52 protein-coding genes, 1 tRNA gene and 1 pseudogene are annotated in these 56921 nt (G+C 60.7%); 27 read left to right on the top strand and 27 right to left on the bottom strand.

Annotation, left to right across the window (positions count from 1 at the left end; genetic code table 11):
* Window positions 1-50 precede the first annotated feature (50 nt).
* Window positions 51-281: a hypothetical protein gene (locus tag QO005_RS03765; RefSeq protein ID WP_307156652.1), complete on the top strand. Its 231-nt coding sequence runs from the start codon at window positions 51-53 to the stop codon at window positions 279-281.
* 125 nt (window positions 282-406) lie between these two features.
* On the opposite strand, the gene map is transcribed toward QO005_RS03765, so the two are convergent.
* The 3 genes from map to glpK all read right to left on the bottom strand — a co-directional run bounded on the left by map (window position 407) and on the right by glpK (window position 4195).
* A complete protein-coding gene (gene map, locus QO005_RS03760) occupies window positions 407-1156 on the bottom strand; it encodes a type I methionyl aminopeptidase (RefSeq protein WP_307156651.1) in 750 nt (249 codons plus the stop codon).
* 133 nt (window positions 1157-1289) lie between these two features.
* The gene (locus QO005_RS03755) at window positions 1290-2336 is read right to left on the bottom strand and encodes an LLM class flavin-dependent oxidoreductase (protein ID WP_307156650.1); all 1047 of its coding nucleotides are present in this window, start codon (window positions 2334-2336) and stop codon (window positions 1290-1292) included.
* A gap of 350 nt (window positions 2337-2686) precedes the next feature.
* Complete coding sequence (glpK, locus tag QO005_RS03750; RefSeq protein ID WP_307156649.1) at window positions 2687-4195, bottom strand: glycerol kinase GlpK; 1509 nt, start codon at window positions 4193-4195, stop codon at window positions 2687-2689.
* Between the two features lie 180 nt (window positions 4196-4375).
* Here glpK and QO005_RS03745 point away from each other — a divergent pair, with 180 nt between their 5' ends.
* The 10 genes from QO005_RS03745 (at window position 4376) to QO005_RS03700 (ending at window position 17465) form a co-directional block, all read left to right on the top strand.
* Window positions 4376-5149: a 3-hydroxybutyrate dehydrogenase gene (locus tag QO005_RS03745; protein WP_307156648.1), complete on the top strand. Its 774-nt coding sequence runs from the start codon at window positions 4376-4378 to the stop codon at window positions 5147-5149.
* 35 nt (window positions 5150-5184) lie between these two features.
* Complete coding sequence (xdhA, locus tag QO005_RS03740) at window positions 5185-6648, top strand: xanthine dehydrogenase small subunit (RefSeq protein WP_307156647.1); 1464 nt, start codon at window positions 5185-5187, stop codon at window positions 6646-6648.
* A gap of 10 nt (window positions 6649-6658) precedes the next feature.
* A complete protein-coding gene (xdhB, locus tag QO005_RS03735; protein WP_307156646.1) occupies window positions 6659-8998 on the top strand; it encodes a xanthine dehydrogenase molybdopterin binding subunit in 2340 nt (779 codons plus the stop codon).
* The gene (xdhC, locus tag QO005_RS03730) at window positions 8998-9756 is read left to right on the top strand and encodes a xanthine dehydrogenase accessory protein XdhC (RefSeq protein WP_307156645.1); all 759 of its coding nucleotides are present in this window, start codon (window positions 8998-9000) and stop codon (window positions 9754-9756) included. Before xdhB ends, xdhC begins: the two co-directional genes overlap by 1 nt.
* A gap of 61 nt (window positions 9757-9817) precedes the next feature.
* The gene (locus QO005_RS03725; RefSeq protein ID WP_307156644.1) at window positions 9818-11542 is read left to right on the top strand and encodes a tetratricopeptide repeat-containing sulfotransferase family protein; all 1725 of its coding nucleotides are present in this window, start codon (window positions 9818-9820) and stop codon (window positions 11540-11542) included.
* Window positions 11543-11763: 221 nt separating this feature from the next.
* Window positions 11764-13002 (top strand): urate hydroxylase PuuD, encoded by a 1239-nt coding sequence (gene puuD, locus QO005_RS03720; protein WP_307156643.1) that lies wholly within the window; start codon window positions 11764-11766, stop codon window positions 13000-13002.
* 13 nt (window positions 13003-13015) lie between these two features.
* Entirely contained in the window at window positions 13016-14317 is a 1302-nt protein-coding gene (gene guaD, locus QO005_RS03715; protein ID WP_307156642.1) for a guanine deaminase, read from the top strand.
* 338 nt (window positions 14318-14655) lie between these two features.
* Window positions 14656-15615 (top strand): ABC transporter substrate-binding protein, encoded by a 960-nt coding sequence (locus tag QO005_RS03710; RefSeq protein WP_370878004.1) that lies wholly within the window; start codon window positions 14656-14658, stop codon window positions 15613-15615.
* Window positions 15616-15756: 141 nt separating this feature from the next.
* Window positions 15757-16575, top strand: a complete 819-nt coding sequence (locus tag QO005_RS03705) for an ABC transporter ATP-binding protein (RefSeq protein ID WP_307156640.1) — start codon at window positions 15757-15759, stop codon at window positions 16573-16575.
* Between the two features lie 11 nt (window positions 16576-16586).
* Entirely contained in the window at window positions 16587-17465 is an 879-nt protein-coding gene (locus tag QO005_RS03700; protein ID WP_307156639.1) for an ABC transporter permease, read from the top strand.
* 13 nt (window positions 17466-17478) lie between these two features.
* On the opposite strand, the gene QO005_RS03695 is transcribed toward QO005_RS03700, so the two are convergent.
* From QO005_RS03695 to QO005_RS03655, 9 genes are all read right to left on the bottom strand, one after another.
* Window positions 17479-17631 carry a hypothetical protein gene (locus QO005_RS03695; protein WP_307156638.1) on the bottom strand — a complete coding sequence of 51 codons (153 nt, stop codon included), beginning with the start codon at window positions 17629-17631 and terminating at the stop codon, window positions 17479-17481.
* Window positions 17632-17646: 15 nt separating this feature from the next.
* Window positions 17647-19062, bottom strand: a complete 1416-nt coding sequence (locus QO005_RS03690; protein ID WP_307156637.1) for a sensor histidine kinase — start codon at window positions 19060-19062, stop codon at window positions 17647-17649.
* 1 nt (window position 19063) lies between these two features.
* The gene (locus tag QO005_RS03685; RefSeq protein ID WP_307156636.1) at window positions 19064-19729 is read right to left on the bottom strand and encodes a response regulator; all 666 of its coding nucleotides are present in this window, start codon (window positions 19727-19729) and stop codon (window positions 19064-19066) included.
* A gap of 30 nt (window positions 19730-19759) precedes the next feature.
* Window positions 19760-20503 (bottom strand): metallophosphoesterase family protein, encoded by a 744-nt coding sequence (locus QO005_RS03680; protein ID WP_307156635.1) that lies wholly within the window; start codon window positions 20501-20503, stop codon window positions 19760-19762.
* A 2-nt stretch (window positions 20504-20505) separates the two neighbouring features.
* A complete protein-coding gene (uraH, locus tag QO005_RS03675) occupies window positions 20506-20862 on the bottom strand; it encodes a hydroxyisourate hydrolase (RefSeq protein WP_307156634.1) in 357 nt (118 codons plus the stop codon).
* Entirely contained in the window at window positions 20859-21359 is a 501-nt protein-coding gene (locus QO005_RS03670) for an ureidoglycolate lyase (RefSeq protein WP_307156633.1), read from the bottom strand. Before QO005_RS03670 ends, uraH begins: the two co-directional genes overlap by 4 nt.
* Window positions 21356-21727, bottom strand: a complete 372-nt coding sequence (locus QO005_RS03665) for a HepT-like ribonuclease domain-containing protein (RefSeq protein ID WP_307156632.1) — start codon at window positions 21725-21727, stop codon at window positions 21356-21358. The genes QO005_RS03670 and QO005_RS03665 overlap by 4 nt, the downstream gene beginning before the upstream one ends.
* Window positions 21724-22014, bottom strand: coding sequence for a nucleotidyltransferase family protein (locus QO005_RS03660; RefSeq protein WP_307156631.1), 291 nt, complete (start codon window positions 22012-22014; stop codon window positions 21724-21726). Before QO005_RS03660 ends, QO005_RS03665 begins: the two co-directional genes overlap by 4 nt.
* Window positions 22015-22188: 174 nt before the next feature.
* Window positions 22189-23223, bottom strand: coding sequence for a glutamine synthetase beta-grasp domain-containing protein (locus tag QO005_RS03655; protein WP_307156630.1), 1035 nt, complete (start codon window positions 23221-23223; stop codon window positions 22189-22191).
* 445 nt (window positions 23224-23668) lie between these two features.
* Here QO005_RS03655 and QO005_RS03650 point away from each other — a divergent pair, with 445 nt between their 5' ends.
* Window positions 23669-23848 carry a DUF2735 domain-containing protein gene (locus QO005_RS03650; protein ID WP_307156629.1) on the top strand — a complete coding sequence of 60 codons (180 nt, stop codon included), beginning with the start codon at window positions 23669-23671 and terminating at the stop codon, window positions 23846-23848.
* 58 nt (window positions 23849-23906) lie between these two features.
* Here QO005_RS03650 and uraD read toward each other — a convergent pair whose 3' ends face one another.
* Window positions 23907-24425 carry a 2-oxo-4-hydroxy-4-carboxy-5-ureidoimidazoline decarboxylase gene (uraD, locus tag QO005_RS03645; protein ID WP_307156628.1) on the bottom strand — a complete coding sequence of 173 codons (519 nt, stop codon included), beginning with the start codon at window positions 24423-24425 and terminating at the stop codon, window positions 23907-23909.
* Window positions 24426-24838: 413 nt separating this feature from the next.
* Between uraD and QO005_RS03640 the strand changes: the two genes are divergently transcribed.
* Window positions 24839-25885 carry an NAD(P)-dependent alcohol dehydrogenase gene (locus tag QO005_RS03640; RefSeq protein ID WP_307156627.1) on the top strand — a complete coding sequence of 349 codons (1047 nt, stop codon included), beginning with the start codon at window positions 24839-24841 and terminating at the stop codon, window positions 25883-25885.
* Window positions 25886-25924: 39 nt separating this feature from the next.
* Here QO005_RS03640 and QO005_RS03635 read toward each other — a convergent pair whose 3' ends face one another.
* The 4 genes from QO005_RS03635 to QO005_RS03620 all read right to left on the bottom strand — a co-directional run bounded on the left by QO005_RS03635 (window position 25925) and on the right by QO005_RS03620 (window position 30941).
* The gene (locus tag QO005_RS03635; RefSeq protein WP_307156626.1) at window positions 25925-27673 is read right to left on the bottom strand and encodes a tetratricopeptide repeat protein; all 1749 of its coding nucleotides are present in this window, start codon (window positions 27671-27673) and stop codon (window positions 25925-25927) included.
* 224 nt (window positions 27674-27897) lie between these two features.
* Window positions 27898-28818, bottom strand: a complete 921-nt coding sequence (puuE, locus tag QO005_RS03630) for an allantoinase PuuE (protein WP_307156625.1) — start codon at window positions 28816-28818, stop codon at window positions 27898-27900.
* 92 nt (window positions 28819-28910) lie between these two features.
* Complete coding sequence (locus QO005_RS03625) at window positions 28911-29618, bottom strand: DUF1045 domain-containing protein (protein WP_307156624.1); 708 nt, start codon at window positions 29616-29618, stop codon at window positions 28911-28913.
* A 120-nt stretch (window positions 29619-29738) separates the two neighbouring features.
* The gene (locus tag QO005_RS03620) at window positions 29739-30941 is read right to left on the bottom strand and encodes an NAD(P)/FAD-dependent oxidoreductase (RefSeq protein WP_307156623.1); all 1203 of its coding nucleotides are present in this window, start codon (window positions 30939-30941) and stop codon (window positions 29739-29741) included.
* Here QO005_RS03620 and mnmC2 point away from each other — a divergent pair.
* On the top strand, window positions 30940-31677 hold the full coding sequence (gene mnmC2, locus QO005_RS03615) for a tRNA (5-methylaminomethyl-2-thiouridine)(34)-methyltransferase MnmC2 (RefSeq protein WP_307156622.1): 738 nt from the start codon (window positions 30940-30942) through the stop codon (window positions 31675-31677). The genes QO005_RS03620 and mnmC2 overlap by 2 nt on opposite strands.
* Window positions 31678-31925: 248 nt before the next feature.
* On the opposite strand, the gene QO005_RS03610 is transcribed toward mnmC2, so the two are convergent.
* Window positions 31926-34628, bottom strand: a complete 2703-nt coding sequence (locus QO005_RS03610) for a PAS domain-containing protein (RefSeq protein ID WP_307156621.1) — start codon at window positions 34626-34628, stop codon at window positions 31926-31928.
* A gap of 198 nt (window positions 34629-34826) precedes the next feature.
* On the opposite strand from QO005_RS03610, the gene QO005_RS03605 reads away from it, so the two are divergent.
* Together QO005_RS03605 and QO005_RS03600 are read left to right on the top strand one after the other, a co-directional pair.
* Window positions 34827-35132 carry a hypothetical protein gene (locus tag QO005_RS03605; RefSeq protein WP_307156620.1) on the top strand — a complete coding sequence of 102 codons (306 nt, stop codon included), beginning with the start codon at window positions 34827-34829 and terminating at the stop codon, window positions 35130-35132.
* A 423-nt stretch (window positions 35133-35555) separates the two neighbouring features.
* A pseudogene (locus QO005_RS03600) lies at window positions 35556-36960 on the top strand (DEAD/DEAH box helicase); the annotation flags it as partial.
* 116 nt (window positions 36961-37076) lie between these two features.
* On the opposite strand, the gene QO005_RS03595 reads toward QO005_RS03600, so the two are convergent.
* Complete coding sequence (locus tag QO005_RS03595) at window positions 37077-38774, bottom strand: methyl-accepting chemotaxis protein (RefSeq protein WP_307156618.1); 1698 nt, start codon at window positions 38772-38774, stop codon at window positions 37077-37079.
* Between the two features lie 387 nt (window positions 38775-39161).
* On the opposite strand from QO005_RS03595, the gene QO005_RS03590 reads away from it, so the two are divergent.
* The 4 genes from QO005_RS03590 to QO005_RS03575 all read left to right on the top strand — a co-directional run bounded on the left by QO005_RS03590 (window position 39162) and on the right by QO005_RS03575 (window position 43232).
* Window positions 39162-40571, top strand: a complete 1410-nt coding sequence (locus QO005_RS03590) for a circularly permuted type 2 ATP-grasp protein (RefSeq protein ID WP_307156617.1) — start codon at window positions 39162-39164, stop codon at window positions 40569-40571.
* Window positions 40572-40577: 6 nt separating this feature from the next.
* On the top strand, window positions 40578-41519 hold the full coding sequence (locus QO005_RS03585) for an alpha-E domain-containing protein (protein ID WP_307157065.1): 942 nt from the start codon (window positions 40578-40580) through the stop codon (window positions 41517-41519).
* Window positions 41520-41669: 150 nt separating this feature from the next.
* Window positions 41670-42494 carry a transglutaminase family protein gene (locus QO005_RS03580; protein WP_307156616.1) on the top strand — a complete coding sequence of 275 codons (825 nt, stop codon included), beginning with the start codon at window positions 41670-41672 and terminating at the stop codon, window positions 42492-42494.
* 267 nt (window positions 42495-42761) lie between these two features.
* Window positions 42762-43232 carry a hypothetical protein gene (locus tag QO005_RS03575; RefSeq protein ID WP_307156615.1) on the top strand — a complete coding sequence of 157 codons (471 nt, stop codon included), beginning with the start codon at window positions 42762-42764 and terminating at the stop codon, window positions 43230-43232.
* A gap of 27 nt (window positions 43233-43259) precedes the next feature.
* Here QO005_RS03575 and QO005_RS03570 read toward each other — a convergent pair whose 3' ends face one another.
* Entirely contained in the window at window positions 43260-43682 is a 423-nt protein-coding gene (locus tag QO005_RS03570; RefSeq protein ID WP_307156614.1) for a MarR family winged helix-turn-helix transcriptional regulator, read from the bottom strand.
* Window positions 43683-43990: 308 nt separating this feature from the next.
* On the opposite strand from QO005_RS03570, the gene QO005_RS03565 reads away from it, so the two are divergent.
* Window positions 43991-44067, top strand: a tRNA-Arg gene (locus QO005_RS03565).
* 43 nt (window positions 44068-44110) lie between these two features.
* Here the strand turns inward: QO005_RS03565 and arsH are convergent.
* The 4 genes from arsH to QO005_RS03545 form a co-directional block, all read right to left on the bottom strand.
* Window positions 44111-44839, bottom strand: coding sequence for an arsenical resistance protein ArsH (gene arsH / locus QO005_RS03560; RefSeq protein WP_307156613.1), 729 nt, complete (start codon window positions 44837-44839; stop codon window positions 44111-44113).
* Window positions 44814-45239 (bottom strand): arsenate reductase (glutaredoxin), encoded by a 426-nt coding sequence (arsC, locus tag QO005_RS03555; protein WP_307156612.1) that lies wholly within the window; start codon window positions 45237-45239, stop codon window positions 44814-44816. Before arsC ends, arsH begins: the two co-directional genes overlap by 26 nt.
* 120 nt (window positions 45240-45359) lie before the next feature.
* Window positions 45360-46424: an ACR3 family arsenite efflux transporter gene (gene arsB / locus QO005_RS03550; RefSeq protein ID WP_307156611.1), complete on the bottom strand. Its 1065-nt coding sequence runs from the start codon at window positions 46422-46424 to the stop codon at window positions 45360-45362.
* Between the two features lie 136 nt (window positions 46425-46560).
* A complete protein-coding gene (locus QO005_RS03545; protein ID WP_307156610.1) occupies window positions 46561-46914 on the bottom strand; it encodes an ArsR/SmtB family transcription factor in 354 nt (117 codons plus the stop codon).
* Window positions 46915-47239: 325 nt separating this feature from the next.
* On the opposite strand from QO005_RS03545, the gene QO005_RS03540 reads away from it, so the two are divergent.
* The 3 genes from QO005_RS03540 (at window position 47240) to QO005_RS03530 (ending at window position 49077) form a co-directional block, all read left to right on the top strand.
* Window positions 47240-48163, top strand: a complete 924-nt coding sequence (locus QO005_RS03540) for an alpha/beta hydrolase family protein (protein ID WP_307156609.1) — start codon at window positions 47240-47242, stop codon at window positions 48161-48163.
* Window positions 48164-48330: 167 nt separating this feature from the next.
* On the top strand, window positions 48331-48717 hold the full coding sequence (locus tag QO005_RS03535; protein WP_370877998.1) for a group II truncated hemoglobin: 387 nt from the start codon (window positions 48331-48333) through the stop codon (window positions 48715-48717).
* A 3-nt stretch (window positions 48718-48720) separates the two neighbouring features.
* The gene (locus QO005_RS03530) at window positions 48721-49077 is read left to right on the top strand and encodes a DUF423 domain-containing protein (RefSeq protein WP_307156608.1); all 357 of its coding nucleotides are present in this window, start codon (window positions 48721-48723) and stop codon (window positions 49075-49077) included.
* A 50-nt stretch (window positions 49078-49127) separates the two neighbouring features.
* Here the strand turns inward: QO005_RS03530 and QO005_RS03525 are convergent, their stop codons facing one another.
* Window positions 49128-49313, bottom strand: coding sequence for a hypothetical protein (locus QO005_RS03525; RefSeq protein ID WP_307156607.1), 186 nt, complete (start codon window positions 49311-49313; stop codon window positions 49128-49130).
* Entirely contained in the window at window positions 49310-49705 is a 396-nt protein-coding gene (locus QO005_RS03520) for a DUF2325 domain-containing protein (protein WP_307156606.1), read from the bottom strand. The genes QO005_RS03525 and QO005_RS03520 overlap by 4 nt, the downstream gene beginning before the upstream one ends.
* 742 nt (window positions 49706-50447) lie before the next feature.
* On the opposite strand from QO005_RS03520, the gene QO005_RS03515 reads away from it, so the two are divergent.
* Window positions 50448-53132 carry a putative bifunctional diguanylate cyclase/phosphodiesterase gene (locus QO005_RS03515; RefSeq protein ID WP_307156605.1) on the top strand — a complete coding sequence of 895 codons (2685 nt, stop codon included), beginning with the start codon at window positions 50448-50450 and terminating at the stop codon, window positions 53130-53132.
* Window position 53133: 1 nt separating this feature from the next.
* Here the strand turns inward: QO005_RS03515 and QO005_RS03510 are convergent, their stop codons facing one another.
* The gene (locus QO005_RS03510) at window positions 53134-53799 is read right to left on the bottom strand and encodes a TetR family transcriptional regulator C-terminal domain-containing protein (RefSeq protein WP_307156604.1); all 666 of its coding nucleotides are present in this window, start codon (window positions 53797-53799) and stop codon (window positions 53134-53136) included.
* A gap of 274 nt (window positions 53800-54073) precedes the next feature.
* Between QO005_RS03510 and QO005_RS03505 the strand changes: the two genes are divergently transcribed.
* Entirely contained in the window at window positions 54074-55327 is a 1254-nt protein-coding gene (locus QO005_RS03505) for a Zn-dependent hydrolase (RefSeq protein WP_307156603.1), read from the top strand.
* A 49-nt stretch (window positions 55328-55376) separates the two neighbouring features.
* Entirely contained in the window at window positions 55377-56831 is a 1455-nt protein-coding gene (hydA, locus tag QO005_RS03500) for a dihydropyrimidinase (protein ID WP_307156602.1), read from the top strand.
* Window positions 56832-56921: the final 90 nt, after the last annotated feature.

Raw genomic sequence — 56921 nt, 5'->3', positions numbered from 1 at the left:
AGGGAAGGTCGCAACGGGCCATTCCCGGAACATTACTCAAGGAGTGCACCATGACCGACGTCAGCGTCGCCCAGGCCATCGACAACATCTACGCCTCGATCAACAACAACAATGAAGAGATCGACCTGCACATCGCCGCCCTGAAGGCGGCCATGGCGCGGGAAGGCGTGAAGGAAGCCGTATTTGAAACGGCAAAGCTTGCCCAGCCAAACCGTCAGGGCCGCAAGATGATGCAGGCCTATTTCAAGAAAAAGGGCGTGGCCGTCGGCTTTACTGGCTAGAGCAAGTCCGGTAAACACGGGTTCACCGGACTTGCTCTCAGCTTTTGTTTTTACGCATTTCCGGACGGAAAACCGCAACTACACTTTTCCTGGAAATGCTCTAAAGCCGCCGCCCGGCAAAACCTTCAATCCGCCAGCGTCAGAATGATTGGGCCGTTTTTGGTGGCCACCACCGTGTGTTCGAATTGCACGGTGGGCGCCTGCGGATCGCTGTAGAGCGTCCAGGGGTCGTCGCCATCCTCGGCCCACTCCCCGCCCAGGGACAGGAAGGGCTCGATGGTAAAGACCTGCCCCTCTTCCATGATGCGGGTTTCCTCCGGATCGGGCCAGGTGGAAAGCTCCTTCGGCTCCTCATGCAGCGAACGGCCAATGCCGTGGCTGGCGAGATTGCCGATCAGCGTATAGCGGTTCTTCAGGGCAAACGCGCCAATCACCGTACCGATGCGGGAAAAAGGCGTGCCGGTCTTCACCTGGTTGATGCCGAGAAACAGCGCCCGCTTGCCATCGCGCAGCAGTTTTTCCACCTTCGGCTTGCCCGGCGGCACGATGAAGGATGCGCCGGTATCGCCAAAGAAACCCGCCTTTTCAGCCGAGACATCGATATTGACGAGATCGCCTGCCGCAATCACCCGGTCACCCGGAATGCCGTGGGCCACTTCCTCATTGACGCTGATGCAGGTGGCGCCGGGAAACTGATAGCAGAGCTCCGGCGCCGATTGCGCGCCGTGCTCTTCCAGCACCTTGCGGCCAATGGCATCCAGTTCCCGCGTGGTGATGCCGGGCTCCAGAGCCCCTCCCATGGTTTTCACCGCCAGCGCGCAAATTCTCCCGACATCCCTGAGGGCCTGAAGGTCTTCGTCGCTGGAAATGATCATGGCAATGTCTTTCGTCAGTGGGAGAGCGCCTGTTGATCAGGCAATTCCGATCGGCGCTCTACCTTATTATTTTTAAAGCATAATCTTATCGATCCCCGTTTTACCCCGGTCGGACTATGCTGTTATGGCGGACTTACGCCGCCACCCCCTCCGGCGTCAACGCCTTGCGCACCAGCGGCGCGACTTTCGTGCCGTAAATCTCGATACCCCGCATAATATCTTTGTGAGGCATGGGGCCGATTGCCATTTGCAGCAGAAAACGGTCGTTCCGGAAGATCTTGTGATGGGCAATGATCTTCTCCGCCACCATCTCGGCATCGCCCACGAACAGCGCCCCGTGCGGGCCGCGCATCGCGTCATAATGGGCGCGGTTGGTCGGGGGCCAGCCGCGCTCGCGGCCCAGCCGGTCCATCACTTCCGCCTGCGGGGCGTAAAAGATGTCGGCAGCACTTTCCACCGTGTCGTGAATGAAGCCGTGGACATTGATCGAGGTCTTCAGGCTGGCCGGATCATTGCCCGCCTTGGCCGCGCTCTGGCGATAGAGATCAAAGAAGGGTGCGAACCGGCGCGGCTCGCCGCCGATGATGGCAACCGCCAGCGGCAGGCCGAGATAGCCGGCCCGCGCCACCGATTGCGGCGTGCCACCCACCGCGATCCACAGCGGCAGCGGGTCCTGCAGCGGGCGCGGATAGACGCCGCGACCCTTGATGGGCTTGCGGGTCTCCCCCTCCCAGTTCACCACCTCGTTCTCGCGGATATCCATGAGCAATTGCAGCTTCTCGGCAAAGAGAAGATCATAATCATCAAGCTCATAGCCGAAGAGCGGAAAGCTTTCGATGAAGGAGCCGCGCCCCGCCATGATCTCCACCCGGCCATTGGAAAGCAGATCGACCGTTGCATATTGCTGGAAGACCCGGACCGGATCGTCGGAGCTGAGCACCGAGACGGCGCTGGTCAGGCGAATGTTTTTCGTCTGCACAGCCGCTGCCGCCAGAATGGTGGCCGGCGATGAGGCCATGTAATCGGGCCTGTGATGCTCGCCAAGGCCGAACACGTCGAGCCCCACCTCATCCGCCAGCCTGATTTCGGCGAGCAGTTCATCGACGCGGCGCTTTGCCTCCTGCCCCTTGTTGGCGGCATTGGGATCGACATCGGCAAATGTATAAAGCCCGAGTTCCATGGCTTGTCCTTCCTGCCCCGGCAAAACGGCCATGGGGCATAATGGTTGCATGCCCCTCACATCAGACCAAGGCTCGAAGATACTTAAGCCTCCTCGCCTTGCCAGAATTTCGAATACCTCAAATGCTTCAAAGGCTTGAGATATTCGAAAAGGGAATGTCAGGGGTCATTTTCAATGTCCCCTGATATAAGCTAGGGTTGAAAAAGTACAAAGCACTGAGCGAAAACACAGTGTTCAGTGCTTGAATCACTTTATGAAGAAAAGTGAATTTTCCCAAACTTTATAGGGTATTGGCGGCAAAACCGGACTCAATTTCGCAATCCCTTCACTCAACTTTCTGCATCCATCCCTCAAGAATGCGTCAGCGTGCGCTTCACCGCCTCGCGCCAGCCGCGCAGCTTCTGCGTTCGGGTTGCCTCATCCATGGCGGGGGTGAAGCGCTCGTCCCGCGCCCAGGCCTTGGCGAAATCATCGCATCCGGGCCAGAGTCCTGCCCGGCTGGCGGCCAGAAAGGCTGCGCCCAGCGCCGTGGTCTCGATAATGGCCGGACGGTCCACCGGCGCGTCGAGAATGTCGGACAGGCGCTGCATCGTCCAGTCGGAGGCCGACATGCCGCCATCCACCCTCAGCACCATGGCCTGATCGCCCGCTTCGCGGCCATCCTTGGCCCAGTCCTTCTGCATGGCGTCCAGAAGGTCGCGGGTCTGGTAGCACACGGCCTCAAGCGCGGCGCGGGCAAATTCGGCGGGGCCGGTATTGCGCGTCATGCCGAAGATTGCGCCACGCGCTTCCGGGTCCCACCAGGGCGCACCCATGCCGGTAAAGGCAGGCACGAGATAGACCTGCTGGTTGGGATCGGCTTCCGCCGCCAGCCTGCCGGTCTCAGCGGCATCGCCGATGACCTTGATGCCGTCGCGCAGCCATTGAACGGCGGCCCCGGCCACGAAGATCGAGCCTTCCAGCGCATAGGTCACCTTGCCGTCCAGCCGGTAGGCCACCGTCGTCAGCAGCCGGTTTTTCGAGCGCACCATGTCTTCGCCGGTATTGATCAGCGCGAAACAGCCGGTGCCATAGGTGGATTTGACCATGCCGGGCTCAAAACAGGCCTGACCGATGGTGGCCGCCTGCTGGTCGCCCGCCACGCCGAGAATCGGCACTTCCGCCCCGAAGCTTTCGGTGGTGGTGACGCCGAAATCGGCGGCGCAGTCCTTCACCTCCGGCAGGAGGCTTGCCGGAATGTTGAGGAGCTTCAAAAGATCGCCGTCCCAGTCCTGTGTGGCGATGTTGAAGATCAGCGTGCGCGAGGCATTGGTGGCATCGGTGACAAAGCTTTTGCCGCCGGTGAGGCGGAAGATCAGGAAGCTATCGATGGTGCCGAAGCAAAGCTCGCCCTTTTCCGCCCGTGCCCGCGCGCCCTCCACATGATACAGCAACCAGGCAAGCTTGGTGCCGGAAAAATAGGGATCGAGCAGCAGGCCGGTCTTTTCGGTAAAGGTCTTTTCCAGCCCGTCGGCCTTCAGCTTTTCGCACGTCGAGGCGGTGCGCCGGTCCTGCCAGACAATGGCGTTGTGAATGGGCTTGCCGGTGGCGCGATTCCACACCACCACGGTCTCTCGCTGGTTGGTGATGCCGATGGCGGCGATATCGGCTGCGGTGATGCGAGCACGGGCCAGCGCATCGTGAATGGAATGGGTCACACTTGCCCAGATAGCCTCGGGATCATGCTCCACCCAGCCGGATTTCGGGAAAATCTGCGGAAATTCCTGCTGTCCGACGCCGACAATGCGCATGGACCGGTCAAAGACGATGGCGCGGCTCGACGTCGTTCCCTGGTCGATGGCCAGCACAAATCCACCCATGATATTCCTCCCAGAATATTCGTTTTAATTTCGTTTTTCGATCATACGAAACCCAAGGATTTTGTCAAAAGCTCGCTGTGAAGATAAGCGAAGATATTGCATGCCTGTTTGTTAAAAAGCTGAATTGCACCGCAACAGAGTTGCGCATAGCATCTTTCTCATCATTTCAGGGAGTGGATTATGAAGAGAAGCGTCGTCGTGACCGGTTCCACCAGCGGCATCGGGCTTGGCATTGCCACGGCCTTTGCGGAGGCCGGTGACAACATCGTCATCAACGGCTTTGGCGAGGCATCCGCCATCGAGGCGGCGGTCAAGGGCCTGGAAGCCAAGGGCGTGCAAGTGCTCTACCACAAGGCCGACATGACGAAACCGCAGGACATCGCCGACCTGATCGCTACCGCCGTGAAAACCTTCGGCGGCGTGGATGTGCTGGTGAACAATGCCGGTGTGCAGCATGTGGCGCCGGTGGAGGAGTTTCCCATCGAAAAATGGGACCAGATCATCGCCATCAATCTCTCCAGCGCCTTTCACACCATGCGCGCCGCCATTCCGGCGATGAAGGAAAAGAAGGCGGGCCGCATTATCAACATCGCCTCGGCGCATGGGCTGGTGGCCTCGCCTTTTAAATCCGCCTATGTCGCGGCAAAGCATGGTATTCTGGGGCTGACGAAATCGGCAGCCCTTGAGCTTGCGGAATTCGGCGTGACCGTCAACGCCATCTGCCCCGGCTATGTGCTGACCCCGCTGGTGGAAAAGCAGATTCCCGACACGGCCAAGGCGCGCGGCATTTCCGAAGAGCAGGTGAAGACCGATGTGATGCTGCGCCTGCAGGCCACCAAGGAATTCGTGAGCATCGAGGATGTGGCCGCCACCGCGCTTTATCTGGCCAGCGATGCGGCAAAGCAGATCACCGGCACATCCATCAGCATTGATGGCGGCTGGACGGCGCAATAAGCTTACGAATCGGACTTTGCTTTTAAAGGGCCCCTATGACAGACCGCATCCGCTTTCTGCTGAATGATGAAGAGGTGGCGCTAACACGCGCCGACCCCACCGGCACGCTCCTGGATTATCTGCGGCTTGCCCGCCGCCTGACCGGCTCCAAGGAAGGCTGCGCGGAAGGCGATTGCGGGGCCTGTACCGTGCTGGTCGGGCGGCTCGTCAAGGGCCGCCTTGTCTATGAAAGCGTCAATGCCTGCATCCGCTTCATCGGCTCGCTCAACGCCACCCATGTGGTGACGGTGGAGCATCTGGCGGCCAGGGATGGCACGCTGCACCCGGTGCAGCAGGCCATGGTAGACTGTCATGGCTCGCAATGCGGTTTCTGCACCCCCGGCTTCGTGATGTCGCTCTACGGACTGTGGCTGACCCACGACGATCCCAGCCGCGCCGAGATCGAGCGCGCCCTGCAAGGCAATCTCTGTCGCTGCACGGGTTATGAGCCGATCGTCAAGGCGGCGGAACAGGCGGCAAAAACGCGACCTTCCGCCCTGTTCGACCCGATCTTGCGGGAACGCGCCGCGGTGACGGCAAAGCTTGAAGCGATGCAGACCAAGGACACCATTGTTGTTGAGGGTAATGGCCGCAGCCTGATCGTACCGAACAGCGTTGAGGCGCTCGCCAATGTGCTGGCCGCGCATGAAAAGGCGGTGATCGTGGCTGGCGCCACCGATGTCGGCCTCTGGGTCACCAAACAAATGCGGGTGCTGGACCCGGTGGTGTTCATCAACCATCTGGAAGCGTTGCAGGAGATGACGGTCAGCGAAACCGGCATCACCATCGGCGCAGGCGTCAGCTACGCCACGGCGTTGACGGCGTTGCGCAAGGAGATCCCCGCTTTTGCGCGGTTGATCGAGCGCATTGGCGGCCAGCAGGTGCGCCATATGGGCACGATTGGCGGCAATATCGCCAATGGCTCGCCGATTGGCGACACGCCTCCGGCGCTGATTGCGCTGAACGCAACGCTCACCCTGCGCTCTGCCGCTGGCCGCCGCGAGATGCCGCTGGAAGCCTATTTCCTCGAATACGGCAAGCAGGATCGCCAGCCGGGAGAATTCGTGGAAGCAATCCACGTACCGCACCCGAAGGCCGAGAGCCATTTCGCCATCTACAAGATTTCCAAGCGCCGGGATGAGGATATTTCCGCCCTTTGCGGCGCCTTTCATCTGGAACTGGATGCGGCAAACACCGTCACCCATATCCGCATCGCCTTTGGCGGTATGGCGGGCACGCCAAAACGGGCACAGGCAGTGGAAGCAGCCCTTGCCGGAAAGCCATGGACAAGCGACAGCATCGAAACGGCCCGCGCCGCTTTCGACCGCGACTACCAGCCGCTGACCGACTGGCGCGCCACGGCGGAGTACCGGCAACTGACGGCGAAAAACCTGCTGACCCGCTTCTTCCTCGAAACATCCGGCACCCGCCAGGAATTGCAGCGATTTGAGGAGGCTTGAGACCAGACCCATGGATAAGCCGACTTACGAAACCAATGCCTATATCAAAGGCCCGATGCACCAGTCGCTCCGGCACGACTCCGCCCACAAGCATGTGTCAGGCACGGCGGAATATATTGACGATATTCCAGAACCCGCCGGCCTTCTGCATGGCGGGCTCGGTCTTGCCGACCGGGCGCATGCGGAAATCGTCTCCATCGATCTTTCCGCCGTCGAAGCCTATCCCGGCGTGGTGGCGGTACTGACGGCCAAGGATATTCCCGGCGTCAACGATGTCTCCTCCGGTGGCCGTCATGACGAGCCGCTGATTGCCCATGACAGGGTGGAATTTCACGGCCAGACGCTCTTTGCCGTGATTGCCGAAACCCGCGATGCCGCCCGCAAGGCGGCGCGCCTGGCCAAGGTGGACTATCGCGACCTGCCCTTCTGGACCGATATTGACGGCGCGCTTGAAAACGGCGCACCGCTCGTGACCCCCGGCATGGTGCTGAAGCGCGGCGAGCCGGAAACGGAACTCGACAAGGCTCCGCACCGGCTGAAAAGCAGCATGCGCATCGGCGGGCAGGAGCATTTCTATCTGGAAAGCCATATTGCGCTGGCCATTCCCGGTGAGGATGACGATGTCACCGTCTGGTCCTCTACTCAGCACCCCTCGGAAATCCAGCATATTGTCGGCCATGTGCTGAATATCCCCTCCCACGCCATTACCGTGAATGTGCGGCGCATGGGCGGCGGCTTCGGCGGCAAGGAAACCCAGGGCAACCAGTTTGCCGCCCTTGCAGCGCTTGCCGCCAAGAAGCTGAACCGCGCCGTGAAATTCCGCCCGGACCGCGACGAGGACATGTCGATCACCGGCAAGCGGCATGATTTCAAGATGGATTTCGATGTGGCCTTTGACGATGACGGCCGCATCCACGCCATCGAGGCCAATTATGCCGCCCGCTGCGGCTATTCCTCCGACCTCTCCGGCCCGGTGACGGACCGGGCACTGTTTCACGCCGATTCCAGCTATTTCTACCCGCATGTGAAGCTGACTTCGCAGCCGCTGAAAACCCATACCGTCTCCAACACCGCCTATCGCGGCTTTGGCGGGCCGCAGGGCATGCTGGGCGCGGAACGGGTGATCGAGGAAATCGCCTATGCGCTGGGCAAGGACCCGCTGGAGGTGCGCAAGGCCAATTTCTATGGCGAGAAGGGCTCGGGCCGCGATCTCACCCCCTATCACCAGCAGGTGGAGGACAATGTCATTGCCCGCGTGGTGGCGGAGCTTGAGGCCTCGTCGGATTATCAGGCGCGGCGGAGCGCGATCATCGATTTCAACCGCACGAGCCCCGTCATCAAAAAGGGCATTGCGCTGACGCCGGTGAAGTTCGGGATTTCCTTCACCATGACCGCCTATAATCAGGCGGGCGCGCTGGTGCATGTCTATCAGGATGGCTCCATTCACCTCAACCACGGCGGCACGGAAATGGGCCAGGGCCTTTACACCAAGGTCGCCCAGGTGATTGCCGATGGCTTCCAGGTGGATATCGACAAGGTGAAGATCACCGCCACCACCACCGGCAAAGTGCCCAACACCTCCGCCACCGCCGCCTCTTCCGGTTCCGACCTGAACGGGATGGCCGCCTACGATGCCGTGCGGCAGATCAAGGAGCGGCTCATCGCTTTCGCTGCCGAAAAATGGGGCGTATCCCCGGCCGACGTCGTGTTTTTGCCCAACCGGGTGCGGGTGGGCGCAGAAGAAATCCCCTTCCCGGATTTCATCAGGGAAGCCTATCTTGCCCGCGTGCAGCTTTCCGCCGCGGGTTTCTACAAGACGCCGAAGATCCACTGGGACCGGGCTTCCGGTCGTGGCACGCCCTTCTATTATTTCGCCTATGGCGCATCCTGCTCGGAAGTCTCCATCGATACGCTGACCGGCGAATATCTGATGGAGCGCACCGATATTCTGCACGATGTGGGCCACTCGCTGAACCCGGCCATCGATATCGGCCAGATCGAAGGCGGCTTCGTGCAGGGCATGGGCTGGCTGACCACGGAGGAATTGTGGTGGGATGGCAAGGGGCGGCTGCGCACCCACGCGCCCTCAACCTACAAGATCCCCCTCGCCTCCGACCGCCCGAAGATCTTCAACGTGCAACTGGCGGAATGGTCGCAAAACTCAGAACCCACCATTGGCCGCTCCAAGGCGGTGGGCGAGCCGCCCTTCATGCTGGCCATCTCCGTGCTGGAGGCTCTCTCCATGGCGGTGGCCAGCGTTGCCGATTACCGCCTCTGCCCCCGCCTCGACGCCCCCGCCACCCCGGAACGGGTGCTGATGGCCGTGGAAAGGCTGAAGGCGGGAGTGTGATGGGGCGCATCCTCATCACCATCACCGAAGCCAAAGGGTCTACGCCGCGGGAGGCCGGGGCCTTTATGGTGGTGGATAACGTGAGCGTAGAAGGCACCATCGGTGGCGGGCAATTGGAGTGGATGGCCATTGAGAAGGCCCGCTACCTGCTGGTGAGCGGCGAAGACCATGCCGAAATGGATGTGCCGCTGGGACCGGAAATCGGCCAGTGCTGCGGCGGACGGGTGCGGCTTGCGCTGGAGCGGCTGACACCGGAGCGCCAGGCTTCACTTGAGGCACGGCTGGCGGCGGAAGCGGCGGCCAATCCTGCCGTCTTCATTTTCGGAGCAGGCCATGTCGGGCTGGCGCTGGCGCTGGCGCTTTCGCCCCTGCCGCTTCGCATCCGGCTGATCGACAGCCGCAACGAGCCGGACCCGATTTTGCCGCCGGGCATTGCTTTTTGCCGCACAGCCCTGCCGGAAGCGGAGATTGCCGCTCTTCCCGCCGGCGGTGCGGCGGTGATCGTGACACATGATCATGCGCAGGATTTTCTGATTGGCCGCGCCGCCCTTGCCCGAGAGGATCTCGCCTATATTGGCATGATTGGCTCGGCCACCAAGCGGGCGCGCTTTGCAAGCTGGCTGCGGGAGGAAGACCGCGACACCGTGGATCTTGACCGGCTGATCCTGCCGATTGGCGCCAGCGCCGTCCGCGACAAACGCCCGGCGGTGATTGCAGCACTGGTGGCGGCGGAGCTTTTACAACGCCTCCTCAGGTGAGCCTGGGGCAGGCTCGCTATCCTATTGGCGATGGGAGACATTCAGACAGGCAGGGTTCAGCATGGCAGATCATTCCGTTCTTGCAGCGCAACGGCAGAAGCTCGCCCCGATTTATGCAGCGGCGCGGCAGGCCTTGACGCTGGGACTGGACCGGCTTCAGCCCGAACAGCGAGCGCAGGCGCAGCAGATGATCACCGTGGCTCACAAGGCCTCCGCCAGCCTTGCGGATGTGGCGATTGCCCTTCACGACCATCAGACCGCCTGCGAGCTGCTGGATCAGGCGCTGAGCCTTGAGGCAACGCCTGCGCTCTTGGCCCGCAAGGGGCAGGTTCTGGCGGCCTCAGGCCAATGGAGCGAAGCGGCCCGCCATTTTCGGGCAGCGATTGAAAGCGGGCATGACGATCTTGCCACACGTCTCGCCTTTGCCCGCGCGCTCAAACGCTTGGGACAGGCTGCGGAGGCTGACAGGGCCTATCACGCCGTGCTGGCGCTTGCGCCAGACCATCTCGAAGCCCTCAACGAAACCACCTTCCGGGCGCTGATGGAGGGAGAATTCGAGGCCGCTCTTGAATTTGCCCGCCGCGCCACAGAGGCCGCAGCGTCGGATTTTACCGCCTGGTTCTATCTCGGCCAGACCTTGCAGGGTCTGGGCCGGACGGAAGAGGCGAAGGCTGCCTATGACCGTGCCCTGGAGATCGATCCCGACAACAGCGATGTCTTCCTGCTCTCCGGCATGCTGCAGAAATACCAGCCAGGCGAGCCGCGCATTGCCACCATGCAGGCGCTTTACGAAAGGCTTGCGGATGCACCCGCGCGGCAATTGAAGCTCGGCTTTGCACTCTTCAAGGCGCTGGATGAAACGAAGCAGCATGAGGCGGCCTTCCCTTATCTGGCGCAGGCAAACACCCTGCGCCGCCTCGAATTTCCGGCCTACCGGCTGGAGGATGATCTTGCGCTGATCAAGGCGATGCGCGCGCTGTTTACGCCGGAGCTTGTGGCCAGCCATTGCGGGCTTTCGCCGAGACAGGAAGCGCCGGTTTTCATCACCGGCCTGCCGCGCTCCGGCACCAGCCTGACCGAGCAGATCCTGGCGAGCCATCCGGACATCTACGGCGCAGGCGAGCTGGAAAGCCTGAGCCATGTGATCGCCCGGTTTTTCCCGGAGTGCTTCCAGGATAAGGGCGAACCGGACCGCAGCGCACCGCGCGGCCCCGCCAATCTCCGGGCAGACATGCTGAGCGCTGCGGGCGAAGCCTATCTTGCACCGCTGCGGGCCAAGGCCGATGGCAGGCGCATTGCCGACAAGATGCCGATCAACCTGCTCTGGGTGGGTTTCATCCGGCTGATCTTTCCGAAGGCGAAGATCGTCATCACCCGGCGCGATGCGCTGGCCAATGGCTTTGCGATCTATTCCACCTACTTCCCCAGCCAGGGCACGGTCTATGGTTACGATCTGGCGGATACCGCGCGCTATATCGTGGCCGAGCGGCAGCTTGGCGATCAGTGGCAGCGCCTGTTTCCCGATGACGTGCTGATCTTTTCCTATGAAGACCTGACGGAAAACCAGGAGGCCGAAACGCGGCGCCTGCTGGATTTCTGCGGCCTGCCCTTCGACCGGCGCTGCCTTGACTTCCACCTTTCAGACCGGCCGGTGAAGACCCTGAGCAGCGCTCAGGTGCGCCAGGGCATGTATAGCGGTCGTGACCGCAAGACGCAGCATTACCGCCAGCACCTCGGCCCGATGATCGAAATCCTCGCCGAAGCAGGGCTGACGGAAACAGGCTGAAACGCCCATTTTTCAGCCACGCACAAAATAATACCGCCGGATGGGCGATCCCACTTTTCTTGACGTCAAGAATTCTGCAATGTGAGCCTAAAGCATTTCGGGGAAAAGCGCCGTCGCGGTTTTCCGTCCGGAAATGCGGAGAAACAAAAAGTAAGAGCGCCACTCTGATTCCATCAGATCGAAAAGCGCTCCGAGAAAGATGCGGGAACAAGGAACCTGTCATGTATGAATTCGCCATAGCCTGGGAATGGGTTGCCTTTGCGGTGCGCTGGCTGCACGTCATCACGGCGGTCGCGTGGATCGGCTCTTCCTTCTATTTCATCGCGCTGGATCTGGGGCTGGTGAAGCGTCCCGGCCTGCCGGTGGGGGCCTATGGCGAGGAATGGCAGGTGCATGGCGGCGGCTTCTACCATATCCAGAAATATCTGGTGGCGCCCGCCTCCATGCCGGAGCATCTGACCTGGTTCAAATGGGAGAGCTATTTCACCTGGCTTTCCGGCTTTGCCATGATGTGCGTGGTCTATTACGGCGGCGCCGATCTCTTCCTGATCGACCGGCATGTGCTGCCGCTGGAGCCGTGGCAGGCCATTCTCATCTCCATCGTTTCGCTCTCCATCGGCTGGATCTGTTACGATCTCCTGTGCAAATCCCCCATCGGCAACAATACCTGGGGGCTGATGATCCTGCTTTACTGCGTGCTGGTCGCTATGGCCTGGGGCTATACGCAGGTGTTCACCGGCCGCGCCGCCTTCCTGCATCTCGGGGCCTTCACCGCCACCATCATGTCGGCCAATGTGTTCTTCATCATCATGCCCAACCAGCGCATCGTGGTGGCGGATCTGATCGCCGGACGCACACCGGACCCGAAATATGGCCGCATCGCCAAGCAGCGCTCGCTGCACAACAATTACCTGACGCTGCCCGTCATTTTCTTCATGCTCTCCAACCACTACCCGCTGGCCTTTGCGACAGCCTATAACTGGGTCATCGCCGCGCTGGTGTTCCTGATGGGCGTCACCATCCGCCATTGGTTCAACACGGTTCACGCCCGCAAGGGCAAGCCGATCTGGACCTGGATGGCGACCACGGTGATCTTCATCGTCATCATGTGGCTTTCCACCGTGCCGCGTCCGGAAGAAAAAACGGAAAAGGCGAGCCTCTCCCCCATTCAGGAACGTTTCATGGCGGATGCACATTTCGGTGCCGCCCGCGATGTCATCCAGGCCCGCTGCTCCATGTGCCATGCGGCAGAGCCCGTGTGGGAGGGCTTGGCCCGCCCGCCGAAGAATGTGAAGTTTGAGACGGATGCCGAGATCGCCGCCCATGCCCGCGAGATTTACTTGCAGGCAGGCCGCAGCCATGCCATGCCCCCCGGCAATGTGTCCGAGGTCACCCCGGACGAACGCCGCCTGCTGGTGGCCTGGTATGAAAGCGCCGTGAACGGGCGAAGCCAGCCCTGAAAGATAAAGATACATGACCAAAACCCTGATCCGTGGCCGCCTCCTCTCCTTCCACCGCCAACCGCAGCACATCACGGACCGGGAGAGCTATCTCTATGAAACCGATGGCGCGCTTCTCCTGGAAAACGGCGTCATCCTCGCCAGCGGCGCTTACGATAGCGTCAAGCCCGCCGGTGAGGACGTGATCGAGATCGATCACCGCCCGCATCTCATCCTGCCCGGTTTCATCGATTGTCATGTGCATTTCCCGCAAATGCAGGTGATCGGCTCCTATGCCGCCAATCTGCTGGAATGGCTGAACACCTACACCTTCCCGGAGGAGTGCCGCTTCGTGGAAACCGCGCATGCGGAACGGATCGCCACGCATTTCTTCGATGAATTCCTGCGCCAGGGCACCACGACGGCGGTGGCCTATTGCTCCGTGCACAAGACGTCTGCGGATGCTTTCTTTGCCGAAAGCGCAAGGCGCGGCACCCGCATGATCGCCGGCAAGGTGATGATGGACCGCAATGCCCCGCAGGGCCTGATCGATACCCCGCAATCGGGCTATGACGAGACGCGCGAGCTTATCGAAAGCTGGCATGGCCGCGCCCGCAATCTGGTGGCCATCACCCCGCGTTTTGCCATTACCTCCACGCCGGAGCAGATGGAAAAGGTGCAGGCGCTGGCGGCGGAATTTCCCGGCCTGCATATCCAGACCCATCTTTCGGAAAATCGCGAGGAGATCGATTTCACCGCCTCGCTCTACCCGGAAGCCGAAGACTATACCGATGTCTACGCCCGCTACGGCCTGCTCGGCAAAAAGACCCTGTTCGGCCATGCCATTCACCTCTCAGAACGCGAGGCCGATGTGCTGTCGGAAACGGGATGCGTGGCCGTGCACTGCCCCACCTCAAATCTCTTTCTCGGCTCCGGCCTCTTTCCGCTGAAGCTGATCCAGCGGCGGGAGAAGCCGGTGCGCGTGGCGCTTGCCACCGATATTGGCGGCGGCACCAGCTATTCGATGCTCCGCACGCTGGATGAGGCCTACAAGATCCAGCAATTGCTGGGGGAAAGGCTCAATCCGCTGGAAAGCTTCTGGCACATGACGCGCGGCAATGCCGAGGCTCTGTCTCTGGTGGAGAAAATCGGCACGCTGGACCCCGGCACGGAAGCCGATTTCGTGGTGCTGAACAGCAGCGCCACCCCCGCCATGGCGCTGAAGATGGAGGCGGTCAACGCCTTGCATGAGGAGCTTTTCCTGATGCAGACACTGGGCGACGACCGGGTTGTGGTGGAAACCTACGTGGCAGGCGTGGCGAGCAAGCCGCAATAGCGGCTTTTATCCTTTTCAAGGCAGCAAGCCCACAACCTTTCACACCACGCATTTCTCTGAAAGCTGACTGAAAGCTTGATGTGTTAACACTAGAGAATGTCCGATGAACAGGTGTTCATCGGACATTCTCTAAGCTCTTGTTTTTAAGCATTTCCGGACGGAAAACCGCGACTGCACTTTTCCTGGAAATGCTCTAGGTTTCAACATGCCGTGGAGGAGACGCGTGCCGAGGGGGCCCGCGCCAACGGCATGATAAAAGATGAGGAGGTTCATCCATGCCTACCACCCGCACCATTTTGCGCGCCCTGTCGCTGTCCACCATCGCCGCTGCCGGGCTGATGGCCACCACGGCCCTGTCGCAGGCTGCCGAAAAGATCACCATCATGGTCGGCGGCTATGAAAAGCAGATCTACCTGCCTGCCAAGCTGGCCGAGAGCCTGGGCTATTTCAAGGAAGAAGGCATCGAGGTCGAGCTTTTGAACGAAGCCGCCGGCGTTGATGCGGAAAACCAGCTTCTGGCTGGCGCCGTTCAGGGCGTTGTCGGTTTCTACGATCACTGCGTCGATTTGCAGGCCAAGGGCAAATTCGTTGAATCCGTCGTGCAGTTCAGCCAGGCGCCCGGCGAAGTGGAACTGGTGTCTGCCAAGAATCCCGAAATCAAGTCCTTCGCCGATTTCAAGGGCAAAACCCTCGGCGTGACCGGCCTTGGCTCTTCCACCAACTTCCTGACGCTTTACATGGCCTCCAAGGCCGGGCTGAAAGCCGGTGAGATCACCACCGTGCCGGTGGGCGCGGGCGGCACCTTCATCGCCGCCGTCCAGCAGGGCACCATCCAGGGCGGCATGACCACGGAGCCGACCATTTCCCGCATGGTGAAGACCGGCGAAGCTTCGGTTCTGGTCGATCTGCGCACGGTCGAAAAGACCCGGGAAGCGCTGGGCGGCACCTATCCGGCCGCCTCGCTCTACATGGAAACCGCCTGGGTCAATGCCCATAAGGAAGAGGTGCAGAAGCTCTCCAACGCCTTCGTCAAGACGCTGCGCTTCATCAACACCCATTCCGCTGCCGAAATTGCCGAAAAGATGCCGAAGGATTTCTACGTCGGCGACAAGGAAGGCTATATCAAGGCTCTGGACGCCGGCAAGGGCATGTTCACGCCCGATGGCGTGATGCCGGAAGACGGCCCGAAGACCGTTCTTGCCGTGCTCTCGGAATTCTCCAAAAACGTCAAGGGCAAGCAGATCGATCTGGCCAAGACCTACACGACCGAATTCGTGAAGAACGCGCCGACAAACTGAGCTAAACACCGCCGTCCCGTCAGGGCGGCGGTGCCTGCACGAGACTATCTCTGCTTTAACCCACTGAATCCACGCATTTCCGAAGGAAATGCCTGAGACCACCATTGCCTCTGCGGGCCCTTCCCGCCGAAAGGATGACCCATGGCCAAGGATCAGAGCCGCTCGCCGGCGATTGAACTCATCAATGTCACCCGCCGCTTCGTGTCGCCCACGGGCAAGACGCTGACGGCGCTTCGCGATTTCAACATGACGGTGGAGCGCGGCGAATTCGTTGCCGTGGTCGGGCCTACGGGCTGCGGCAAATCCACCACGCTCAATCTCGTCACCGGTCTTGCCAGGCCAAGCGCCGGCGAAGTGCGGGTGATGGGCGGACCGGTCAACGGCATCGACCCGCGTGTGGGCTTCGCCTTCCAGAAGGATGCGCTGTTCCCGTGGAAGAACGTCATCGACAACGTCATGGCCGGGCCGCTTTTCCGTGGCAAATCGCGGGCGGAGGCTGAAAAATCCGCAAAGGACTGGCTGGCCCGCGTCGGGCTCAGCAAATTCCTGCATCACTATCCCCACCAGCTTTCCGGCGGCATGCGCAAGCGCGTGGCGCTTGCCCAGACCTTCATCAACGAGCCGGAAATCCTGCTGATGGACGAGCCTTTTTCGGCGCTCGACGTGCAGACCCGCACGGTGATGCACGAGGAACTGCTGCAATTATGGGCCGAACGTCAGGCCTCGGTGGTCTTCGTCACCCACGATCTGGAAGAGGCCGTGGCGCTGGCCGACAAGGTCTATGTGCTGACGGCAGGCCCCGCCACCGTCAAATCCGTCTACCGGATCGAGTTGGAACGGCCGCGCGTCGTCTCGGAAATCCGCTACGAGCAGCGCTTCATCGATTACTGCAAGACCATCTGGGACGACCTGCGCGAAGAGGTGGAAACCAGCTATCGCCGCGCTTCGGAAGCTGCTTAAGGAAGAGCACTATGGCCAATATCACCATGAACACCCCCGCCGCCACCTTCCGCCCCGGCACGTCCGACAAGGAAATCGAAGCCGCCGCCCTTCGCGCCATCAAGCGCCGCAAGCAGGTGGTGCTTTTCTGGCAGGTCGCCATTCTCATCGCCTCGCTCGGCCTGTGGGAGCTTGCCTCCAGCCGCAACTGGATCGACCCCTTCTTCTATGCCAGCCCCAGCGCCGTGGCTGAACGCCTTTATGACTGGGCCGTCAACGGCACCACCGAAGGTTCGCTCTGGTACAATCTCGGCGTCACCATGGAAGAGGCGCTGATCGGCTTCTTCTCCGGCTCCATCGCAGGCGTGGTGGTGGGCATCGGCCTTGGCCGCAACAAGCTGCTGTCGGACATTTTCTCGGTCTATATCAAGGCCATCAACTCTATTCCGCGTGTGGTGCTGGCGCCGATCTTCATCATGATCATGGGCCTGGGCCTTGCCTCCAAGGTGGCGCTCGCCTTCATCATGGTGTTCTTCGTCGTCTTCGCCAATGCCTTCCAGGGCGTCAGAGAAGCCGACCGCGACATGATCGCCAATGCCCGCATTCTCGGTGCCTCCGACTGGCAGGTGACGCGCGCCGTCATCATTCCCTCGGCCATGAGCTGGATCTTCGCCAGCCTGCACGTCTCCTTCGGCTTTGCCATCATCGGCGCGATCGTCGGGGAGTTCGTCGGCGCCCGTTTCGGCATCGGCCAGTTGATCTCGATTGCCAAGGGCACCTTCGACGCCGCCGGCATGTTCGCCGCCATCGTGCTGGTGATGATCGTCACGCTTGCCGCGGAATATGTGATGACGCTGGTGGAAAACCGCCTTGCCAAGTGGCGTCCGCAGCAGAGCCTCGATACGCATTGATCTCTAGAGCGTTTCATTGTTTCATGGAAACACTGAAGCGCTCTAAATCTTTGTTTTTAGGTATTTCCGGACGGAAAACCGGATTCCACTTTTCCTGGAAATACTCTGAAACTCCCAAGAAAGAAGGCCCGCGAAAAACTTCGCGGGCCTTTTGTTTATCTCCCATCTGACCGCGCTCTCCTCACACAGCCCCCGGCAGCCTGACCTCCACCTTCAGCCCGCCCTCCGCCGAAGTGCCAAGGGTCACCTTGCCTCCGGCCCCTTCCACCACTTCGCGGACGATGGCGAGCCCCAGCCCGCTGCCTTCGGCCTGCGTGCCGATGATGCGATAGAAGCGCTCGAAAACCTGCTGCCGCTCCGCCTCGGCAATGCCGGGACCGCTATCCTCCACCGTCAGCAGCACCGCCGTCTGCATGCGCCGGACATTGACGGTGACCGTTCCGGGGGCTGGCGTATAGCGCAGCGCGTTGTCCACCAGATTGACCAGCATTTCCTTGAGCATGGTACCGTCGCCGATGACCACGGCCTCCTCTTCCGCTTCCAGGCCGATATCGATGCCTCGGCTGAGGGCGATTTCGGCATGGGCCTCCAGCACCTGACGGGCTACCGCCGCCATGTCGATGCGCTCGGCGCGCGGCGCGCGGCTTCCGGGTTCAGCCCGGGTCAGGGTCAGCAATTGTTCGGCCAATCTTGTCATCTGCCGGGTGGAGCGCAGCAAAGCCTGCAGTGCCTCACCGCGCCGCTGCGGATCGGTTTCGCGCATGGCAAAACCGGCCTGGGTGGAGAGCAGCGTCAGCGGCGTGCGCAGTTGGTGGGCGGCATTGGATACGAAGCGGCGCTGTGCGGCCATCTGGCCCTGCACCCGCGTCATGTAATCATTCAGCGCCAGCACCAGCGGGCGAAGCTCGGTGTGCACCAGCGTTTCGTCAAAGGCCTGCAACTGGTCGCGGCGGCGCCGCCGCACGGCATCGCGCAGCCTGAGCACGGGGGCCAACCCCCATTGCAGGCCAACCAGTGTCACCCCACCCGCCACGATGACCAGCAGGACCTGATCGTTGAAATTCGACAGCCACAAATCATTACGCATGGCCTGATGGCCGAAGCGCGTCACGGCAACCGTCACAGACACACGATATTCCGCAGGCAGGCCGACCAGCGGATGGGTAATCATCAAGGCGCGCAGATTGCTGTTGCGAAAGACGATATCCTGCCCCCTGCCCTCGACATCCGGCTCTTGCAGATCGCCATAGCCGGCGACCAGATTGCCCCAGGGGGTCATGACGCGGTAATAGACGCGGTCTCCATAGCCGGTATCGAAGATTTCCAGCGCCGCCGGTGGAATGTCCACCTCGATCGTGCCGCTGGCATCGACACGCACGGCTTCGGCAATCGTCCGGGCGGAACCGAGCAGGATGCGATCCGTCACCAGGCTGGCGGTGGCGCGGGCCTGCAACAGGCCGGAATAGAGATTGAAACCCACAACGCCCATCAGCGTCACCATGATCCAGGCCAGAAGCTGCGCCCGCAGGCTATGACGCATCTGCCGCAGAGCATGAGCCGCAGATTGCGCGGAAAAGCGGAGCACGGAAAGCCGCATGTCAGGCCGCTCTTAGCATATAGCCCAGGCCGCGCAGTGTGGCGATCTGCACCGCGCCGCCCTCCAGCTTCTTGCGCACCCGATGCACATAGATCTCGATGGCGCTGGGATCGGTTTCGGCATCGAAGCCGAAAACGCTTTCGGAAAGCGCTGCCTTCGTCACCGTGCTGCCAGCCTTCAGCATCAGATATTCCAGCACCGAATGCTCACGCGGCGTCAGCGCCAGCACCTCGCCTTTCAGCAGGAATTGCCGCGAAGCGCTGTTCAGCACAAGATCTCCCACGGCAATTTCCGGGCTGGCAAGATCATGACCGCGCCGGATCAGCGCCCGCAATCGCGCCTCAAGCTCCGGCAGGTCGAAGGGCTTGGCCAGATAATCATCCGCGCCGGAATCGAGCCCCGCCACCCGGCCTTCCAGAGAAGCATTGGCGGTGAGGATCAACACCGGAACTTTCCGCCCCGCACGGCGCATGCGCTTCAGCAGCGTCATGCCGTCGATCTTCGGCAGCGACAGGTCCAGCACGATGGCCGCATAATCCGTCAGCGCCAGCAGATGCTCCGCCTCCTCGCCATCATGGGCGAGATCCACGGCATATTGCGCCTGCGTCAGCGCCCGCGCCAGCCAGTCGGCCAGTTCATGATTGTCCTCAACGATCAGCAGGCGCATGACGGTGTGTTCCCCCCTCTGCGGCACCTTTCACAGCCAGCCGCACTCCAGACCGCTTGCCCAGTCCGGCCTGTTGCGGCTGGCCGCCAGCCGGGCCATATCAAGATGCCGATAGGGCACCAGACGGAAGGTCACGGTCCAGTTCCCCTCCTGCTTTTCGAGAATGGCATAGGATGCCAGCGGGGTTCCCGCCTCCACCCGATGATAGACTGGCAGGTCGTCGTCATAGGCCGGACAGCCGACACTGCCCGGATTGACGATCAACCGCCCATCCGCAAGCCGCACCGCCCGTGGCAGATGCGAGTGCCCGCACAGGATCAGCTCCTGTTCGATACCCTCTGCCAAAGCCTCAATGCTGGCGCGGTCATTAAGGTGCACCTTACCTTCGGGGCTTACTTTTTCCAGCCAGTAGACATCGTCCACCTTCGGATTGGCATGGCAGAGAAACACCGTGTCACGCCAGATCCGGGTCACGGGCAGTGCTTTCAGCCATTGCAGATGCCGGGGCGAGAGCTGGTCATAGGCCGCGGCATCGGACGCATGCATAGCGGCCCGCTCCTGCTCGATCAGATAGCGATCGTGATTGCCCCGGACGGTCACGGCATCGAGCAGTAGCAAGAGATCGCCGGTGCGGCCAGCCTCCAGCGGGCCGGAAAAACAATCGCCCAAATTGACGATATGATCATGGCCAATGCCCTGAGCGGCGATATCCGCCAGCACCGCTTCCAGAGCAAGGCAATTGCCATGAATATCGGCGATGGCGGCAAAGCGCATGGTCAGCTTCCCCGATAGGTGGAATAGCCATAGGGCGAGAGCAGAAGCGGCACATGATAATGGGCGGTGACATCGCTGATGCCGAAGCGGATGGGGATGACATCGAGGAAAGGCGGTTCCGTCAGCGCAAAGCCGCGCGCTCTCAGATAATCCCCCGCATGAAACAGCAATTCATATTGGCCGACGGCAAAGCTTTCGCCCGCCAGGATCGGCCCGCCATCCACCCGGCCATCGGCATTGGTAAAGACGGTCTTGATCAGTTCGGCCTCTTCGCCCTGCATGCGCATGAGCTGGATGCGCAGACCTTCCGCCGGTTTGCCGAGCGCGGTATCGAGAACATGGGTGGTCAGGCCGGTCATAGGCTGGGCTCCGCAATCAGGAAGGGCTCATCGAAGAAGAATTCCTCGAGATTGTTTCCCGGTCCATCACGATCCGCAACCAGAAAATCGCTTGTTTCCCCAATCGCCATCAGCGGATGATGCCAGACATTGCGCCGGTAATTCACGCCCTGATGGGCGGCCGCCAGAAACACCTGCGGACAGCCGGGACGGCCATCCTCATCCGTTGAAACCGCCAGCAGAAAAGGGCGACCGGACAGCGGCGTAAAACTCTGGCTGCCGAGCGGATGCCGCTCCATCATGGTGACGGCATAGGGAAAACGGCGCGGCTGGCCGCGAAAGATATTGAGGATGACCCGCGCCCCCTCGCCCGCAATCTCAGGGCTTGCCAGCGCATGAAACCGCTCGGTGGTGCCGCCGTTGATCAGGCGCATACGGGCGGGATCGGCTTCGATCACCTCGCCAAAGGGTGCGAAGCTCTCCGCCGTCAGCGGGCGGATGGGAAGGGTATCGGTCATGGTGTCTTGCCAAATCCAGGCTCTGAAAGAACTGTTTTCAATTGGGCCGAAAGCTTCGGCATCTCATGCAGCAAGGTCTGCCAGACAACGGCAAAATCCAGCTGATAATATTCATGGGCGATGAAATTTCGCATGCCGCGAATTTTCATCCAGGGAATTGCGGGATGATCCTGCACAAAATCCGGAAAGCGCTGCTGAATGCGGCTCGCCTCCTCTCCAAGCAGCACGAAACCCATCGGCACGGCCATTTGCGTGCGGGAATCAGCACGAAACTCCTCTTCCGTCATATGGCTGATGAAGGAGAGGGTCTCATCGACAGCAGAGATCATGCGCTTGAGATGATCCGGCAACCGTGCCGATTTCTTCATAACGGCTTGGCCTCATTGAGAATTCTATCGCGAAGCTCACGCGGGAGTGCAGCTGGGGTGACCAGATCCACACGACATCCCAGAAGTTCCTGCAATTCCTCCTGCAGACCGCCCAGATCGAAGAGCGTGGTCGACGGCGCGGGATCGATCAACAGGTCGATATCGCTCTCATCGGCATCGTCGCCCCGCGCAACAGACCCGAAGACACGCGGATTGCTGATATTGTAACGTCTGACCGTGTTGACGACCGCGCCAATATTTTCGCTAAGCCGCACCGATGGTCTCATCGCCTTGAAGCCCTTCCTGTTTTACGTTGCAATCATATCAACCGGGCATCCAAAAACCTATCACCATCTGCCCACTTCACAAAGAAAAGCGCCAGCGACGGACGCTGGCGCTTTCTTATTCCTTTGGTTTGCCCTTCATAAAACCTGTTTCCAGGCAAACCCCGCCATTCAGGCTCAGGCGGCGGCGGAAGCAGCCGTGGGCACTTCGGCGATCGTGGCCAGAACGCGCGAAGCGATCTGGTACGGGCAGCCCTGGGAGTTCGGGCGGCGGTCTTCGAGGTAGCCGCGATAGCCATTGTTGACGAAGGAGTGCGGAACGCGGATGGACGCGCCACGGTCAGCAACGCCGTAGGAGAACTTGTTCCAGGGAGCAGTTTCGTGCTTGCCGGTCAGACGCAGGTGGTTGTCCGGGCCGTAAACGTCGATGTGCTCTTTCCAGTTCTTGGCGAAGGCAGCCATGAGGGCTTCGAAATATTCCTTGCCGCCCACTTCGCGCATGTACTTGGTGGAGAAGTTGCAGTGCATGCCCGAGCCGTTCCAGTCGGTGTCGCCGAGCGGCTTGCAGTGGAATTCGACGTCGATGCCATACTTTTCGCAAAGACGCAGCAGCAGGTAGCGTGCCATCCAGATCTGGTCGGCAGCCTTCTTGGAGCCCTTGCAGAACACCTGGAATTCCCACTGGCCCTTGGCCACTTCGGCATTGATGCCTTCGTGGTTGATGCCGGCGGCGAGGCAGAGATCGAGATGTTCTTCAACGATTTCGCGGGCAACGGAGCCGACATTCTTGTAGCCGACGCCGGTGTAGTACGGGCCCTGCGGAGCCGGGTAGCCCTGCTCGGGGAAGCCGAGCGGACGGCCGTTTTCGTAGAAGAAGTATTCCTGCTCAAAGCCGAACCATGCATCTTCGTCGTCGAGGATGGTCGCGCGGCTGTTGGAGGAGTGCGGGGTGACGCCATCGGGCATCATGACTTCGCACATCACGAGAACGCCGTTGGTGCGGGCCGGGTCCGGATAAACAGCAACGGGCTTCAGCACGCAGTCAGAGCTGTGGCCTTCGGCCTGCATGGTGGAGGAGCCATCGAAGCCCCACAGGGGCAGCTGTTCCAGCGTCGGGAATTCGGCGAATTCCTTGATCTGAGTCTTGCCGCGCAGGTTCGGAACCGGCTTGTAACCATCCAACCAGATGTACTCGAGCTTGTACTTCGTCATTGTCGATCTCTCATAAGTCCGCGCCCTTCCATCGGACGCACCCAGGAACGATCCTCCGGCTTGCCGGGGAGTCGGGATGATTAAAGCAGGAAGCGTGCCAAACTCGATTTAGGCCCTGCGAAGAACCAGAAAAACACCGCTTCGAACCGCCAGAAGCAGACGAAGCCCTGAATTTCATTAATATTTTTTCGCTAAATTAGACAGAAGACAATCGTCCCGCAGGCAGACAACGAAGCTTACCTTCAAAAATGCCTGCAAAACGCGCACCGCACAGAAAAGAATCTGATTTATTTTTGAGCAAAATGCACTTTTCATGTGCAGAACCTGTGAAGAAATGCTAAAAACACTTGGAAACCGCCTGAACCAGCAGCAACCGCCGCGCGTTAAGGCAGCACGGGCCAGCCCGAATGTGGATGGGGTCCGAAGAGGAATGGGAGGCAGGAGCATGACGACGAGCTTGAGCGGGGAAACCGCAAAGATCTACCAGTTTCCGCTGCACCGGATCGACAGGAACCGGCGTGGCCTTGTGGAAACCAAGCCGCAGCCGGTGATTTACGAAAGCGGCTCCGGCAGCTGGTATCACGAAGAGGCCATCCGTGAGGCGGATGAAAGCCGCAAGCAATAATACGAACTGCCATCTTCGAGCCTTGGTATAAAGGCGAATAGCCAGGTTGCGCTCAGGCCTACGGCAGCATGGCCTCAAGCCTGAGGCGCGCGATCTTCTCCACCTGTTGGCAAGCGGTTGAAAACTCCGCCTCAGCGGTATTTTGAAGCCGCGTTTCGAAAGCGGTCAAAATATCCTGCCGGTCCAAGCCCTTGACCGCGATAATGAAGGGAAAGCCGAACTTTTCCGTATAGGCGGTATTCAGTTCGGTGAAGCGGGCATGCTCTTCAGCAGACAGCCGATCCAGCCCCGCGCCCGCCTGTTCCTTGCGGCTGTCTTCCGTCAGTTCACCGGCAATGGCCAAGCGGCCCGCAAGATCGGGATGGGCGCGCAAAACACCGAGGCGTTCGCTGTCGCTGGCCGTGCGGAAAATAGCCGCCAGCCCGTCATGCACGGAAGCCGCCGTCAACGGTTCATCGATGAAGCCGGCATCATAGGCGCGCTCGGCAATGAAGGGGGAATGTTCGAACACGCCGCCGAACTGATCGATAAATGCCTGACGCTCCACTGCCGACCCCATTTCAACACACTGCGGCATGATCTCTACTGCATAATTCCTTAAATCGGAATCGATTTAAGGAATTATGCACCAGATCTAAAGCGCTACAGCGAACCTTTGTGCGCCATATATGGCGCACGGCGCTGTAGAATGCCTTTCCGGAACTGTCCAGCCTGTCCGCGAAGGAGACTGAATGCGCCCGGGATGTGATGTTATGTCATTACATTTGTTCAATATTTTTGATCCTCGCCCTTTTCCTCTTACCCTTGTGGCAGGCTCATCCAGCCCTATATGCGCTGCGTCTGCTTCGTGAGACAAACCGCTCGATTGACGGCAGACCCGTGTACTAGGCTCCTGCTTTTCGGGACGCCAGGCGCAGCCATCCATTTCTCTCGCGGACCCTGCGGGCATTACCGCCCGCCTCCACCCGCACAGCAGCCGAGGATCTACCCATGCCGATCGCAAGAGGTTATGCCGCTACCGATGCCAGCAAGCCGCTGGAACCTTTCAGCTTCGAGCGCCGCGAGCCGAAGGAGGACGATGTCGTCATCGACATCCATTATTGCGGCGTCTGCCACTCCGATATCCATCAGGCCCGCAATGAATGGGGCAATTCGAAATTCCCGATGGTGCCGGGTCATGAAATTGCCGGTGTGGTCACCGCCGTCGGCTCCAAGGTCACCAAGTTCAAGCCCGGCGACCGCGTCGGCGTCGGCTGCTTCGTCGATTCCTGCCTTCACTGCGCCACGCGCGATGTCGACCGCGAGCAATATCTGCCGGGTCTGGTGCAGACCTATAATGACTATGAAGCCGACGGAAAGACGCTCACCCAGGGCGGCTATTCCGACAGCATCGTGGTGAAGGAAGGCTATGTCCTGTCCATTCCGGACAATCTGCCGCTCGACAAGGCAGCCCCGCTTCTCTGCGCCGGGATCACGCTTTACTCGCCGCTGTCGCACTGGAAGGCCGGTCCCGGCAAGAAGGTCGCCATCGTCGGCATGGGCGGCCTTGGCCATATGGGCGTGAAGATCGGCGCGGCCATGGGCGCGGATATCACCGTGCTCAGCCAGTCGCTTTCCAAGAAGGAAGACGGCCTGAAATATGGCGCCAAGGATTACTACGCCACCTCCGATGCCGAAACCTTCAAGACGCTTGCCAACACCTTCGACCTGATCGTCTGCACCGTCAGCGCCGGGATCGACTGGAACGCCTATCTCAACCTGCTGAAGGTGGATGGCACCATGGTGCTGGTGGGCGCGCCGGAACATCCGGTTCCCGTGCATGCCTTTTCCCTCATCCCCGGCCGCCGCAGCCTGGCGGGCTCGATGATCGGCTCGATCAAGGAAACCCAGGACATGCTGGATTTCTGCGGCAAGCACAATATCACCGCCGACATCGAAAAGATCGACATCAAGGACATCAACGCCGCCTATGAGCGCGTGCTGAAGAGCGATGTGCGCTACCGCTTCGTCATCGACATGGCGACGCTGAAGGGCTGATACGCAAAGGCGCATCCCGATAATGGGATGCGCCTTCGGTTACGATTGTGCCTTTTCCCGCAGCATCTCTGCGAAAGCCTGCTTGATGCGGCGGACATAGGGGTTCTTGTATTCGAAACCGAAATTGCGCTCATGCACGAGCATGGAAGCGTTGACCTCGAACACCACCACCCGGCCTTCGCGGTCCAGCCCGCAATCGATGCCGAAGTAATCGAGACCGATACGGCTGCGGATCTCGTCCAGCGCGGCCATCGCCTGTGGCGTGAAAAACCGCTCCGGGCTTTCGAGAAAATCATGCTCTTCCTGGCGCATCCATTCCTCATCCTTCATGCGGGTGGAGGCGTGATGCACCTTCCAGCCGTCACCGATGGCCAGATGATAGGGCAGGATGCGATTGCCGACGAAGACCCAGCGATATTTGCGAAAATAGCCGTCTTGCGAAGCGTAATCGACATAATCCGTCAGGTAGAGGGCAGCATCCCCCGCCTGTTGGGCAAAGGCGGCCACGGCTGCAGCCGTCTCCACATACTCCATCAGTTCGCCGCCATGGGTTCCGGCATGACGCAGGATGACCGGCAGCGGCACCGCCTCAGCGCCCTCGCCCGTCAGAGCTTGAGCCTCGATACGGCGGGTCATCGGCACCACGGCATGGGCAATGCCCTGAAGACGGGTCGCAATCGAGGCGCGGTCGGTGCCGAGAATGCGGGCGGGATGGTTGACGATCGGCTTGCCGAAGCTTTCCGCCAGCACCTCGACCGAGGACAGGACATCGGCGGAAAGATCGATATCCGAGACGAGATTGACGACGATATCGGCATCCTCGGCCAGCGCCGCGCTGTCATAAACGGCTTCCGGCAAGGCGATGATCAGATCGGCATCGTAATCGGCCCCTTCGATCAGGTCTTCATAGGGCGTATTTCCGGCAAAGGGTGCAAAGAGCATCAGCGCCTTGAGCGGCTGCCTTTCACCAAGCGCGCGGTACTGGCGCGCCGCCCCCCGGCTGCCCGCCTTCAGGAAACAGCGGCGGGCGGCATCCGCATCGCCGTGGTCGCGCTCCAGATTGCCGGTGAGCAGCAGGGCATCGACATTGTCCGGCCGCTTGGCCAGCGCGTGGCGGGCAAGCACCAGGGCGTCTTCGGCAGCACCCTGTTTTTCCAGCGCCTGGGCCTTGTTGCACAGGCAATAGAAATCCTCGGGCGCCAGTGAAAGCCCCTGGTCATAGGCGTTGATGGCCTGATCGAGCTGGCCGAGCCTTTGCATGATATCGCCGAACAGCGTCCAGCAGCCGACATCCTCCGGCGCAAGCTGCAAGGCGCGAACGGCCAGTTGCACGGCCTCGTTCAGGCGGCCCGCCGCTTCCAGCAGATGGCCCTTTTTCAAAATGGCAAGGTGATAGTCCGGATTGAGGCGCAGCGCCTGATCGAGACTGAGATCGGCCAGCCCCGCCTGACCCTGATCGGCCAGCAGCGCGCCGCGATGATACCAGGAACTGGCGTCGTCGGGATTGAGCTTCACCGCCTTCTCAAAACAGGGCAGAGCGCGCAGGCCGTCACCCTTGCCGAGATGGGCCATGCCGAGACCGGCAAGGGCTGCGGCATAATCCGGCTTCAGTGCCAGGGCCGCCTCGAACCACGCCACCGCTTCGGCCGGGCGCTCCGCCTGCAGCAACAAATAGCCGAAACTGTTGGAGGCCAGCGGGTGCTGGCGCACCAGATGCGGCTCGGCAGACAACAGCGCGATGGCGCCTGCCGCATCGCCCGCCTCGATCCTGTCGGCAAGGTGGGCCATGAGCTCGGGAAGAGACAGGGGGGAAGGCTTAGGCGCTGGCTGCATGGCGGGGGCTTTTCGGCAAGAGAAAGTTTTAATTGACAACTATGGCCCGCCGCTGGTGCGAGGCTGACTACAGCGCCGCGCGCCATAGATGCCGCACGGCGCTGTAGCACTTATTATCTGCTGCATAACTTTATCCTTAAATCGGTCCCGATTTAGGGAATTATGCTGTAGAAGGCCTCTTACCAATCCGGCTTGTGATGCGCGTGCCAGTGCCGGGCGATATCGATGCGGCGCGGCAGCCAGACCTTGTCATGCGACAGCACATAGTCCAGAAACCGGCGCAGCGCCGCCGCGCGGCCCGGACGCCCGACGAGGCGGCAGTGAAGGCCCACGGACATCATTTTCGGCGCGCCCTCCAGCCCTTCCTGATAGAGCGTATCGAAGGCGTCCTTGAGATAGGTGAAGAACTGATCGCCGGAATTGAAGCCCTGCGGCGTGGCAAACCGCATGTCGTTGGTTTCCAGCGTATAGGGAATGATCAGGAAGGGCTTGCCCTGAAGATCGGGCACCCAGAAGGGCAGATCATCGGAATAATTGTCCGAGGAGTAGAGAAAGCCGCCCTCCTCCATCACCAGCCGCAGCGTATTGTCGGAAGGCTTGCCCTGATACATGCCATAGGGCCGCTCGCCCGCCACCTGCGTGTGCAGCCGCACCGCTTCCAGAATGTGCTGGCGTTCGATTTCCTCCGGAAAATCCTTGTATTCCAGCCAGCGATAGCCGTGGGAGGCAATTTCCCAGCCAGCCTCGTTCATGGCGGCCACGGCCTCGGGATTGCGCGCCATGGCCAGCGTCACGCCATAGACGGTCACCGGCACGTTCAATCCGGTGAACATGCGGTGCAGCCGCCAGAAACCGGCGCGCGAACCGTATTCGTAGATCGATTCCATATTGAGATTGCGCTGGCCCTGCCAGGGCTGCGCTCCGACGATTTCCGACAGCAGGCATTCGGAGGCCGGATCACCGTCGAGAATGCAGCTTTCGCCACCCTCTTCGTAATTGATGACGAACTGCACCGCCACCCGCGCCTCGCCCGGCCATTTCGGATCGGGCGCGGAGCGGCCATAGCCGACGAGGTCACGCGGATAGGTTTTCTCGGTCATTGCAAATCACCCTCTTGGTCTTTTCGGCAACGGTAGGCCGCATCAGGAACCTTGTCGAGAGGATGTTGCACCGCGAGAGGCGCAGCGTCATGTTAAGCAATCTTGCGGGCAGATACGCGCCCCATCGGATGCAGCGAATGCACCACGAATGGCGCGCCGGGCTCCCGCTCCACCAGAAGGGCAAGGTTGGAAAAATGCGGCGGCCTTTCCAGCGCCGGACGGAAGAAGGCCTCCGCCACCGCCTTCAGCCGCTCGGCCTCCCGCCCATCCAGCGGGCCGGTCAGCGGCAGGTAGAAGCGGAATTCGTCGAGCACATGCGGGTCGCCCCAGCGGTAGAGATTGGCAAATTGCGGCGCGCTCAGCCGCTCCGGCGCCATGCGCTCGATCTCGTCTTCACTGAGAGGCGCGCGAAATTCGTCGAAAACCTGCAGCACCAGAGCCGCAAGCCGATCCATTTCGGCAGAGGGCACAATGGGGCTGAGGCCCAGAAACTCGCCGAAACGGGCCACTTCAAGAGGCGGCAACGTGAACGGTTCAATCGTGCCGGCAAAATGCATCAGGGCGCGCAGAAGCTGGGCCTCCGTGGTTTCGTCTCGCAGGCGAAACGGTGCTTTCAGGCAGGCGCGAAACCCTTCCCGGCGCGGCAGGGCGGTGTGATAGGCAATCTCATGGGCGCCGAGCCCCGGCAGGAAAGGATGCTCGACCGGCTCTCCGGAAAAGAAATTGCGGCCAAGCCAGTTGGCCCCGGCCTCGGCCAGACCGTCACGCGCAGAAGGTGTATAGGCAATCGAATACCGCATGCGTCATGCCCTTTCCGACAGCCCTGTGCGCCAGTTCCTGACTGGCTCATCACATGGCTTTTATGGGCCGGAGCCTAGGCGATTCGCATGACACTATGACGAAAGGGGCGCGGCGGAATTTCACCTTTTGCGGGAACTCACATCAAGGTGATGGGCCAGGGTAAAGGTCTCCGGCAGCGGCTGCGGCACTCCCGTCACCGCCCCGAGCGCGGCTGCCGCCAGCCGGTGGGCAATGCCGAAACTCACCTTGAAGCCGCCTGTGAGCGCCAGGATCGCCGGATGGCCGGGCAGCGGCCCCACCATCGGGTCGCGGTCAATGGCCTTCGGACGCAGTCCCGCCCAGCGCTCCGCGACCGGCGCATTCGCCAGCGCCGGGACCAGCGCCCGGGCGCGTTCGATCAGGAGGTCGAGTTGCGCGTCGGTGGAAAAAGGGTCTGCAAACTGGTTTTCGCTGGTGCTGCCCACCGCCACCTGGCCGTTTTCGTGCGGCACGACATAGAGTCCGTCGAGATAAAGCAGCGGCAAAGCAGGATCGATGCTGGCCTCCAGCAAAGCCGCCTGCCCCTTCACCCCCATGCCAAGCGGCCTGCCGGGCTCTGCCCGAAGCGGCTCCAGTAAGGAAAAGGTCTCGACACCGCCCGCCAGGATGGCATGACCGAAGGCAAGGTCGCGGCCATCAGCCAGCAGTGCCCTTTGCCGGGACGTCTCGATGGCGCGAACGGCCACACCCTCGATCAGCCGCACCCTGGGCGATTGCCGGAGCCGTGCCAGAAGCAGCGCCGTCATGGTGCGGGGAAAGACCCGGGCCGCCAGCGTATCGAAAACCAGACCGCCTTGTGTGAAAGCACTGTCCGGCCAGCCGGAACCGAAGGGCGATGCCTCCAGCACCCGCCACTCGAAGACCCGCTCACCCTCCCGCCAGACATGGGCGGCATCGCGCTGATGCCCGAGCGCAATCTTCTTGAGATGGGGTTTTGGCAGAGGAATCAGGCGTCCAGAGCGGCGATAGCCGCTTTTCAGGCCGGTTTCCGCCTCCAGCCGGGCGATCTCTGCTTCCAGCGTGATCAGCGCGTCGAACTGGAACTGCTTCTTGTCGTTCCAGCGGTCGGGCATATGCGCCATCAGCGCGCCGAGCACGCCCCCGCTGGCGCCGCCACCGATAGGGCCCGCCTCGACCAGCGTGACGGTGAGCCCTGCCCGCTCGGCCAGCACGGCGGCCCAAAGGCCCATGATGCCGCCGCCCACGATCAAAAGCGGAGTGGACGCCAAAGTGGAGGAAGACGATTGACCCGCTGCGTCGAGGGTCCTATCGGATGACAACATGACGGCGACACATCCTGACCATGAACCGGAAAACGGCCAGACCCTGCTCTGGCACGAGGGCGATATGCCCTATTCCACCGCTTTTGGCGATCACTTTTACTGCCAGACCGACGGGCGGCTGGAATGCGGCCATGTGTTTCTGACCGGAAACGGCCTGCCGGAGCGCTGGCAGGCGGGCGGCGCCTTCCGCATCGGCGAGCTTGGCTTCGGCACCGGGCTGAATGCCTGCGAGACCTGGCGACAATGGAAAGCAACCCGGCCAGAAAGCGGGCATCTGCACTTCGTGTCCTTCGAGCTTTACCCCATGGCGGCAAACGACCTCGACCGGGCGCTCTCCCGCTGGCCGGAACTGGATGCGGAACGGCAGGCACTGGTTCCGGCCTGGGATGCGGCACTGTCTACGGCAGGGCCTGAGACCGGCAAAAGCGTCGAGATCGATCTGGATGCTGCAACCCGGCTGACCGTCATATGCGGCGAGGCTCTGCCGGGGGTCACAGCAAGCCCGTTAATCTTCGATGCCTGGTATCTCGACGGATTTGCCCCTTCCCGCAATGGCGCCATGTGGTCACCGGAGCTGATGCAGGCGGTGTTCGACCATACCCGCCCCGGCGGGCGCTTCGCCACCTATGCCGCCGCAGGCTTCGTGCGCCGCAATCTGGCCACGGCAGGCTTTAGCGTGGAGCGACGCAAGGGCTTTGCGGGCAAGCGGGAAATGCTCTGCGGCGTGCGCAACTGAAAAAGTTACAGCGTCCTTTGTGCGTTTTATCAAACGCACAAAGGACGCTGTAACACTTTAAACCTGCTGCATAATTTTACCTTCAATCGATTCCGATTTAAGGAATTATGCAATAATACCAAGGCTCGAAGATGCTCACGCATCCTCGCCTTGAAGAGATTTCGAATATCTCAAATGCATCAGGGGCTTGAGATATTCGAAAAGGGAATACTAAGAGTCATTTTCAATGACTCTTAGTATAAGCAGGCCTACCCGACAATCTTCCAGACCTCGTCCTGCCCGACACGCTGGCTGACGAGGTCGATCAGCTGTTCGGGGCTGAGCGGCTTGACCACCATGTCATCCATACCGGCAGCAAGGCAGTCGCGACGCTCATGCAGGAAGGCCGCACTGGTCATGCCGATCATGGCGGTGGGCAGCCGTGAGGCGTCACTGCGCTCCTCGTCCCGGATCATGCGGGACAGGTGAAAGCCCTCCTTGTCCGGCAGGGAAAGGTCCAGAAGAATGAGCGCGGGCTCCTGCGCGCGCCAGATGGCCAGCGCCGCCGCTGCATCCGTGCAGGATCTGAAGGTAAGCGGCGCCTGCCGCAGAACCTGTTCGAAAAAGTGGCGCTCGCTCTCGCCCTGCTCCACCACCAGAACGTCGATGCCCTGCTGCCGGGACAAGGAAGGCGTCGTGACGGTCTGCTGCGGACGCCATTTTTGCAGCCGCACCCTTTCGGCTCTCAGCACATCGGCCAGCGCATTGCGCAGCAGCCCTTCGCGCACGGGCCGGACCAGTTGCGCCTGAACGGCCACATCCCCGTTGAGGAGGTCCGGGCCCATCGGCTGCGGGAAGGTGATGGCCACCACCGGCAGATCGGCAAAACGGATATCGGCGCGCATCTGCCGCAACCAGTTCAAGGCGCCCGACGCCTCCGTGCCGATATCGACAAGGACGATATCGACCGGCGCATCGAGCGCCATGGCGTGTTCGAGAAGATGCGTGGCAAGCCCAATGTCCGAAACGGCTGCGGCATCGAAACCCCATTGGCCGAGAGAGGCCGTCAAGGCGTCGCCCTGGGCCGGGCGCTCGGCCAGCACCAGCACCCGCGCGCCCTTGAGCGCATGCGGCAGGCTTGCCTGACTGCGCAGGCCCGCCAGCGCGAAAGGCAGTGTCAGCGACACGATCCGGCGGCCAAGGGCGGTGTTTTCCACGGCCACCTTCCCGCCGAAGAGATCCACCAGCCGTGTCACCATGGCCTGGGTGAGATTGAAACCCGTCTCCGCAAGCACCGGGCTTTCCACCGCAACCTCAAGCTGGCCCCGGCCCTCGCCGGTTTCGCGGCATCCCAGCCGCAGCACGATGCAGTCCTGCTCGCTCATGGCAATGGCATCGCGGAGCAAAAGGGTCAGCAGTTGCCGGAACCGGCCCGCATCGCCGACCACATGATGGGTAAGTGCGCAACCGCGCAGCACCAGTTCCATATGCCGGTCGCTGGCCGCACCCGCCATCAGGGTCATCACGTCTTCGGCCGCCGTCAGGGGATCGAAGAGCGTTTCGGTCAGGGCGATCTGCCCGTCGGAAATCTCGGAAAACTCCAGAAGATCGTTGATCACCGTCATCAATGCCCGTCCGGATTTGACGATGACATCCACGAAGGTGCGCTGCCTTGCATCGAGTTGCGAGGCGCCGAGCAATTCGGCCATGCCCAGCACGCCGTTCATCGGGGTACGGATCTCATGGCTGATGCTTCTCAGGAAACGGGATTTGGCCTGATCGGCGGCTTCCGCCTGCTGGCGGGCTTCGATCAATTCCCTCTCGCGGATTTTCAGAAGCGAGACATCGGCAAAGGTGCCGACGATGAAAGGCCCGCCTTCCACGCCGTCCAGCCGCTTGCGGCTGACCAGCAGCGGCACCTCCTCACCGGTCGGCATGACGAGACGCTCCTCGCACTCCATCGCCTCACCGGTCTGCAGCACCTTGATATTTTCCAGCCGCAGCCTTTCACCGGAGCGCGGAAACATCTCTTCTTCGGTCTGGCCATAAAACCGCGTGCGCTCGCCGCCCAGGATCTGCTCGAAGGCAGCATTGGCAAAAATCAGGCGGCGGTCTCGATCGCGCAGAAAGACCGGCTCCGGCACGTTTTCAAGGGCGGCGCGATAGAGCGCACTTTCGCGCTCATGCTTCTGCGCCTCCGTCACATCGCTGTAGACGATCAGCAGCGCGCCGTCCTCGAACCGGTGCCGCTGCAGCAGAATTTGGCGACCATCGGAGAATTTGAGAAATTGCGGTTTGTGGAGATCGGCCAGCAGCGAGCTGATCCGCTCCTGACAGACCTCTTCCAGCGGGCGGTCGCCATAATGACCGCTGGCATGGATCATCGCCACCATGTCGCGATAGCTCATGCCGACCCGGAGCTCGGCCCCCAGCGCCGCAGACATCACGGCCTCGCGCCGGTTGAAATAGCGGATCACCAGATCGCGGTCGAGATAGAGCACGCTGATCGACAGGGCATCGAGCACCAGGCGGTGGATACGCGCCTCCGGTCCGAGGCGAGCATCGTCACCCCGCAACGCTTCAGGTTTTGCCCGCCGCTGAGGCGGCTTGCTCAACGGTTTAGGCCGGTCCCGGAACACACCGAAAACGTAAAGCGCCTCGTCTTCGGTCACGAAACGCTCGATATCCGCACGGCAGCGCTGCTGGTCGTCGGCGGCAAAGACCAGTTCCATCTGCTCGGTGCCGAACACCAGCACACGCCGCTCCATGTCTTCGCAGGCGGCGTCCTCCGGGCGTCCGGTGATCTCGCTGAGGCGGCGACCGTGAAGATCGGCGGCATCGAGCCCGCAATAGCAGGCGAAAGCGGCATTGACGGCAACGAAACGCAGTTCGCTGTCCTTGATAAAGGCGGGCACGCCAAGGCCTGCGATCTTGTCGCAGGCAATTCTCAGCAATCCGCCTTTTAGCGCCACACATACCCCCGGGGGCCATGGAATCAGGGACAACACCCTTATTACAGGAATCCCTTTTGAACTGTAACCAAAAGCACCTGTTGCGAAACTTTTGCCCTAATTATGCCCGCGAAAATCCATGGTCATATCATCAAGCCGCCGTTTTGCGGGATCAGCATGATCTTCATCTCCAAGAGAGATGTGGAAAGGATTTAAGCCATGTCCGTATTTCGCAAAAGCATGATTGCGGGCCTTATCGCCGTATCGCTTGCCGCTGCCGCTTCTCCCGCGGCCGCCCGGGATCACTTCTGGGGCGGCGTTGCAGCGGGTGCGCTGGGCGGTGTCGTCGGAGGCGCCCTGATCGCGGGTGCAAACCGTCCGGTCTATGCCTATGAGCCGCCGCCGCCCCCGCCGCCGGTGGTCTATCGCAGCTATTACCGCCCGGTTTACGTGCCCGCCTGCCATTTCGAATGGCGCCACAATGAGTGGGGCGATGCCTACCGTGTACAGGTCTGCCCGCGATAATACCGGACTTACAGTCCGTCCAATAATCGCCGCTGGCCGTCTGCAAATGGCAATTTCTGCGCTTCCGGTACTCACGTACGTTAAGTACGCTCCGTTCCGGTTCTCGAAATCACCATTTTCGCCAGGCCAGCAGCAATTCTTGAACAGACTGTTACACATTGCTAATTTCAGAAAAGGCCCGCCTGGACACAGCGCGGGCCTTGACTTTTTGATGTTTAAAGGCCAAATGACGCTCAGCTTTCAGCCCTTGGCCGCCGCGTGAGCGCGCCCTCGTGTCTTGTATGATGTGACGCGAAAGGGGATAAAGGCGCTTAAGACAAGCTCTTCGCAGGCATCTGCGCCAGAAAGCCCATTTCAACTGACAAGTTCCCAATTCACGCGGGGTTCTTGACGCCGGAACGACCATGTCCGCCAGAAGGCGGCGTGGAGATCGCGTCCGGCGCCCCGAAAGGTTTATGAATTGACTGATTTCCACGCCCTTGGTCTCTCCAAGTCCATCGTTGCCACGGTAAGCCAGCTTGGCTTCGCAACGGCAACGCCCATTCAGGAGAAGGCCATTCCGGTGGTGCTCGAAGGCCGCGACCTGATCGGCCTTGCCCAGACCGGCACAGGCAAGACGGCGGCCTTCGGCCTGCCGATCATCGAAATGCTGGTGGCCGCCAATCGCCGCCCGGAGGCGCGCACCACAAGGGCGCTCATTCTCGCTCCCACGCGCGAACTGGTGAACCAGATCGGCGACAACCTGCGCAATTTCGTGAAGAAGCAGCCGCTGAAGATCAATCAGGTCGTCGGCGGCGCATCCATCAACAAGCAGCAGTTCCAGTTGGAGCGCGGCACGGACATTCTGGTGGCCACGCCCGGCCGCCTGCTGGACCTCATCGCCCGCAACGCATTGTCGCTTTCAGCCGTCACCCATCTCGTGCTGGACGAAGCCGATCAGATGCTGGATCTCGGCTTTATCCACGACCTGCGCAAGATCGCCAAGATGGTGCCCGCCAAGCGGCAGACGCTGCTGTTTTCGGCCACCATGCCGAAGGCGATTGCCGATCTGGCCGGCAGCTTCCTCAGCAATCCGGTGAAGGTGGAAGTCAGCCCGCCCGGCAAGGCTGCCGACAAGGTCGAGCAGTATGTGCACTTCGTCAACGGCCAGAACCACAAGACCGAGCTTTTGAAGCAGGCCCTGGCCGACAATCCCGATGGCCGCGCCATCGTCTTCCTGCGCACCAAGCACGGCGCGGAAAAGCTGATGAAGCATCTGGACCTCACCGGCCACTCGGTTGCCTCCATTCACGGCAACAAGAGCCAGGGCCAGCGCGAGCGGGCGCTCAAGGGCTTCCGTGACGGCTCGATCAAGACGCTGATCGCCACCGACGTCGCGGCCCGCGGCATCGACATCCCCGCCGTCAGCCATGTCTTCAACTATGATCTGCCGGAAGTGCCGGATGCCTATGTGCACCGGATCGGCCGCACCGCCCGCGCCGGGCGCGATGGCATCGCCATTGCGTTTTGCGGGCCGGAGGAAGGCCGCCTGCTCCGCGACATCGAGCGGCTGATGGGCATCGAGATCTCGGTTGCAAGCGGCGAACCGCATGCGGACATGAACCGTAGCGCCACCCGCAACAACCGCCGTGGCGGCAATAACCGCAACCATGCGCAGCCGCAGGCGCGCAAGGATGGCCGCGCACCGCAGGCCAAGCGGGAAGACGGCCAGAAGCGCGACCACCGCCCCGCCAAGAGCGAACAGGGCGACCAGAACCGCCAGGGTCGCCGGCCCCGCCGCCAGCGCCCCAGCCAGGGCGGCGCTCGCGCCGGTGGCGGCCAGCGCCGCGACGGCTAAAGCATTGTCCTGAGAAAAGTGGAAACGCTCTAAATACGTATAAGGCCCGGCGCGGAAACCGTTTTCACGGTTCCGGCCGGGCCTTTGCGCGTTACCCGGGTGGGGGATCAGGCAACGCGGCTGAGCTGACGTCCTGTGGCGGCGCTTGTGCGGTTTGCATCGCCAAGGTTGAACTGGCCGATCATACTCTTCAGCTTGTCGCTTTCAGCGGCCAGCGTGGCGGCGGCGGCACTGCTTTCCTCGACCATGGCGGCATTCTGCTGGGTGGCCTGGTCCATGCTGTTGACGGCGCCGTTGACCTCGGAAAGCCCGGTGGACTGTTCCCGCGCCGCCGTGGAGATGGCCTGCACGTGATCGTTGATATCGACAATCAGCTCGCTGATGCTCTTCAGAGCCCGCCCCGTATCGCTGACCAGCTTGACACCGCCGGCCACTTCCTGGGTCGAATTCTGGATCAGTTCCTTGATCTCCTTGGCTGCCTTGGCGGAGCGCTGCGCCAGTTCGCGCACTTCCTGCGCCACCACCGCAAAGCCCCGGCCCGCCTCACCGGCCCGCGCCGCCTCGACACCGGCATTCAGCGCCAGAAGGTTGGTCTGGAAGGCGATCTCGTCGATCACACTGATAATGTTGGAGATTTTGCCTGACGATTCCTCGATCCGGCTCATCGCATCGACGGCCTGCGCCACGACATTTCCGGAGGTTTCGGCATTGTCCTTGGCATTGGAAGCCACCTTGCGGGCTTCCTGGGCGCGCTGGGCCGAAGAGGTGACGTTCGAGGTGATCTCCTCCAGTGCTGCTGCCGTTTCCTCCAGGCTGGAGGCCTGGGTTTCGGTGCGGCGGGAAAGATCGTTGACGCCCTGGCTGATCTCCTGTGTACCCTCGCTGATGACGCGGACGCTGTCGGCAATCTGGCGGAAGGTATCGCGAAGCTGGGTGACCGAGCGGTTGAGATCGTGGCGGAGGAATTCGAATTCCGGCGAGAAAGGCTCGTGCAGCTGGAAGCCGAAATCTCCTGAACACAGCCGCTTCAGACTTTCGCCCAAGGCGCTCACGGTTTCGACACGCTTGGTGACATCGGTCGCGAATTTCACCACCTTCACCACCTTGCCATTCATATCGAGGATCGGATTGTAAGATGCGGAAATGGTGATCGGACGGCCGTCCTTGTGAACCCGCTTGAATTCCGCCGCCTGATACTTTCCTTCCGACAGTTGCTTCCAGAATTCCTTATACTCCGGCGAGGCAACGAAATCGCGGTCCACGAACATGCTGTGATGCTTGCCCTGGATCTCATCCAGACGATAGCCCAGCGTCTTCAGGAAATTGTCGTTGGCGGTGATAATAGTGCCGTCAATGGAAAATTCGATGATCGCCTGCGAGCGGCTGATGGCGGCAATCTGCGCCGCATAGTCCAGGTTCAGCAGGCGTGCCTTGGCATCAGCCCATTCCACCACGAAACCGTGCAGCTTGGCGCCCCTCTTCAGCGGCGTCACCATGAGGTCGAAAATACGGTTGCCAACGCGGATGGTGGCGCTGTGCGATTGGGTCAGCGCCGCCAGCATGCCGCGCTGGTGGGCGGGGTTTTTGTGAAAGACGTCGATATTGCTGCCGATCAAAGTATCGACGCTGAAACGCGGAAGTTCTTTCTTGAGATCGGCCTCTGCCTCACGAAGCAACTCCATCACTGCCGGGTTCATATAGGTGATGTTCAACTTTGCGTCTGCCACCATGACATTGGCTTTCAGCGAATCCAGCGCCAAAAGCTTGGCTGTCCCGTTGGAATTGACGAATGCTTCGATGCCCATTGCTTCTCTCCTGTCCCTTTTGTTCCAAAATATATACAGCTAATTAAAAAAGCTCTAATTCACGACATGGCTGTATATCTTTTTGAACTAAACCCAAAAATGGAAGAGAAACCGCGGAGGATAGCCGTGGCAAAGGCGGACGATGTTCACAAACGCGGCAATTGCGTAATTTCTAGCCACAACCAATCACCCATAAGGAGTGGCATTCGGCACGTCAGACCGCTCGCCATGCCCAATTCCCAGCCAAACAGATGAAAAACAAGCAATTCTGGAGGCCCATCGCGCCACAGAGGAATGGAACAAATCATTTGAGGGCAATTGTGCATGGTTCTTGCATCGGACCCTGTGTTGTATTCATATGATCCAAAACGAACGGGGATCGCACCTTTGGCATTTGATGAAATGATGATGGCGGACGGCGGTCCGCGAGGGCCCTACGAGAAATATTGGGAGTGGTATTCCAGCCAGGATCCGGGACATCTGATCGCGAAATCGCGCGATGCGGAAAACATCTTCCGCAAGACCGGCATTACCTTCGCAGTTTACGGCCATGCCGATTCCGCCGAGAAGCTTATTCCCTTCGACATTATTCCCCGCATCATTTCCGGCCGGGAATGGCGCAAGCTCGCCCAGGGCATCGAACAGCGGGTGCTGGCGCTCAATGCCTTCCTGGATGACATCTATCACAAGCAGGAAATCATCCGCGCCGGGCGCATTCCGCGCGAGCTGATCGAGAAGAACGACGCCTTCCTGCCGGAAATGATCGGCTTTCGCCCGCCGGGCGGCGTCTATACCCATATCGTCGGCACGGACATCGTGCGCACCGGCGAGGATCAGTTCTACGTGCTGGAAGACAATGCCCGTACCCCTTCCGGCGTGTCCTACATGCTGGAAAACCGCGAAACCATGATGCAGATGTTTCCGGAACTGTTCCAGATCAACAAGGTGCAGCGGGTGGAGGATTATCCCTATCTTCTGCGCCAGTCACTGGCTTCGCTTGCGCCTCCCGGCTGCAAGGGCAAGCCGCGCGTGGCGGTACTGACGCCGGGCATCTACAATTCCGCCTATTACGAACACTCCTTCCTCGCCGACATGATGGGCGTGGAACTGGTGGAAGGCTCGGACCTGCGCGTCATCGACGGCAAGGTGAAGATGCGCACCACCCGCGGCTATGAGGCCATCGACGTGCTCTATCGCCGCGTCGATGATGATTTCCTCGATCCGCTGACCTTCCGGCCGGATAGCTGCCTTGGCGTGCCCGGCATCATGGATGTCTACCGCGCGGGCAATATCACCATTGCCAACGCCCCCGGCACCGGGATTTCCGACGACAAGGCCATCTATTCCTATATGCCGGAAATCGTCGAATTCTACACCGGCAGCAAGCCGATCCTCGAAAACGTGCCCACCTGGCGCTGTTCCGAGCCGGACAGCCTCGCCTATGTGCTGGAGCATCTGGAAGAGCTGGTGGTGAAGGAAGTGCACGGTTCCGGCGGCTACGGCATGCTGGTCGGCCCCACGGCCTCCAAGAAGGAGCGGACGCTTTTTGCCGACAAGCTGAAGGCCAAGCCCAACAATTATATTGCCCAGCCGACGCTATCGCTTTCCACCGTGCCGATTCTCGTCAACAAGGGCATCGCGCCCCGGCATCTCGACCTTCGCCCTTACGTCCTCGTCTCCGACAAGGTGCAGATCATTCCTGGCGGCTTGACCCGCGTGGCCCTGAAAAAGGGTTCGCTGGTGGTCAATTCCAGCCAGGGCGGCGGCACCAAGGATACATGGGTATTGGAGGACTGAATGGTCATGCTCGGAAGAACCGCAAACGGGCTCTACTGGATGTTCCGGTATATCGAGCGCGCGGAAAACATTGCCCGTCTGGTGGATGCCGGCCTCAGGGTTTCGCTCACCCGCTCCGGCGCCACGGATGAAGACTGGAACGGCGTGCTGCAAAGCGCCGACGTGCTGGATATCTATCTCGCCAACAACAGCAAGGTGACGGCGGCGGATGCCATCGACTTCCTGATCCGCGACAAGAACAACGCTTCCAGCGTGATGTCCTGCGTCGACTCGGCCCGCAACAATGCCCGCATGGTGCGCACGGCGCTGACGCGCGAAACCTGGGAAGCCACCAATGAATGCTGGATCGAGCTGAAGCAGATCCTGTCACGGCGGCTCAAATCCGCCGATCTGCCGGAGGTGATCGATACGATCAAGCGGCGTGCAGGCCTCATTCGCGGCGCTTTCCACGGTTCCATGCTGCGCAACGAGATCTATAATTTCGCACGCATCGGCACCTTTATCGAACGCGCCGACAATACCAGCCGCATTCTGGACGTGAAATATTACGTGCTGCTGCCTGCGGTCACCCAGGTCGGATCATCCCTCGATAACATGCAGTGGGAATCGATTCTGCGGTCGGTCTCGGCGCATCGCTCCTACCGCTGGACCTATGACGGCGAATACCGCCCGGCCAATATTGCCGATTTCCTGATCCTGAACGGGCAGATGCCGCGTTCGCTGGTCTATTCCTATGAAAAGATCGTCAGCAATCTCGGCTATATTGGCAAGGAATATGGTCAGCGGCTGTCCGCCCACGAAACCGCCGACAGCATTCGCCATTCGCTGCTGACGACCACAATCGGCACGATCATGGATCAGGGCCTGCACGAATTTCTCGATAATTTCATTGCCCGCAACAACCGGCTGGGTCAGGAAATTACCGAGGGATACCGGTTCTACAGCTAATACCAGGGGTCATGAAAAATGAGCCTTGATATCACGACAATCCGGTGAACGCGGCGTCACCGGATTTGATCTCACTCCTTGTTTCTAACCATGTCCGGACCGAAAGCCGCAAGAGTGCTTGATCCGGACATGCTGCCAGCGGAACGGCCCATGCGTTTGACCATTACCCATACCACCGAATACCGCTATGACGATCCGGTGCAGTTTTCGCTGCAACGCCTGCGGCTGACGCCAGTTTCCGGCCCCGCGCAGACCGTGCAATCCTGGAACATCGCCGTGGATGGCGCCAAGGTGGAAGCGGGCTTTGCCGACCAGTTCGGCAACCAGACCCATCTGGTCTCGGCGGAGGGCGATGCCCATGCGATCAGCATCGTCGCCTCCGGCATCGTCAACACGGAGGATCGCGCCGGGGTCTTTGGCCCGCATACCGGCTTCGTGCCGCTCTGGCTCTATCTTCGCGAGACGCCGCGCACCAAACCCGGCAAGCTTACCCGCGAGCTGGTGAAAAACCTGACGGGTGAGAGCGAACTGGCGCTGATGCACGACCTGATGGCAAGGCTGCATGAGCAGATTGCCTACAAGCCCGGCACGACCAACACCGAAACCACCGCCGAGCAGGCGCTGGAGGCCGGTTCAGGCGTTTGCCAGGATCACGCCCATGCCTTTATCGCCGCAGCCCGGCTCATGGATTTGCCGGCACGCTACGTTTCCGGCTACCTGATGATGGAAGCGACGGAAGATCAGGCGGCCACCCATGCCTGGGCGGAGGTGCATCTGCCAGGTCTCGGCTGGGTCGGCTTCGACGCTGCCAACAATATCTGCCCGGATGACCGCTATATCCGGCTGGCCACAGGGCTTTGCTATGCCGATGCGGCGCCGGTTTCCGGCATGCGAATCGGCAAGGCGGGAGAAGATCTTTCCGTCCGAATCACCGTCTCCCCCGACGGCCAGAGCCAGACGCAGAGTCAATCCTGACGGGACAGCAGGAGAACCTGCCGCAACGGTACATACAGCGCCGTGCGTTTTATCAAACGCACAAAGGACGCTGTAACGCTTTAAATCTGCTGCATAATTTTCGCCTTAAATCGATTCCGATTTAAGGAATTATGCAGTAGCGTCAGCGCAGGATGTGGAACAAGCTCCGCACCATCGGCATTTGTCATGGTCTGGTTCCACTTTTTCCAAGCGGCCCCCTGGAAAGCCATGGCTTATCGCAGTTGCCGCCGTTGAGGATTTGCGCCCATGCTGCTCAAGCAATCTCTCTTCCAGTCCGTTGTTGACCGGCTGGATGCGACGCAGGCGAAGGAAGAACAGGCCGAAGACGGCGCCAGTGCCTTTCGCATCATGGGCCTGAGCACCGGCTTCGTGCAGGAGACCGCAGAGGTCGAGGCGAGCCTGGATACGGTGCGCAGCCTCTATGAGGATGTGATGGAGGATGCGCCAACGCCCGCTGCCGCAGTGGAGGAAGAGCCGGAAACCCCGCCTCCGATGCCGGATTATCTTCACCGGCTGAGCCTCATGGACATCGCCGAGGATCTTGGCCTGACGGATGAGGATGACGCCAAAACGCTTCTGCAAAAAAGGCGGGCCTTTGCCCGCCTCAATCACCCGGATCGGGTACACGCAGCCTATCGCGACCAGGCCAACCAGCGCATGATGCTGGCAAACCGGCTGATTGATCAGGCGTTGAAGCGGCTGCATGGCACAGTTTGACCGCTCTGCCCGCCGCCGGATGAAGCTTTATTCCGCCAGCGATTTCAGCAATTGCACCAGTTGATCGCGTTTTTCCACGCCACCGAGCCGATCGATGAAACGGGCTTCGTGCTCCTGCCATTTCGGCAGGATCTCCGCCAGAAACTGCTCTCCCGCAGCGGTCAGATGCAGAAAATAAACGCGCCGATCAACTTCGGAACGGCGGCGCTCGATCAGCCCCTTATCCTCCAGCCCATCGACAATGGCCACGAAATTGGCCCGCTGAATAGCCAGAAGAGCCGCCACATCGCTCTGCTTCATGCCGGAGTTGCCGGCAATGACCGTCAGAACCGAAAAATCAGCCGGGCGAATGCCACGCGCACCCAGAACATCCTGAAGATCCTGAAAAATGGCAAGCTGCGCGCGTCTCACCGTAAAACCTAGCGAATGGGCAAGCATAGAATGGTCCACCCCACCCTGCCCGAACGCAGCATCTCCAATAACCGTTTGATTGCTCATTGCCCCTGACATCAACCTCTCATCATAAAACCGCGCCCCACACCGCAGTTTTCTCAAACCAGAATAGAATCCACCCCACGCGGACTTTACCCTTCTTAACAAAACCGGCTTAACAAGTTTTTGTCAACGATAGTTTTGATAAAAAACGTTTTACCCAACGGCTTTATCCTCTCTCTTCCTGTGGCGAATATCATTTTCAGGATTGAAGCCGCCTCCGGTCTGGGTTAAGAACCGCTTCGTGCAAAGCACACCACAGAGCAGCACCCGTAGCTCAGCTGGATAGAGTGTTGGATTCCGATTCCAAAGGTCACAGGTTCGAATCCTGTCGGGTGCGCCACTGGTTTATTTTACCCTTGGCAAATCATAGATGACGGCTTTGGTCACAAGGACTGAAGGCCCACGCGCTTTTCCAGCTCGGCGGCGTGTTCCTTGCGCTCGCTGTAGCGATCCGTGAGATAGGGTGAGGCGTCCCGGGTGAGGATGGTGAATTTGACGAGTTCTTCACAGACATCCACCACCCGGTCGTAATAGGAAGAGGGCTTCATTCGCCCTTCGGCGTCGAATTCCTGAAAGGCCTTGGCGACGGAAGACTGGTTGGGGATGGTGATCATCCGCATCCAGCGGCCAAGGATGCGCATCTGGTTGACGGCGTTGAACGACTGGCATCCGCCGGAAACCTCCATCACCGCAAGCGTCTTGCCCTGGGTGGGGCGGATGGAACCGAGCGACAGCGGAATCCAGTCGATTTGCGCTTTCATGATTCCGGTCATGGCGCCGTGGCGCTCCGGGCTCACCCATACCTGCCCCTCGGACCATTGGGAAAGTTCCCGCAATTCCTGGACCTTCGGATGGCTGACAGGCGCTTCATCCGGCAGCGGCAGGCCTTTCGGATCGAACACGCGGACCTCGCAGCCAAAGCGCTCCAGCAGGCGGCGGACTTCGTAGGCCAGCAGCCGACTGTAGGACACCTCCCGAAGGGAACCGTACAGGATCAGGATCCGAGGTTTATGGGTGGAAAATGCAGGCCGCAGCGCTTCCGGATCGATAGAGCGAAGATGCTGCTCTTGCAGTGCAGGCAATGAATCAGCCAAGGCGCTTTCCTTCCGCATCGAGCACCTGTTCGCCATCTTCCTTGGTGAACGGCCCCTTGAACGCATCGGTCGGCAGGATATCGAGCACCGCCTCCGAGGGACGCGCCAGACGGGTGCCAAGCGGCGTCACCACAAGCGGGCGATTGATCAGGATCGGTGCCGCAATCATCGCGTCCAGCAATTGCTCGTCTGTCAGATCCGGATTGTCGAGACCAAGCTCGGCATAGGGCGTGCCTTTCTCACGGATGGCGTCACGCACCGACAGCCCGGCATCGCGGATCATGGCGGCGAGACGATCCCGTGTCGGCGGGGTTTTGAGATATTCGATCACAAGCGGCTCGATCCCGGCGGCGCGAATCAGGGCCAGCGTGTTGCGGGAGGTGCCGCAGTCAGGATTATGATAAATGGTGACGTTCATGGTCAGAACCTTTCATACCAAGGCTCGAAGATGCCGATGCATCCCCGCCGCGAGAAATTTCGAATATCTCAAATGCCTGAACGGCTTGAGATGTCCGAAAGGGAATATGACGGGTCATTCTCAATGACTCGTCGTATCGGTAGCGTTTGTCCGGGAAACGGCAGGCGATGCTTCGTACCAGTCCTTCGAGCGGTTCACCATCCAGACGACTGAGAGCATCACCGGAACCTCGATCAGGACCCCGACAACGGTGGCGAGCGCCGCGCCCGACTGGAAGCCAAAGAGGCTGATGGCAGCGGCAACCGCGAGTTCGAAGAAATTGCTGGCGCCGATAAGGGCAGATGGCCCCGCAACGCAATGGCGCTCGCCAGACATGCGGTTCAGCAGATAGGCCAGGCCGGAATTGAGATAGACCTGGATCAGAATCGGGACCGCAAGCAGCGCGATAATCGCCGGCTGCGCGATGATCTGCTCACCCTGGAATGCAAAGAGAAGCACAAGGGTGGCAAGCAGGGCGACGAGAGACAACGGCTGAAGCTTCGCAAGCAGCGTGTCGAGCGCCCGGCTGGTTCCATCGGTCGTCAGGCGGCTGCGCAGCAACTGGGCAAAGATGACGGGCACGACGATATACAGCGCGACGGACAGGACGAGCGTGGCCCATGGCACCGTAATCGCGGAAAGTCCGAGAAGCAGACCAACAATGGGGGCAAAGGCGACAACCATGATCGCATCGTTCAGCGCCACCTGCGACAGCGTGAACAGAGGCTCGCCACGGGTCAGGTTGCTCCACACGAAGACCATGGCCGTGCACGGCGCTGCCGCAAGGATGATCAGGCCCGCGATATAGGAATCGATCTGGTCGGCAGGAAGATAGGGCCGGAAGAGCCAGCCGACGAACAACCACCCCAGAAGAGCCATGGAAAACGGCTTGATCGCCCAATTGATAATCAGCGTGACCCCGATCCCTCGCCAGCAGGATCCGACCTGCCTCAGCGACCGGAAATCGATCTTCAGAAGCATCGGGATGATCATCAGCCAAATCAGGATGGCGACGGGAATATTGACCTTTGCGACCTCGGCGGCGCCAACAAGATGGAAGACGCCCGGCATGACGTGCCCCAGCGTAACCCCGACGCCAATGCAGACAAAGACCCAGACGGTCAGATAGCGTTCGAATGTGGACATCAGGCCACCCCCCTCTCGATCGATGTGAAACCTTCCATCGCACCGATCTGCCCAAGCTTCGCCTGAGGCGTGATCTTGTCGATAATCGCAAGCCTGTTGCGCCTGGTCATGGTCGCCGAGGATAGGTGGATTCTGCTCAGCATGGCTTTGCCAGCGACACACAACAGGGTGTCAGTTCTGCCAGCAGGGGCGCGCAAAGTTCGGAGGCACCGCCGCAGCAGTCCTTGAGCAGGAACAGCATGAGGTTGCGCAGACCGTCGAGATCAGCCCGGTAGATAATCGACCTGCTCTGCCTCTCGCTCCTCACCAGCCCGGCTCGGGTGAGCGTCGCAAGGTGCGCGGACATCGTGTTCTGCGGAACATCCAAAAGCCTCGCCAGCGCGCCGGCGGCAACGCCGTCGGGTTCGTGACGGACGAGCAGGCGGAAGGTTTCGAGCCTCGTGGTCTGGGCCAGTGCAGCGAGAGTGGCGATCGCGAGATTTGTTTCCATATATCCAGAATAATGGATACGTTATGCCTGTCAATCGATTTCAGCAGAAGCCCTGAAAGCAGAGCCGCGGATGACCGCTAGAACGGGGCGCATTCAGGAGTTTCGGCATGTTTTGCAGGAAGGCAAAAATACCTTTGGAAACAATGGGATAGAAATCGAAACTGGCGAAGGTCGCGCGACCGTAAGATTTCAAAAAATCGTGTAGCGGCAATCACTTGCATAAGAGGCATGATTGCTGGCACACTTCCGCCGTGATTGTACCGCAATCCCGCCTGATGGGATCGATGTATAGCTCTTTCCCGATAACCATAGCGCCAGGTGAACCATGTCTTCAAACAGCCCCGGTTTTGGACGCAGAAGCCTGTTGCAGGCCATGGCAGGTGCAGCCGCTCTACCGCTTTTGCCGACAAGGGCAAGCGCCTTCGAAGTGCCGGAAGAGCCGCCGCTGAGAAATCACGATTACGCCCATGTTCGCGAGCGTTTCCGCACCAATCTGGTGAGGAAGGGTCCGGCGCCGGATAAATTCGAGCCGCTGACGCCGCCGCATGGCGCGAGCCGGATTTTCTACCGCTCCGGCCGCGCAGGCGAACTGACGCTGACGGCTTGGCTTTCGCCCTACAAGCGCAAATCGGAGCGCATGCCGGCGGTGTTGTTCCTGCATGGCGGCAACGCCATGGGGGCGGGCCATTGGCATCCGCTGCAGGCCTATGTCGATGCGGGCTTTATCGTGATGATGCCCTCCATGCGCGGCGAAAATGGCCAGACAGGCAATTTTTCCGGCTTTTACGATGAGGTGGACGATGTGCTGGCCGCAGCCGACAGGCTGGCGCATTTGCCGGGGGTCGATCGCGAACGCATGTTCATTGCCGGCCACAGCGTTGGCGGCGTGCTGGCCATGCTCGCCTCCATGAGCAGCCACCATTTCCGTGCCAGCGTGCCGATTTCCGGCAATCCCAATGCTTTCCGCTTCTTTTCCCGCTATCCGGAGGATATTCGCTTCGACGACAGCAACAGCCGGGAATTCGAGGTGAGAAGCGCGGTCTGCTTCCCCAACAGCTTCAAATGCCCGACCATGCTGCTGCATGGCACGCAGGAAACGCATTTCGATGACAGTGCAAACCTGCTTTTGAAGCGAACGGCCAATGCGAAAATCCCGCTGACCAGCCAGACCATCGAAGGCAATCACACCTCCGCCATTCCCGGCGCCATTGCCGCCAGCATCCAGTTCTTCCATCAGGTCGCGGCCTGATGGAACCGGGCTCTGCTGGAGACAGCCTTGCGCCGGATTGCCGCAAGCAATGCAAACCACATTGTGAAAGCCTGTAAAAACCACCATGAAAGACAGAGATGTCTGCCGGGCTTTCGGAGGAAAGTCCGTTGGCGGGCTTTTGGCAATTCGTGTGGAAGAGACTGTTCGTGAGCGAGACCATCACCCTTTATGAAGCCATTGGCGGCGATGCCACGGTGAAGGCGCTGACGCGGCGCTTCTATGAACTGATGGACACCCTGCCCGAAGCGGCGCGCTGCCGTGCAATTCATCCGCAGGATCTGACCGAAAGCGAAGAAAAGCTCTATGAATATCTGACCGGCTATCTCGGCGGCCCGCCGATCTACATGGAAAAGCGCGGCCATCCCATGCTGCGGCGGCGGCATTTTGTGGCGGAAATCGGCCCGGCGGAGCGGGATGAGTGGATTTTATGCTTCCGCCGCGCCATGGACGAGACCATAGAGCATCCGAAGCTGCGCGAAATCATCTGGGCGCCAATCGAGAAACTCGCCTTTCACATGCAAAACAAGGAGTAGACCATGGCGCTCGCAGCCGTGAACTGGGTGTTGCCGGTGTTTGCCGGGCTGTTCGGCGCAGCCGGTGTCGGCCTGGCTGCCGCTGCCGCGCATGTCACGGGCGCGGCCAATCTGCTGACGCCAGCCTCGGCCATCGCGCTGGCGCATGCGCCCGCCGTGCTGGCGCTCTATCTCGCCGCCGACAGGCTGCCCACGGCCACGGCCGCCGGGCTCATTCTCTGCCTTGGGGTGCTGCTGTTCTGCGGCGACCTGGTGCTGAAGCAATTCACCGGCCATGGCCTTTTTCCCATGGCCGCCCCCTCAGGCGGCTTCAGCATGATGGCAGGATGGTTACTGGTCGCCGTCGGGGCGTTTTTCTAGAACATGTCGCGCAAAAGTGCGCAGCGGTTTTGCGCGACATGCAATATCGTTTACCCCTGCCTGCGCACCGGCAGTGCAGCGTCCTTGCGCTCCGGGAAGGCAATGATCTCGGCGCTTTGCGATGCGGGTCTCAGACCGTTGAGAAGGTGGGCAGTGCGGGTTACCGGGCGCTCATGCAAGCCCGGCAGCCTGATCACCTCGGCGCAATGACCGCTTGCTGGCCTCTCCGTCTTCATGGGGTTTCGCTCCTGTCGTTCAGGGTCTGGAGCGCCCGCTCCAGGCTGGATTTGGAGCCATTGCGCAGCGGTATGAAAGCCTTGCCGAACTTCTTGCAGCCGCTCTTCACCCGCAGACACGCATCATGGCTGATACAGTCGATGGGGCAGAATACGCAATCGACCGAGGGCAGCACGGTATCGATGCGCGAAACCGCCTCGCGCAGCCCGCCATCATGATGGATGAGTTCTGCGCCGTAATGGGTGGCGATCTGGCGAAGATGCGCCACCTGGCAGTCGCGCCCGCCGACATAGAGGAAGCTGCGGATTTCAGCCTGGGCAGCGCGCGCCTCGCCCGCCGCCTCCGGCTTCTTCTCCGCCTGCTTCTTCTTTCTGTCCCTGTTTTTCGCCATGTCGTTCCGTCCTTGAAAGATGCGCCTTGAGCCTCCGGCGCTTTTTCGGGAAAGGCTGGCAAGCCAGCCGTCCCTGTCGTTCTGCGGCAACCCTACAAAACATGAGAAAAAGAGTAAAGTATATACCTGATATTTTTTCTCATGTTTTCGAGCCCCGCGTCGAGGCCGATGACAAGGCCTTTCCACTCCAGGAATCGACAGAGGAATTCCCCCGAAAAAGGATGGGAAAAGACGTGAAGGAAATTCAGGACTTATAAAATTTTATAGAATAAGTTCATCCGTTTGAGAGGAGTTGGGTAAAACCTGAATATTCGTTAACAACTATTCCACCATAGCATGAGAAGCTCTGGAACACTTCAACGGGAAAACGATTGGACTGGCTACGAGATACCGAGAAAAAGTGTAGCTAAGACAGTCAGAACACTTCGATGCGACAGAACAAACCACCCCATTGCAGGCAATGCCGCCTATGGCGCAATGCGGGGGAAAACAGGGGCCATGGCGGCGGGACCGGAAACCATGACGGTTTGCGGATAAAGGGGGACGAGATGCACATGACCATTGCAAGGCCACAGCAGGCGCAGCTTCCGGACCACAGGCACCGGGGCGCTTTTTCGCTCACCCGCTTCGCCGAAACCTGACATCCGTACGGAACACTGCCCACCGTGCCCCATGGGCGCGATGAGGCAAGGCAGTTCCTCCTGCATGTCAGCACCCCGAGTTTTCCTTCGGACGATGGATCATGGCTCACTCTCTTCGCCGTCTTGCCGCGCAATGGCCGAAAAAGCTGAAATCAAGGCTCGGCTTCCTGCATTTTTACTGGCCCGCCCTGGTGGTATGCGCCGCGATTTTCGCCGCCACCTTCTATGTCGATCAGCAGGGCCGCCACAGCTTTCTGGAAGACAGCCGCGCCAAGGTCAGCGAGCGGCTGGCCACGCTGAAAGCGCGACTGGAAGGCAATCTGCGCGCCAATATGAAGCTGTTGCAGGCCTTTGCCGTTCTGACCGAAACGGAACGAAGCCTGGAGCCGGAGCGATTTACCGAACTGGGGCGACATCTTCTGGTCGGGCCCTCGCAATTGCAGGCCATTTCCCTGGTGGGGCCAAGGGTCGGCGTTCTGGCCTATCCTGCCTATAGCGCCGCCTATCCCCCCGGCTTTTACGATGCCGATGAGGAGGCGCGTGCCCGTACCGCCCAGGAAAGCCGCAATTTCCTGGTCACCGGTCCCCGCAAGGCACCGTCGGGTCATCAGGTCTTCCGCATTTTCTATCCGGTCATCATCGATGCACCGCGCGATGCGCATTCCTTCTACAGCACGGTGATCGGCACCGTAGATATGAATGAGCTGTTCGAGGCCAGTGGCCTGAAAGATCCGGATCTGCCCATCGATGTCCTGCTCTTCGACCGGGGCAGCAATGGCCGCCCTGCCGCCTTCTTCGGCAATACCGACCTGCTGGGCGGCATGACGGTGCAGATGGACGTGGCCTTCGGCGCCCAGAGCTGGACGCTGGCCGCCGCGCCGAAGACCGGGTGGCAGGCCAATGACACCGATCTCTGGCAGCACCGCATGGTGATGATCTTCCTGGCCATGGCCATCGTCATGCCAGTGTTGCGGGTGGCGAGCCTCTTGCGCGAGCGTCATCAGCACATCACGGTTCTGAACGACCAGCGGCAGGAATTGCACAGGCTCTCGCAACGGCTGCACATCGCCCTGCACGCCTCGCAGATCGGCGTATGGGAACTGGATACGGAAACAGAGCTGCTGAATTTCGATGAGCGCATGCGCGAATTCTACGATATCGACCACAGCGAAGCCCCCTTGCGACTGTGCGACTGGTTCTACGCCATCCATCCCGATGACCGGCAGGCGATGCGCGACGCGCTGGAGGATTCGCTCAAGGGACGCGGCAATTTCACCGTGCAGTTTCGCGTCACGTCACGAACGGGGGAAACACGGCATTTGCGGGCTTTCGGCACCTGCTATCGCGACCAGCTGGCGCGCCACAAGGTGGTGGGCGTGCACTGGAACGTCACCGGCGACGTGATGCTGCAACAGGCCCTGAGCCAGGCCAAGCATGCGGTAGAGGCGCAAAACCGGGAGCTGGAAAATGCCCGCCGCGCCATGGAGCACACCTCGCTGCACGATCCGCTGACGGGGCTTGCCAATCGCCGCTATCTGGACAACCATCTGGCGACGCTGGAAGAGCGCTGCGAAAACAGCGAGACGGCCCTTCTCCATATCGATCTCGACCGCTTCAAGGAAATCAACGATACGCTGGGCCATGCGGCGGGTGACGCCATGCTGAAGCATGTGGCCGCACAGATCCGGGCGCTGACGGCGGGCCAGGATTTCGCCGCCCGCATCGGCGGCGATGAATTCGTGGTGGTGTTCGAGCGCGGCGAAAGCGATGCTCGCGATCTCGGTGAAGCGCTGATTGCCGCGATCAACCGGCCAATCGAATGCATGGGCCAGGAATGCCGCATCGGCGCCAGCATCGGCATTGCCATGGTGGCGGGCGACGAGACAGGCAGTCTGGCGCAGACGCTGATCAATGCCGATATCGCCCTTTATGAAGCCAAACGCCGGGGCAAGAACCGGGTGGAGTTCTTCAACGATCACCTGAAGACCGCAACCCTTGCCACCAAGCAGACCGCCGATGCCATTCTGCGCTCCCTGGAAGCGCAGGATTTCATCGCCCATTACCAGCCGCAATTCGATGCCCGCAGCCTGGATATTGTCGGTGTCGAGGCGCTGGCGCGCTGGAAGCACCCGGACCTCGGGCTTTTGACGCCCTCTCACTTCCTGGATGTCGCCGAGAGCCTGAATGTCGTGGCACTGATCGACAAGGCAATCCTGGAGCAGACGCTGGCGGAAACCCGCCGCTGGCAGGCCGCGGGCTTCGATCCGCTGCATGTTTCGGTCAACATTTCCGCCCAGCGGCTGTTCGATGCCAGCCTCGTGCAGCGGCTCACCGATCTGGATCTGCCGCCTGGCGGGCTGACCTTCGAGCTTCTGGAATCCATCTCCTTCGACGACAAGGACGAGGCGGCGGCCCATGCCATCGAGCGCATCAAGGCGCTGGGCATTCATGTCGAGATCGATGATTTCGGCACCGGCTATTCCTCGATCCTCAGCCTGCTGAAGCTTTCACCGCGCCGGCTGAAGATCGACCGGCAACTGATCCTGCCGGTGCCGAAGAGCAAGCCGCTGCAACGGCTGATCGGCTCCATCGTCGATATCGGTCGTTCGCTCGGCATCGATATCGTGGCCGAAGGGGTGGAGACCATGCGCCATGCCGAGATCCTGCGCGATCTTGGCTGCCAGACCCTGCAAGGCTATGCCCTGGCGCGGCCCATGAGCGGGGATGATCTCTTCACGCTGCTGGCGGAGCGCCGCCATGCCGCAAGTGCTCTGGAAATCGCCTGAGCTACTCTTCTTTGCGAAGCAGACTGCCCAGGAAAAGCTCTTCGAGGAAGATGGCGGCGCGGTCGAAGCGGCTGTCGCTTGCCGCCCCCTCGCCCAGCACCGCGCGCACCTGCACATCGAAATCGGCATAGTGCTGGGTGGTGGACCAGATGGAAAAGATCAGGTGGTAGGGGTCGCAATCGCGCAATTTACCCGCCGCAATCCAGCTGCGGATGACCTCGGCCTTCTCATCCACCAGATCCTTCAGCGACCCCTTCAACACATCCTCGATGGTCGGTGCGCCTTGCAGGATCTCATTGGCAAACAGCCGGCTTTCACGCGGAAAATCACGCGCCATCTCCAGCTTGCGGCGGAGATAGGCGCGGATTTCCTCCGCCGGATCGCCCTCGGCGTCAAAGGCTCTGAGCGGCTCCAGCCAGGTGGTGAGCAGCCGGTCCATCAATTGCCGGTGGATCGCCTCCTTGGTGCGGAAATAATAGAGCAGATTGGGCTTGGACATGCCCGCGACTTCGGCGATCTGGTCGATGGTGGAGCCGCGAAAGCCACGGGCGGAAAATACATCCAGCGCCGCCTGCAGAATCAGCTCCTGCTTTTCTTCCTGAATGCGCGTGCGACGCTGGGTTTTGGCTGCCCGCGCCTGCCCGCCGGGCATTTCTTCATCCGACATGCACATGCTCTTTCCGGCGCTGCACAGGCGAAACGCCATGCGGTCCACAACCCGGCTCCACGCACTCTAAAAATTCGGCAAACGCCTGAATATTTTGCAGAATTTCCCGCATTTTTCCCCTTGAGCCGAAAGGTGGAACTTGTAATCTTGACCAGGCGGTCAATTCCGGTTTCCGTTCCGGAGAATGACAACGCCATCGGAAAAACTGCAAGAAAAATATCGGCCCGCCCGACGCTTTTGCCGGTCAGGGCCGGAGAGATCAGAGGGTAACAGCATGACGGCTCCCCACGGCGCCAATCTCGGCGTCAATGGCGACAGGCTCTGGCAGAGCCTGATGGATATGGCGCAAATCGGCCCCGGCGTGGCCGGCGGCAACAATCGCCAGACACTGACCGATGCCGATGCCGAAGGGCGCAGGCTCTTTCAGCGCTGGTGCGAGGAGGCTGGCCTGACCATGGGCGTGGACCGGATGGGCACGATGTTTATGACGCGCCCCGGCACCGACCCGGAGGCCCTGCCCGTCTATATCGGTTCGCATCTCGATACCCAGCCCACCGGCGGCAAGTTCGACGGTGTTCTGGGCGTTCTGGCCGGACTGGAAGTGGTGCGGCGGCTGAACGATCTTGGCGTAAAGACGAAACATCCCATCACCGTCACCAACTGGTCCAATGAGGAAGGCGCGCGTTTTGCGCCTGCCATGCTGGCCTCGGGCGTGTTCGCGGGTGTGCATTCACTGGACTATGCCTATGCCCGCAAGGACCCCGAGGGCAAGACCTATGGCGAAGAGCTGAAGCGCATCGGCTGGCTGGGCGAGGAAGAGGTGGGCGCGCGCAAGATGCACGCCTATTTCGAATATCACATCGAACAGGGACCGATCCTCGAGGCGGAAAACAAACAGATCGGTGTCGTCACCCATTGCCAGGGGCTGTGGTGGCTGGAATTCACGCTGACCGGAAAAGAGGCGCATACCGGCTCCACGCCCATGGATCTCCGGGTCAATGCCGGTCTTGCCTTTGCCCGCATCGTCGAGATGGTGCAGTCCGTGGCGATGAGCGAGCAGCCGGGTGCTGTCGGTGGCGTAGGCCAGGTGTTTTTCTCGCCAAACTCCCGCAATGTGCTGCCGGGCAGTGTCGTCTTCACCGTGGACATCCGCACGCCATCCCAGGAGAAGCTCGACCGCATGCGGGCGCGGATCGAAGCCGAGGCCGCAACCATTTGCGCCGACCTCGGCGTCGGCTGCGCAGTGGAGGCCGTCGGCCATTTCGATCCCGTGACCTTCGATCCGGTTCTGGTCGGACGGGTGCGCGATGCAGTCACCCGCCTCGGCTACAGCCACCGCGACATCATCTCAGGGGCGGGCCACGATGCCTGCTGGGCAGCAAAACTCGCCCCCGCCACCATGATCTTCTGCCCCTGCGTCGGCGGCCTCTCCCATAACGAGGCCGAGGACATTTCCAAGGAATGGGCCGCCCAGGGCTGCGACGTGCTGCTGCATGCCGTGCTGGAAACGGCTGAGGTAGTGGCATGACATCGGCCGCTGATGCCAATTTAAACATCCATAAACAGGGTGAACAGTCGTGAGCACAGTGATCAAGGGCGGGACCATCGTCACCGCCGACCTGACCTACAAAAGCGATGTGAAGATCGAGGGCGGGATCATCGTTGAAATCGGCCCCGACCTGACCGGTGACAGCATTCTCGATGCCTCCGGCTGCTTTGTCATGCCGGGCGGCATCGATCCGCATGTGCATCTGGAAATGCCCTTCATGGGCACCTATTCGGCGGATGATTTTGAAAGCGGGACGCGCGCGGGCCTGGCTGGCGGCACGACCATGGTGGTGGATTTCTGCCTGCCCGATCCCGGCCAATCACTGCTGGAGGCGCTGGCCCGCTGGGACAACAAGGCGAGCCGCGCCAATGCCGATTATGCCTTCCACATGGCGATTACCGGCTGGGACCAGCGCATTTTCGAAGAGATGGAAACGGTGGTGAACGAGCGCGGCATCACCAGTTTCAAGCACTTCATGGCCTATAAGGGGGCCTTGATGGTGAATGACGACGAGATGTTCGCCTCCTTCCAGCGCTGCGCCGAGCTGGGCGCGCTACCGCTGGTCCATGCCGAAAACGGCGATGTGGTGGCGCAGATGCAGGCCAAGCTGATGGCCGAGGGCAATACCGGGCCGGAAGCCCATGCCTATTCCCGCCCGCCGGAGGTGGAGGGCGAGGCCACCAACCGCGCCATCATGATCGCCGATATGGCGGGCGTGCCGCTTTACGTGGTGCATGTCTCCTCGGAACAGGCGCATGAAGCCATTCGCCGCGCCCGGCAAAAGGGCATGCGCGTCTATGGCGAGCCGCTGATCCAGCATCTGACGCTGGATGAGAGCGAATATTTCGATCCGGACTGGGACCATGCGGCGCGGCGCGTCATGTCGCCGCCCTTCCGCAACAAGGCGCATCAGGACAGTCTCTGGGCCGGGCTGCAATCCGGTTCGCTTTCCGTGGTCGCCACAGACCATTGCGCCTTCACCACCGAGCAGAAACGCTTCGGCATCGGCGATTTCACCAAAATCCCCAACGGCACCGGCGGGCTTGAAGACCGCCTGCCCATGCTCTGGACGCATGGCGTGATGACCGGACGGCTGACGATGAATGAATTCGTGGCCGTAACCTCGACCAATATCGCCAAGATCCTCAATCTCTATCCGAAAAAGGGCGCCGTCCTGCTGGGCGCGGATGCCGATCTCGTCGTCTGGGACCCGAAACTTACCAAGACAATTTCAGCAGCAAACCAGCAATCCGCCATCGATTACAACGTCTTCGAGGGCAAGCAGGTCACCGGCCTGCCGCGCTTTACGCTGACGCGCGGCTATGTCGCCATTGAGGAAAGCACGGTAAAAACCCGGGAGGGCCATGGCCAGTTCGTGCCGCGCGCGCCCTACCCCGCCGTGAACCGGGCGCTGTCCACCTGGAAGGAACTGGTGACCCCGCGCAAGGTGGAACGCAGCGGCATTCCCGCGAGCGGGGTTTAGGGTCAAAACTCAATCAGGATGGGTGTTCTGCAAGGCGTATTTTGTGTCTGAGTAGGAGGAAAGGTGCAGGAAATGCCGATCATTTTCAAA

The sequence above is a fragment of the Allorhizobium paknamense genome, from assembly GCF_030815125.1.
GTDB classification, from domain to species: Bacteria; Pseudomonadota; Alphaproteobacteria; order Rhizobiales; family Rhizobiaceae; genus Allorhizobium; species Allorhizobium paknamense.
This window is presented reverse-complemented; position numbering and strand designations above follow the sequence as displayed.

Coding starts and splice junctions, on each gene's coding strand:
- QO005_RS03655 (WP_307156630.1), bottom strand. CDS start 23,223: ATGACGAAGTACAAGCTCGAGTACATCTGGTTGGATGGTTACAAGCCG.
- xdhB (WP_307156646.1), top strand. CDS start 6,659: ATGGATAAGCCGACTTACGAAACCAATGCCTATATCAAAGGCCCGATG.
- glpK (WP_307156649.1), bottom strand. CDS start 4,195: ATGGGTGGATTTGTGCTGGCCATCGACCAGGGAACGACGTCGAGCCGC.
- QO005_RS03580 (WP_307156616.1), top strand. CDS start 41,670: ATGCGTTTGACCATTACCCATACCACCGAATACCGCTATGACGATCCG.
- QO005_RS03755 (WP_307156650.1), bottom strand. CDS start 2,336: ATGGAACTCGGGCTTTATACATTTGCCGATGTCGATCCCAATGCCGCC.
- QO005_RS03605 (WP_307156620.1), top strand. CDS start 34,827: ATGTCCGTATTTCGCAAAAGCATGATTGCGGGCCTTATCGCCGTATCG.
- QO005_RS03520 (WP_307156606.1), bottom strand. CDS start 49,705: ATGGCGAAAAACAGGGACAGAAAGAAGAAGCAGGCGGAGAAGAAGCCG.
- uraD (WP_307156628.1), bottom strand. CDS start 24,425: ATGCCGCAGTGTGTTGAAATGGGGTCGGCAGTGGAGCGTCAGGCATTT.
- puuE (WP_307156625.1), bottom strand. CDS start 28,818: ATGACCGAGAAAACCTATCCGCGTGACCTCGTCGGCTATGGCCGCTCC.
- QO005_RS03640 (WP_307156627.1), top strand. CDS start 24,839: ATGCCGATCGCAAGAGGTTATGCCGCTACCGATGCCAGCAAGCCGCTG.
- arsB (WP_307156611.1), bottom strand. CDS start 46,424: ATGTCCACATTCGAACGCTATCTGACCGTCTGGGTCTTTGTCTGCATT.
- QO005_RS03595 (WP_307156618.1), bottom strand. CDS start 38,774: ATGGGCATCGAAGCATTCGTCAATTCCAACGGGACAGCCAAGCTTTTG.
- QO005_RS03660 (WP_307156631.1), bottom strand. CDS start 22,014: ATGAGACCATCGGTGCGGCTTAGCGAAAATATTGGCGCGGTCGTCAAC.
- QO005_RS03700 (WP_307156639.1), top strand. CDS start 16,587: ATGGCCAATATCACCATGAACACCCCCGCCGCCACCTTCCGCCCCGGC.
- QO005_RS03625 (WP_307156624.1), bottom strand. CDS start 29,618: ATGCGGTATTCGATTGCCTATACACCTTCTGCGCGTGACGGTCTGGCC.
- QO005_RS03540 (WP_307156609.1), top strand. CDS start 47,240: ATGTCTTCAAACAGCCCCGGTTTTGGACGCAGAAGCCTGTTGCAGGCC.
- QO005_RS03545 (WP_307156610.1), bottom strand. CDS start 46,914: ATGGAAACAAATCTCGCGATCGCCACTCTCGCTGCACTGGCCCAGACC.
- xdhC (WP_307156645.1), top strand. CDS start 8,998: ATGGGGCGCATCCTCATCACCATCACCGAAGCCAAAGGGTCTACGCCG.
- QO005_RS03710 (WP_370878004.1), top strand. CDS start 14,656: ATGGCCACCACGGCCCTGTCGCAGGCTGCCGAAAAGATCACCATCATG.
- mnmC2 (WP_307156622.1), top strand. CDS start 30,940: ATGACGGCGACACATCCTGACCATGAACCGGAAAACGGCCAGACCCTG.
- guaD (WP_307156642.1), top strand. CDS start 13,016: ATGACCAAAACCCTGATCCGTGGCCGCCTCCTCTCCTTCCACCGCCAA.
- QO005_RS03765 (WP_307156652.1), top strand. CDS start 51: ATGACCGACGTCAGCGTCGCCCAGGCCATCGACAACATCTACGCCTCG.
- map (WP_307156651.1), bottom strand. CDS start 1,156: ATGATCATTTCCAGCGACGAAGACCTTCAGGCCCTCAGGGATGTCGGG.
- QO005_RS03585 (WP_307157065.1), top strand. CDS start 40,578: ATGCTCGGAAGAACCGCAAACGGGCTCTACTGGATGTTCCGGTATATC.
- QO005_RS03680 (WP_307156635.1), bottom strand. CDS start 20,503: ATGCGCTTTGCCGCCATCGCCGATATTCATGGCAATTGCCTTGCTCTG.
- QO005_RS03515 (WP_307156605.1), top strand. CDS start 50,448: ATGGCTCACTCTCTTCGCCGTCTTGCCGCGCAATGGCCGAAAAAGCTG.
- QO005_RS03575 (WP_307156615.1), top strand. CDS start 42,762: ATGCTGCTCAAGCAATCTCTCTTCCAGTCCGTTGTTGACCGGCTGGAT.
- QO005_RS03650 (WP_307156629.1), top strand. CDS start 23,669: ATGACGACGAGCTTGAGCGGGGAAACCGCAAAGATCTACCAGTTTCCG.
- QO005_RS03635 (WP_307156626.1), bottom strand. CDS start 27,673: ATGGCCCACCTTGCCGACAGGATCGAGGCGGGCGATGCGGCAGGCGCC.
- xdhA (WP_307156647.1), top strand. CDS start 5,185: ATGACAGACCGCATCCGCTTTCTGCTGAATGATGAAGAGGTGGCGCTA.
- QO005_RS03510 (WP_307156604.1), bottom strand. CDS start 53,799: ATGTCGGATGAAGAAATGCCCGGCGGGCAGGCGCGGGCAGCCAAAACC.
- QO005_RS03725 (WP_307156644.1), top strand. CDS start 9,818: ATGGCAGATCATTCCGTTCTTGCAGCGCAACGGCAGAAGCTCGCCCCG.
- arsC (WP_307156612.1), bottom strand. CDS start 45,239: ATGAACGTCACCATTTATCATAATCCTGACTGCGGCACCTCCCGCAAC.
- arsH (WP_307156613.1), bottom strand. CDS start 44,839: ATGCGGAAGGAAAGCGCCTTGGCTGATTCATTGCCTGCACTGCAAGAG.
- QO005_RS03665 (WP_307156632.1), bottom strand. CDS start 21,727: ATGAAGAAATCGGCACGGTTGCCGGATCATCTCAAGCGCATGATCTCT.
- QO005_RS03670 (WP_307156633.1), bottom strand. CDS start 21,359: ATGACCGATACCCTTCCCATCCGCCCGCTGACGGCGGAGAGCTTCGCA.
- QO005_RS03685 (WP_307156636.1), bottom strand. CDS start 19,729: ATGCGCCTGCTGATCGTTGAGGACAATCATGAACTGGCCGACTGGCTG.
- uraH (WP_307156634.1), bottom strand. CDS start 20,862: ATGACCGGCCTGACCACCCATGTTCTCGATACCGCGCTCGGCAAACCG.
- QO005_RS03695 (WP_307156638.1), bottom strand. CDS start 17,631: ATGGGAGATAAACAAAAGGCCCGCGAAGTTTTTCGCGGGCCTTCTTTC.
- QO005_RS03525 (WP_307156607.1), bottom strand. CDS start 49,313: ATGAAGACGGAGAGGCCAGCAAGCGGTCATTGCGCCGAGGTGATCAGG.
- QO005_RS03620 (WP_307156623.1), bottom strand. CDS start 30,941: ATGTTGTCATCCGATAGGACCCTCGACGCAGCGGGTCAATCGTCTTCC.
- QO005_RS03705 (WP_307156640.1), top strand. CDS start 15,757: ATGGCCAAGGATCAGAGCCGCTCGCCGGCGATTGAACTCATCAATGTC.
- QO005_RS03690 (WP_307156637.1), bottom strand. CDS start 19,062: ATGCGGCTTTCCGTGCTCCGCTTTTCCGCGCAATCTGCGGCTCATGCT.
- puuD (WP_307156643.1), top strand. CDS start 11,764: ATGTATGAATTCGCCATAGCCTGGGAATGGGTTGCCTTTGCGGTGCGC.
- QO005_RS03505 (WP_307156603.1), top strand. CDS start 54,074: ATGACGGCTCCCCACGGCGCCAATCTCGGCGTCAATGGCGACAGGCTC.
- QO005_RS03745 (WP_307156648.1), top strand. CDS start 4,376: ATGAAGAGAAGCGTCGTCGTGACCGGTTCCACCAGCGGCATCGGGCTT.
- QO005_RS03530 (WP_307156608.1), top strand. CDS start 48,721: ATGGCGCTCGCAGCCGTGAACTGGGTGTTGCCGGTGTTTGCCGGGCTG.